This is a genomic window from Rhodococcus ruitaii (assembly GCF_055230935.1).
In genome coordinates this window covers 341992-399662 of record NZ_JBUYWC010000002.1, presented here as the reverse complement: position 1 = coordinate 399662, position 57671 = coordinate 341992, and the positions used below count along the sequence as shown (strand labels likewise).

Annotated in this window: 47 protein-coding genes and 2 pseudogenes (2 of these 49 only partly in view); 21 read left to right on the top strand and 28 right to left on the bottom strand. The window is 65.2% G+C overall.

The genetic code is table 11. The annotated features are described in order from the left end of the window. From ACZI8W_RS02840 to ACZI8W_RS02825, 4 genes are all read right to left on the bottom strand, one after another. Positions 1-1183 carry the 5' portion of a vWA domain-containing protein gene (locus ACZI8W_RS02840; protein WP_463366955.1) on the bottom strand. 1541 nt of this gene lie to the left of the window's left edge, so only the first 1183 of its 2724 coding nucleotides appear in the window; it begins with the start codon at positions 1181-1183; its stop codon lies beyond the left edge, outside the window. Next, complete coding sequence (locus ACZI8W_RS02835) at positions 1168-1395, bottom strand: hypothetical protein (RefSeq protein WP_463366954.1); 228 nt, start codon at positions 1393-1395, stop codon at positions 1168-1170. Before ACZI8W_RS02835 ends, ACZI8W_RS02840 begins: the two co-directional genes overlap by 16 nt. Before the next feature lie 529 nt (positions 1396-1924). Further along, positions 1925-2233, bottom strand: a complete 309-nt coding sequence (locus ACZI8W_RS02830) for a hypothetical protein (protein WP_463366953.1) — start codon at positions 2231-2233, stop codon at positions 1925-1927. A 60-nt stretch (positions 2234-2293) separates the two neighbouring features. Continuing rightward, the gene (locus ACZI8W_RS02825) at positions 2294-2938 is read right to left on the bottom strand and encodes an Rv1352/Rv1906c domain-containing protein (RefSeq protein WP_463366952.1); all 645 of its coding nucleotides are present in this window, start codon (positions 2936-2938) and stop codon (positions 2294-2296) included. A 328-nt stretch (positions 2939-3266) separates the two neighbouring features. On the opposite strand from ACZI8W_RS02825, the gene ACZI8W_RS02820 reads away from it, so the two are divergent. Next, positions 3267-4097 (top strand): helix-turn-helix domain-containing protein, encoded by an 831-nt coding sequence (locus ACZI8W_RS02820; protein ID WP_463366951.1) that lies wholly within the window; start codon positions 3267-3269, stop codon positions 4095-4097. A gap of 471 nt (positions 4098-4568) precedes the next feature. Here ACZI8W_RS02820 and ACZI8W_RS02815 read toward each other — a convergent pair whose 3' ends face one another. The 12 genes from ACZI8W_RS02815 to ACZI8W_RS02760 all read right to left on the bottom strand — a co-directional run bounded on the left by ACZI8W_RS02815 (position 4569) and on the right by ACZI8W_RS02760 (position 22612). Further along, the gene (locus ACZI8W_RS02815) at positions 4569-9395 is read right to left on the bottom strand and encodes an AAA domain-containing protein (RefSeq protein WP_463366950.1); all 4827 of its coding nucleotides are present in this window, start codon (positions 9393-9395) and stop codon (positions 4569-4571) included. Positions 9396-9625: 230 nt separating this feature from the next. Then, positions 9626-12355 (bottom strand): GAP1-N2 domain-containing protein, encoded by a 2730-nt coding sequence (locus tag ACZI8W_RS02810; protein ID WP_463366949.1) that lies wholly within the window; start codon positions 12353-12355, stop codon positions 9626-9628. Positions 12356-12780: 425 nt separating this feature from the next. Then, positions 12781-13533, bottom strand: coding sequence for an SDR family NAD(P)-dependent oxidoreductase (locus ACZI8W_RS02805; RefSeq protein ID WP_463366948.1), 753 nt, complete (start codon positions 13531-13533; stop codon positions 12781-12783). Continuing rightward, positions 13530-14366 carry a TauD/TfdA dioxygenase family protein gene (locus tag ACZI8W_RS02800; protein WP_463366947.1) on the bottom strand — a complete coding sequence of 279 codons (837 nt, stop codon included), beginning with the start codon at positions 14364-14366 and terminating at the stop codon, positions 13530-13532. The genes ACZI8W_RS02805 and ACZI8W_RS02800 overlap by 4 nt, the downstream gene beginning before the upstream one ends. Positions 14367-14370: 4 nt before the next feature. Next, entirely contained in the window at positions 14371-14706 is a 336-nt protein-coding gene (locus ACZI8W_RS02795; RefSeq protein ID WP_463366946.1) for a hypothetical protein, read from the bottom strand. Between the two features lie 10 nt (positions 14707-14716). After that, positions 14717-16006 carry an aromatic ring-hydroxylating oxygenase subunit alpha gene (locus ACZI8W_RS02790; RefSeq protein ID WP_463366945.1) on the bottom strand — a complete coding sequence of 430 codons (1290 nt, stop codon included), beginning with the start codon at positions 16004-16006 and terminating at the stop codon, positions 14717-14719. Positions 16007-16046: 40 nt separating this feature from the next. Continuing rightward, positions 16047-17237, bottom strand: coding sequence for a CaiB/BaiF CoA transferase family protein (locus tag ACZI8W_RS02785; protein ID WP_463366944.1), 1191 nt, complete (start codon positions 17235-17237; stop codon positions 16047-16049). 3 nt (positions 17238-17240) lie between these two features. After that, entirely contained in the window at positions 17241-18158 is a 918-nt protein-coding gene (locus tag ACZI8W_RS02780; protein WP_463366943.1) for an enoyl-CoA hydratase/isomerase family protein, read from the bottom strand. Positions 18159-18170: 12 nt separating this feature from the next. Beyond that, entirely contained in the window at positions 18171-19133 is a 963-nt protein-coding gene (locus ACZI8W_RS02775) for a TIGR03621 family F420-dependent LLM class oxidoreductase (RefSeq protein ID WP_463366942.1), read from the bottom strand. A gap of 35 nt (positions 19134-19168) precedes the next feature. Continuing rightward, positions 19169-19939 carry an SDR family NAD(P)-dependent oxidoreductase gene (locus ACZI8W_RS02770; protein WP_463366941.1) on the bottom strand — a complete coding sequence of 257 codons (771 nt, stop codon included), beginning with the start codon at positions 19937-19939 and terminating at the stop codon, positions 19169-19171. Beyond that, positions 19936-20859 carry an HpcH/HpaI aldolase/citrate lyase family protein gene (locus tag ACZI8W_RS02765; RefSeq protein ID WP_463366940.1) on the bottom strand — a complete coding sequence of 308 codons (924 nt, stop codon included), beginning with the start codon at positions 20857-20859 and terminating at the stop codon, positions 19936-19938. The genes ACZI8W_RS02770 and ACZI8W_RS02765 overlap by 4 nt, the downstream gene beginning before the upstream one ends. A 274-nt stretch (positions 20860-21133) precedes the next feature. Continuing rightward, positions 21134-22612 carry an aldehyde dehydrogenase family protein gene (locus ACZI8W_RS02760; RefSeq protein ID WP_463366939.1) on the bottom strand — a complete coding sequence of 493 codons (1479 nt, stop codon included), beginning with the start codon at positions 22610-22612 and terminating at the stop codon, positions 21134-21136. 287 nt (positions 22613-22899) lie between these two features. Here ACZI8W_RS02760 and ACZI8W_RS02755 point away from each other — a divergent pair, with 287 nt between their 5' ends. Beyond that, entirely contained in the window at positions 22900-23529 is a 630-nt protein-coding gene (locus ACZI8W_RS02755; RefSeq protein WP_463366938.1) for a TetR/AcrR family transcriptional regulator, read from the top strand. 173 nt (positions 23530-23702) lie between these two features. Beyond that, a complete protein-coding gene (locus ACZI8W_RS02750) occupies positions 23703-25043 on the top strand; it encodes an amidase family protein (protein WP_463366937.1) in 1341 nt (446 codons plus the stop codon). Positions 25044-25059: 16 nt separating this feature from the next. Here the strand turns inward: ACZI8W_RS02750 and ACZI8W_RS02745 are convergent, their stop codons facing one another. The 3 genes from ACZI8W_RS02745 to ACZI8W_RS02735 all read right to left on the bottom strand — a co-directional run bounded on the left by ACZI8W_RS02745 (position 25060) and on the right by ACZI8W_RS02735 (position 29283). Continuing rightward, complete coding sequence (locus tag ACZI8W_RS02745; RefSeq protein WP_463366936.1) at positions 25060-26673, bottom strand: sigma-54-dependent Fis family transcriptional regulator; 1614 nt, start codon at positions 26671-26673, stop codon at positions 25060-25062. Between the two features lie 65 nt (positions 26674-26738). Beyond that, complete coding sequence (locus ACZI8W_RS02740; RefSeq protein ID WP_463366935.1) at positions 26739-28187, bottom strand: aldehyde dehydrogenase; 1449 nt, start codon at positions 28185-28187, stop codon at positions 26739-26741. Between the two features lie 190 nt (positions 28188-28377). Then, positions 28378-29283 (bottom strand): LysR family transcriptional regulator, encoded by a 906-nt coding sequence (locus tag ACZI8W_RS02735; RefSeq protein ID WP_463366934.1) that lies wholly within the window; start codon positions 29281-29283, stop codon positions 28378-28380. A 228-nt stretch (positions 29284-29511) separates the two neighbouring features. Between ACZI8W_RS02735 and ACZI8W_RS02730 the strand changes: the two genes are divergently transcribed. The 4 genes from ACZI8W_RS02730 (at position 29512) to ACZI8W_RS02715 (ending at position 34458) form a co-directional block, all read left to right on the top strand. Beyond that, positions 29512-30837, top strand: a complete 1326-nt coding sequence (locus ACZI8W_RS02730) for an MFS transporter (protein ID WP_463366933.1) — start codon at positions 29512-29514, stop codon at positions 30835-30837. 98 nt (positions 30838-30935) lie between these two features. Further along, complete coding sequence (mdlC, locus tag ACZI8W_RS02725) at positions 30936-32522, top strand: benzoylformate decarboxylase (RefSeq protein ID WP_463366932.1); 1587 nt, start codon at positions 30936-30938, stop codon at positions 32520-32522. Between the two features lie 20 nt (positions 32523-32542). Further along, entirely contained in the window at positions 32543-33904 is a 1362-nt protein-coding gene (locus ACZI8W_RS02720) for an FAD-binding oxidoreductase (protein WP_463366931.1), read from the top strand. Between the two features lie 128 nt (positions 33905-34032). Beyond that, positions 34033-34458 (top strand): DUF7144 family membrane protein, encoded by a 426-nt coding sequence (locus ACZI8W_RS02715; protein WP_463366930.1) that lies wholly within the window; start codon positions 34033-34035, stop codon positions 34456-34458. On the opposite strand, the gene ACZI8W_RS02710 is transcribed toward ACZI8W_RS02715, so the two are convergent. Further along, positions 34412-35401 (bottom strand): helix-turn-helix transcriptional regulator, encoded by a 990-nt coding sequence (locus tag ACZI8W_RS02710; RefSeq protein WP_463366929.1) that lies wholly within the window; start codon positions 35399-35401, stop codon positions 34412-34414. The genes ACZI8W_RS02715 and ACZI8W_RS02710 overlap by 47 nt on opposite strands. A gap of 62 nt (positions 35402-35463) precedes the next feature. Between ACZI8W_RS02710 and ACZI8W_RS02705 the strand changes: the two genes are divergently transcribed. Then, positions 35464-36033, top strand: a complete 570-nt coding sequence (locus ACZI8W_RS02705; protein ID WP_463366928.1) for a DinB family protein — start codon at positions 35464-35466, stop codon at positions 36031-36033. 24 nt (positions 36034-36057) lie between these two features. Here the strand turns inward: ACZI8W_RS02705 and ACZI8W_RS02700 are convergent, their stop codons facing one another. Beyond that, the gene (locus tag ACZI8W_RS02700; RefSeq protein WP_463367043.1) at positions 36058-36522 is read right to left on the bottom strand and encodes a hypothetical protein; all 465 of its coding nucleotides are present in this window, start codon (positions 36520-36522) and stop codon (positions 36058-36060) included. Between the two features lie 367 nt (positions 36523-36889). On the opposite strand from ACZI8W_RS02700, the gene ACZI8W_RS02695 reads away from it, so the two are divergent. The 10 genes and pseudogenes from ACZI8W_RS02695 to ACZI8W_RS02650 all read left to right on the top strand — a co-directional run bounded on the left by ACZI8W_RS02695 (position 36890) and on the right by ACZI8W_RS02650 (position 48845). Next, the gene (locus ACZI8W_RS02695; protein WP_463366927.1) at positions 36890-39112 is read left to right on the top strand and encodes a glycoside hydrolase family 3 C-terminal domain-containing protein; all 2223 of its coding nucleotides are present in this window, start codon (positions 36890-36892) and stop codon (positions 39110-39112) included. A gap of 2 nt (positions 39113-39114) precedes the next feature. Further along, positions 39115-39227: pseudogene (locus ACZI8W_RS02690) on the top strand (exodeoxyribonuclease III); the annotation flags it as partial. Positions 39228-39396: 169 nt separating this feature from the next. After that, positions 39397-39990, top strand: a complete 594-nt coding sequence (locus ACZI8W_RS02685) for a DUF3558 domain-containing protein (protein ID WP_463366926.1) — start codon at positions 39397-39399, stop codon at positions 39988-39990. 43 nt (positions 39991-40033) lie between these two features. Then, on the top strand, positions 40034-40369 hold the full coding sequence (locus ACZI8W_RS02680; protein WP_463366925.1) for a hypothetical protein: 336 nt from the start codon (positions 40034-40036) through the stop codon (positions 40367-40369). Positions 40370-40445: 76 nt separating this feature from the next. Then, positions 40446-41216 (top strand): 8-oxoguanine DNA glycosylase OGG fold protein, encoded by a 771-nt coding sequence (locus ACZI8W_RS02675; RefSeq protein WP_463366924.1) that lies wholly within the window; start codon positions 40446-40448, stop codon positions 41214-41216. Positions 41217-41307: 91 nt separating this feature from the next. Beyond that, positions 41308-42306 (top strand): type IV toxin-antitoxin system AbiEi family antitoxin domain-containing protein, encoded by a 999-nt coding sequence (locus tag ACZI8W_RS02670; protein ID WP_463366923.1) that lies wholly within the window; start codon positions 41308-41310, stop codon positions 42304-42306. Positions 42307-42344: 38 nt separating this feature from the next. Next, on the top strand, positions 42345-43817 hold the full coding sequence (locus ACZI8W_RS02665) for a DUF3375 domain-containing protein (RefSeq protein WP_463366922.1): 1473 nt from the start codon (positions 42345-42347) through the stop codon (positions 43815-43817). After that, positions 43814-44410 (top strand): DUF4194 domain-containing protein, encoded by a 597-nt coding sequence (locus ACZI8W_RS02660; RefSeq protein ID WP_463366921.1) that lies wholly within the window; start codon positions 43814-43816, stop codon positions 44408-44410. The genes ACZI8W_RS02665 and ACZI8W_RS02660 overlap by 4 nt, the downstream gene beginning before the upstream one ends. Next, positions 44407-47718 (top strand): ATP-binding protein, encoded by a 3312-nt coding sequence (locus ACZI8W_RS02655; RefSeq protein ID WP_463366920.1) that lies wholly within the window; start codon positions 44407-44409, stop codon positions 47716-47718. The genes ACZI8W_RS02660 and ACZI8W_RS02655 overlap by 4 nt, the downstream gene beginning before the upstream one ends. Then, complete coding sequence (locus ACZI8W_RS02650) at positions 47715-48845, top strand: DUF3322 domain-containing protein (protein WP_463366919.1); 1131 nt, start codon at positions 47715-47717, stop codon at positions 48843-48845. The genes ACZI8W_RS02655 and ACZI8W_RS02650 overlap by 4 nt, the downstream gene beginning before the upstream one ends. A 9-nt stretch (positions 48846-48854) precedes the next feature. Here the strand turns inward: ACZI8W_RS02650 and ACZI8W_RS02645 are convergent, their stop codons facing one another. From ACZI8W_RS02645 to ACZI8W_RS02635, 3 genes are all read right to left on the bottom strand, one after another. Next, the gene (locus tag ACZI8W_RS02645; protein WP_463366918.1) at positions 48855-50213 is read right to left on the bottom strand and encodes a permease prefix domain 1-containing protein; all 1359 of its coding nucleotides are present in this window, start codon (positions 50211-50213) and stop codon (positions 48855-48857) included. Continuing rightward, positions 50213-50572 carry a PadR family transcriptional regulator gene (locus ACZI8W_RS02640; RefSeq protein ID WP_463366917.1) on the bottom strand — a complete coding sequence of 120 codons (360 nt, stop codon included), beginning with the start codon at positions 50570-50572 and terminating at the stop codon, positions 50213-50215. The genes ACZI8W_RS02645 and ACZI8W_RS02640 overlap by 1 nt, the downstream gene beginning before the upstream one ends. A gap of 86 nt (positions 50573-50658) precedes the next feature. Beyond that, positions 50659-51447, bottom strand: coding sequence for an IclR family transcriptional regulator (locus ACZI8W_RS02635; RefSeq protein ID WP_463366916.1), 789 nt, complete (start codon positions 51445-51447; stop codon positions 50659-50661). A gap of 36 nt (positions 51448-51483) precedes the next feature. Here ACZI8W_RS02635 and ACZI8W_RS02630 point away from each other — a divergent pair, with 36 nt between their 5' ends. Genes ACZI8W_RS02630 through dmpG form a run of 3 tightly spaced genes read left to right on the top strand, consistent with a single transcriptional unit; the run spans position 51484 to position 54274 of the window. Next, complete coding sequence (locus ACZI8W_RS02630; protein ID WP_463366915.1) at positions 51484-52308, top strand: 2-keto-4-pentenoate hydratase; 825 nt, start codon at positions 51484-51486, stop codon at positions 52306-52308. Beyond that, positions 52305-53246 carry an acetaldehyde dehydrogenase (acetylating) gene (locus ACZI8W_RS02625; RefSeq protein ID WP_463366914.1) on the top strand — a complete coding sequence of 314 codons (942 nt, stop codon included), beginning with the start codon at positions 52305-52307 and terminating at the stop codon, positions 53244-53246. The genes ACZI8W_RS02630 and ACZI8W_RS02625 overlap by 4 nt, the downstream gene beginning before the upstream one ends. Next, positions 53246-54274 carry a 4-hydroxy-2-oxovalerate aldolase gene (dmpG, locus tag ACZI8W_RS02620; RefSeq protein WP_463366913.1) on the top strand — a complete coding sequence of 343 codons (1029 nt, stop codon included), beginning with the start codon at positions 53246-53248 and terminating at the stop codon, positions 54272-54274. The genes ACZI8W_RS02625 and dmpG overlap by 1 nt, the downstream gene beginning before the upstream one ends. A 315-nt stretch (positions 54275-54589) precedes the next feature. Here dmpG and ACZI8W_RS02615 read toward each other — a convergent pair. The 4 genes and pseudogenes from ACZI8W_RS02615 to ACZI8W_RS02600 form a co-directional block, all read right to left on the bottom strand. Further along, positions 54590-55783, bottom strand: a pseudogene (locus tag ACZI8W_RS02615) (high affinity choline transporter 1); the annotation flags it as partial. Between the two features lie 21 nt (positions 55784-55804). Next, entirely contained in the window at positions 55805-56833 is a 1029-nt protein-coding gene (locus ACZI8W_RS02610) for an isopenicillin N synthase family dioxygenase (protein ID WP_463366912.1), read from the bottom strand. Beyond that, complete coding sequence (locus ACZI8W_RS02605; RefSeq protein ID WP_463366911.1) at positions 56830-57606, bottom strand: hypothetical protein; 777 nt, start codon at positions 57604-57606, stop codon at positions 56830-56832. The genes ACZI8W_RS02610 and ACZI8W_RS02605 overlap by 4 nt, the downstream gene beginning before the upstream one ends. Next, positions 57603-57671 carry the end of a 5-oxoprolinase/urea amidolyase family protein gene (locus ACZI8W_RS02600; protein WP_463366910.1) on the bottom strand. 1902 nt of this gene lie beyond the right edge of the window, so the window shows 69 of its 1971 coding nt (coding positions 1903-1971); the start codon falls outside the window, past its right edge — the gene reads right to left on this strand; the stop codon is at positions 57603-57605. Before ACZI8W_RS02600 ends, ACZI8W_RS02605 begins: the two co-directional genes overlap by 4 nt.

Genomic DNA, 57671 nt, shown 5'->3' with positions numbered 1-57671 from the left:
CGGAGCCGTCGCGATCGACGAATACCAACGCCCACATGCCTCGCCATTGGCCCGACTCCGCTTCGGGTTGCTGCATCGTGAACGACACCGACCGGTCCGACAACCAGCGGTAGTCGACATCCACTCCGTCGACTACCGAGTTCGACGCCGACGAGGTGTAGACCATGGGGAGTTCGTCGCCGCTGGGTGTGACGAGTGTCGGGACGAGACCATCGGCGTCCGCGAAACCGAGAACGGTGACCGAGCCGATGGAGTTGTCGAGAACGAATCGGTGTTGCGCCTCGGCACACACTTCGAGTGCGCACACGCCGGTCTCGTTCTCGAGCGGCGCCCGGCCAGGGCTGCTGAACGCGTCGAAAGCAAACAGGAGGTCGTCGATATTCTGAGCGAGGTAGAAGTCGCCGGGCGTGGGGTCGATCCGAGCGCCGCACGCCTGCCCCGCCATCGGTTCGCCGGTGGCGATGGATCGCATGAGGTCGAAGTCCGAAGCCTGGGCGGTGCCATTGGCAAGGCCGACCGCGAAGGTCACAATTCCCGAAGAGCGCAGCTGATCGGCAACGCCGGCGGGACGACAGATCGATTCACGCGCCGCGCCGACGACCTGCGCCACGTTCTCGTCGGTGGACAGCGAAACACCCGGTGCATAGGGCTTTTCCTCGTCGCGCGCGGTGAAGTCCAGCTTGCCGTCGGAGAACCAGGCGATGGCCCGGCACGACGCCGTGGCACCCGCCGAATGCTCCGCCAGGGCGCTCCGCGCGCCGTCGAGTGCGAGCCAGTAGTCGGTATCGAGCCCCGTCGTACGCGAACGAAACGCCTCGACTTCGCTCTGGAGCGCGGGCAGTGTGCCCGAGTCGAGTCGAATCCAGGGTGCATGCATCGTGAATTCCGACGAGAACCCGGCCACTGCGACGTCGAGCTCGACACCGGCCGAGTCTCCGAAGGACGCGAGCTGGCCGAGGAGGTACCTCGCGGCTTCGACGCGCGCGCCGTCCGGATCGGACGTCTGCAGGCTGCCGGACTCGTCGATCATCAGCAGCAGGTCGCCTTCGCGCTGCGATGCCAGGCAGCCACCGAAGTCGGCTACAGCTGCCTCCGGCTGCTGGGCCGAGGCGACCGGTGTCATCAACAGGCAGCCGAGGAGAAGTGCGAGGACGGTGGCGAGCTTCTTCACAGTCGACCCCACCAATCTGCAATCTGCCACGCGCTCAGGAGCACTCCGAGCGCCGCGAACCCCACGGCTGTCCAGTAGAAGCCCTGCGACGGTTTCGACGGTTGATACACGGGGCGAGTCCGTTCCTGCGTATCGGTGGTGATGTATTTCGCCAGGATCAACGCGGCCGCTGGGCCGGACAGCACCCAGCCCGCGTATGCGAATCCGACAGAGTCTCCGGCCATTGCAACTACTGTCGACACGACTCCAACGAGGGCAGCGAAGAGCGCCGTGACGGCCCAGCCGAAGGGACTCTTTCCCTGCGAAAGAGTCCCTGAGGAGCGTGTTGATGCGAGGGAGTCAGGAGCCGCAAACGGCGGCGCTGAGACCGCGGAGGCGAATGGGTCCGGCACGGAACCGAAGGCTGGGGCATCGCTTCCCCACGACGGGCTCGGACCGGGTAGGGAAGTGTCCGTGCTGTCTCGCGAGGTCGAATACTCGCTGAAGTCGAACGGGTCGGGTGATGACTGCACGGGCAACTTTCGGGCTTGCGTCGGGACCGAGCAATCCACCGGATTACCCGGTGGGGGTCGGCGTTGATGATCGTTCAATCGGAGGACCCACAGATCTCGTTACATAGTCTTAAAAATTACTTTTCCGACGTTGTTTGTGCGATAATTTCCGCCTTCTCGGGATCGGCGGGTCCCTCGGGGTTCCGCCTCCCGGGCTGCGGCACCCGATTCAGCTTGCGCAGCCGACCGTGGGCACCACGATCTATCCGAGCTTGTCCGGCGGGAACTCACCGTAGATGCCCTGTGAGTTACCGTTCAGGTAGTGCGCGTGCTGCTCGTCGGCCCGCGCCGCCAGCGCCGACCGCTCCGCCCGTGCACGATCTGCTCGATCCTGTCGCTGCTGACGCGAACGTTCCCACTCTGCACGAGACAGTTCGTATGCCTTCTGTGTTGCCGGAATCGCAGCTGCCACGACCGCCACGACCACGATCAGGCCGAGCAGGATTCGCCAGTGCTCCACGATGAGCCCGACAACGACCAAGAACGCAAAGAAGCCCACAACATTCTTCATTGCCAGCCCACTCTCTTTCGGATTCCGTTCTGCGTGCGCCACTTACATCGTTGCGGCGCCTCATTCGATCTTTGTCCACGTGCCACAGTCGTGAGATGTGAAGGCGACGTCGGACCCGGCAATCGTCACAATCGCCGCGCCGGAGGGAAGGTCGTTCGTGATCAGGTCGCCGAACTCACCCGAGGTACCTGACAGCCTCTCCCAGTAGCACATCGAGCCGCCAGGGGCCTGGTACGTGCCGGGGTTGATGTCCCTACCGACGAGTTGCATGCCGTTCCCGAAGGTCGAGCGAGCAGCCTCAGCTTCCTTCGGTTCGAGGGCGGCTTCCCGCTCGTCGAGTTCTGTCGAGCGAGCGTCGGCCGCGGCGTGTACGGCATCCGCCTCTGCCTGGGCCGCTGCGGCGTCCGCTGCCTGATCTTTCGCGTCCTGCAACGCAGCGTCGGCTTCGGTCTGCGTCGCGGCGGCCGCTTCCTGCTCGGCCTCGAGTTGCGCCCGCTGATCGACCACCGCCGCAGCGACGGCCGCGTCGATCTTCGCCCGGTTCTCTTCCTCCGACGGGGTGCCGGCCAGACCGATGCCGGCACCTGCGACGAGCGCGACCACAATCCCGGCGATCCACGGCCAACGACGTGGCTTACGGATCGACGAGTTCGCCGGATCGGTCGGATGCCGCGGCATCATCGGCATGGTGTAGTTCTCGGTCATCTCGCCCTCGTGATAGGTGTCGGGACAGGCCGCCTCAGCGCAGCCCTGCGTTCGACACACATGAAAGCCGGGAAGCCTGGGACACCGACAGAATCCACTCGATAACACCGGTTATCGGACTGAGCGTGCGAGCAGAGACGAGGTTTCCCTCGGCCAGAAGTATCACGGCACAGTGTTGGTCGACGACGCGAACGGGTGTGCTTCCACGCCCATTCCTCACCTGCCTGCACCTGCCCCCGTCGATGGAGCGAGCAAGTCCACTTCTCCCGTCACCCACGTGTTCACAGTTCGGTATTGACCGAACACCGAACGCCTGATCGCCGAAACCGTGCCTCAGAGCACGACGCTGCTCGTCGTCGCGAACAGAATCACGGAAACTGCACGCACAGCACTTATCCGGAGCCGTACCGGTTACCTCGACCTTCGTGGGCGACTGGCGTTGCGCACCGACCGAATGGTGATCGACGCTCAGGTTGAGCCGGTCACCGAACGCGCTTCTCGGTCCAGTGCTCTCACCGGCAAAGCCGGACTCGAGGTCGCGACCGCGTTGCTGATGCAACCCGAGCGGGCTGTGGCCGTACGTGAGCTGGCGCGCGAATTGGGGCGCTCCCCCAGCACGGTCTCGGAGATCCTCGCCACGCTCCGCCGGGACGGCGTCGTCGATGCACGCAACACCGTGTCGGGAACCGATTTGTTCTGGCAGGTCGCCGAACACTGGCCGACCAGACGTGTTCATCTTGCTTCGCTGCCGTCACCTGGCGACGCAACCTTGACCCGACCGCTGCGGCTCGGCCTCAACCCAGCGGGGAACGATCCCGGGTGGGCACTCACCGATTCCGCTGCCGCCGCTGCATACGGCGCGCCCGTGGCATTCCGTTCGGGTCAGGTACTCGACTTCTTCGTTTGGGATCAATCGATTGTCCGGCGCGCCACGACCCTGCTCGGTGCGGCGGTATCCGAGCGGCAGGCACTGGCCACAGTGAGGGTCGCTCCTGTACCTGCTGTCGTACAGCACCGATTCGACATGGATGCCAATCCACTCGAATGGCCGCTGGCGCATCCACTGTTCGTCGCACTCGACCTGGCTCAGGACACAGGACGAGGGCACGAGATCCTGGACATGTGGACCCCTGACGAACGGTGGACTTGTGTCTGGTAACCATGTCGCCTTCGTCGGGGATGCAATGGCCGCTGTCGTACACGGCATTGTCGAAGTCCGAGCGCTCCTCGCGCGGCCACCTGTCATCGTCGGCGGCCTCGCCGTACTGTCACGGTTGTCGAATCCCTACCGCGCCACCGTCGACCTCGATCTTGTCGACCGGCCACTCGGAGCAGCCCCGCACCTGGAGGTCCTGCGCGCAGCCGACGGTGCGGAGTCCGTCGAGCCTGCCGCAGTCCTACTACCCACCACGTATGGCAAGGTCAAAGTCGACATCCTCGAAGTACGTCAGATCGAACTCGACCAGCCCAGCGATGATCCCGGCGACCGCCTCCACGCCTCTGCACACGCATGGGCCAACGACACAGCCAGCGACTTACGGACCGCATGCGCCGATCCTGATATGCGTGTCCGACAAGCAACATCGTGCTCAATGAGAGTGCTCCGCTGCCCCACCGTCCGACGCAACAATCAACTCCGCTCCCGCACCTCGACCGGCTGGTCACCGAACCTCGCAACCCGATACTGCCTGCGCTCCCCCAACGCTGAGATCTCGTCCACCGCCCCTGCGACGACGAGGTTTTCGAGCACTGCGAGCACGTCCGTCCAGTCCATACCGAGCCGGCCGGCGAGTTCGACCACCGGATACGACTCGTCCCCGAGCGCATCGATGATGATGTCTTCGAGACTTGACGACTCCGCGACCGTCGACGAATCGCCGACCTCGGCGGTTTCGACGACCGGCACCGTGATCACCGGAAAGACCTCGGTGATGGCAGAGTCCATGTCTCGCTCCGGAACCCTTCCGGGCACAACCTCAGCGAGCTCTGCTTCTTCAACGAACTCTGCTTCGTCAACCAGCTCTGCTTCAGCCTGCTGCACCACCGGCGGCTCCACGAAATCAACGAGGTCGTCGGTCTGCGGACTGTCGTCCAGAAATTCGACCGGCGTCCAGCCCACGTCGAGAACGGACTGTGCATCGTCGGCGGTGGGGGTGATGCCTCGCCGTTCGAGCTCACTCCACAGGCCGGCCATCGCCGCGGCCGGATCGAGGTAGTACTCGGATTCACGGACCCGCCAGAACCTCCATCCGCTCCGCTGCAGCTCACGCTCACGTTCGAGGTCGGCACGCTGCTGCTCGGCGCTGGTGTACCAATGGTCGCCGTCGCACGCAACGGCCAACTTGCCTGCCGCACCCGTCACCACCAGGTCGATGATCCGGCTGTTCACTTCCACCTGCGGATTCGCGTGATAGCCGCGAGCAACGACGTCGAGAAACACCTGCTGCTCGAAAAAGCTGCCGAATGCCGGATGCCGTTCGGCGCGCGTCACGCCCTCCGGCATCGGCGCGGCAGGTGTCGGCGACGTCGACTGCATGTAGGTGAGCAGGGAATGCCGCAGGTCCGACGACCGCAGTGTGTCGGCCGTCCGCGAATGGAACAACCACAGCTGATCTTGCGCCCGCGACGCAGCAACATTGAACCGCCGCTGGTATTCGGTCCTCGTCATCGCCGCAATGTTCTGTTCGGGCGCGACGACCATCGACAGGAACACCACGTGCCGCTCGTCGCCCTGGAAATCCGGGGGTGTGCCGACGCGGAGCCTGCGCTGTTCCCACTGATCCGGGGTGAGCCTGTCGAGCAGTTCGTTCTGGATGACGTCGACCTGCGCCTGCCCCTGCAGCACCACCACGCCGAACGTCTTGCCGTCGTATGCCTCGTCGTCGAGGCATTGCACGAGAGTATCGGCGAGAGCACTGGCTTCGACATGGTTCGTCAACGACGAATTCTGACCGGCAGCGACACCGCCCGCGACCGAGGTGGTGCGCAGCGGAGGGAGCCTGTCGGAACCGAACTGCCGCACCGGAACCAGCGGCGCATCCGCATAGAACTGACTGCTGGACCACTCGATGATCTCAGGCATCGACCGGAAATGCTCCCGCAACCGGATGACGCTGCCGAACCGCGACCTCAGCAACGAGAACACACTCGACCTCGGAGTGAAGCTGTCGCGCAGGTACTTCGGGATGTCAGGCAGGTACGAATCGAGACCATTGAACACACCGTCGAGCGCACCCAGTGACATCTCGCTCGGTGCGCACTGTTTGTCGTCGCCCACCACGATCACCCGCGGCGCCAGCCACAACAGGAACAGACTGCTGATGTCGGCCTGGCTCGCTTCGTCGACGATGACGACGTCGAACGAATTCTGTTCGGCCGGAATCGAATCCAATACCTGCTGCAACGGCATCACCCAGGCAGGTACCGCTCCTTGCGCGACCTGCATGGCACCGCGAGCCGCTGCGCGATACCGCTCCGCGTACCTGCCGGTGCCCTTTCCGATACTCGTGACGTGGTCGCGGTACGAGTGGAGGGCTTGGACCTGCTCGGCAGTGGTGCGATCGAGACAGGCGCTCCACGCCTTCTCGGCGGCGAGCTGAGCGGTGAGGTGAGCGATATCTGCCTCGATGGCGTCGAGGTCGTGTTCGAGTTGCCCGCCGTCGCGACGCTCGTGAGTGTGCCGCACCCATTCCTCGGCGCGACGCCACGCCCACGCGCGTTCGATCTGGGCGAGGCGGGCCGGCCACTCGGGGCTACTCGGATCCCTGGCGATGGCCTGCGCGAGCGCGGGCGCGGAGGCTGTCAATCGTGCGTGCAGGGAAACACGCTCGAGTTCCTCCTGGTGCTCGCCCACCGCGTGGCCCCACGCGTCCAGCGCCGCGTTGATGGCTGCGAAGTCTGCGTCGTAGAAAGCCTGGACCAGTGCGCGCCCTTCGGGCGACACTCCACCGCTGATCTCGTCGCGCACATACACGGCGACGGATTCGAGCCAGGTCTTGTTGGCGTCGGCAGTGCCTGCGGCGGCGATGGCCCGAGCCGATTCCGCAACCGAGCGCGCCTGTTCGATGTTCGCGATCCGCGGCGCCCCGGGATTGATCTCCTGCAAGGCCAGTTCGACACTGCGCACCCGCGCGACGAGGCTGTCGATGACCTCACGTTCCCGGTTGACGAACGCCAGAGTTCCGACGGCCCGGCTGCGCGACTCGTCGGGTGCGATGTCGATGCCGAGGTCGTGGAGGACGATCCCCATCACCCGGACCGCGTCGAAGGCGCGAAGGTGCTCGGCGACGACCCGCACCGTGTGAGAAGTGGTGGCCGCAACACCGTCGACGGTCGCGGCCTCGCCGAGCGCCTCGACCGCATGTTGTTCGTCGCTCCGCCGGAACCGGGCGAGACCGCTGCGCCACGTCTCCCCCGCATCCAGTTTGCGGGCCAGCGCGTCGTACGCTTCGAATGCGTGCCGGCCTGACACCGGCGTCTCCACCACGTTGGCGCCGATGAAACGGTCGGCCTCCTGCGCGGCCTGCACCAGAACTGCGAACTCGGCAGTCTTCCCCCACAGGTGCTGGGCTTTGCCGGACAGGACGTCGTCGGCGACGCGCTGGAATCGCGGGTCGAGTTGTTCGGCGTCCTGGAGGGCGCCCTGCAGGTGTTCGCAGAGACCTCGGATGTGCTCGAGCGCCGCGGGGGACGCCCCCTCGAGGATCCGCAGCAGTCCTGACATTTCACTGCCCGCCACTTCACCCGATGCCTGCGCGACCGCGTTGCACGCGTACTGCACGTCGCTCGCGCCGGGAAGGGACAGTTCCGGGAAGACCTGGTGCCGGCGCCGAGCGCGCTCGGCGCTCGACCGCTGGTGCAGCGACAAGAGGGTGTGGAGTTCTTCGGTGCTCAGCGGTGTCGTGTCGGTGAGAAGGGGCGCGGGCAGCCACCCGAAGCGGGTTTCCTGTGCGCGGACCTGCCGGACGATCGACGCAAGCGTGCCCTGATAGCCGACGACAACCTCGGGGTGGACGACCGTCTCCTCCGCCCGCGTCTGCCGAAGCTGCTGCGTGAGCGTGGCGCGCCGACGCGTCGCGTCGGTGCGTTGGGTTGCGAGGTCGCGGATGCGCTGCGTTGCCCGTCGCTGATTGAATTGCGCTTTGCGCGTGGCGATTTCGCTTACACTGTGGTTGAGTTCCGCGGATCCTCCGCGTGCGGCGTCCGTCACCGACACACACAGATCCTGCAGCTCGGGCGGCAGCTTGTCGCGAAGGACGCGCAACGCCTGCGCTTTCTCGCTCGTCACCAATACGCGCTGGCCGTGTGCGAGCAGCGACGACACGAGATTGGCGATGCTGTGAGTCTTGCCAGTGCCCGGCGGACCTTCGACCACGACACCGCTGTCGCCGGTGAGCCTGTCGATGATGTCGCGCTGCTCCTCGTTCGTGGGCAGCGGGAACAGTGGGTCGCCGTCCGCGAGGTGGGCGGCGGACGCGCCGGTGCGGTCGAGCCATGCGACGCGGTCGGCCGGTTCGATCGCTTCGACGAGCTGGGCGAGACCGAGCGGCACCGGGTTCGACTCGTCGGCGGCGGCCTCGATCATGCGGTTGTAGTACTCGATGAGCGCATGGGCGCCGCGTTTGCGCAGCACCAGTGCGGGCGACGGCGTCAGGAACATCTCGGGCGAGGGTGCGTCCTCTGCGTGGTCGACCACGTCGACGCGGACGGTGAGGGCGCGATCGGCCCAGTCCTTGAGGAACACCCTGGCTGCCGGGTCGACAGGTGAGGCCACCTGGGTGACGAGAGATTCCTGCAGGTTGCGGGTGCTGGACGAATCGAACACCTCCAACCCTGCGAGGATTTGGATGTCTTCGAGCGCCGGGCCGGCGTCGGGATTCAACCGGACCAGCAGATCGCCGGATTCCAAGTGACGCTCGACGAGGGTGGACTGCGTGATCAGGTGCGTCCGTACTTCCTGGCCCGCCACATCGGCAGAAAGCTGCAGCAACCCCGACGCGAGCACGAGCTCCATCGATTCGGGCTGGGCTTCGAGGTCGAGCACCGCGCGCTGCAGGAACGTGTAGAGCTGTGATGCGGGGCGTCGCTGACGGTCGACGGCCGCCCATGCCCGCCATTCGGTGAGCCAGGCGTCGTACCCTTCGGATTCGGGTGCGCGGGGGTCGAGGGTGGGTTCGACGGTGGAGTCGTCGATCGCCCCCTGCACATGCGTCGCCAGCAGCTCCGGGGGCCGCGGGGGGTCTTCGAGGTGAACACGCCGCGCGCGAAGGACGACGTCGCCTGCTGCGGCATCGGCACTGAGCCCGATGTCGAGGTTGCCCTCGTCGAGGGGCACCACACCACGATGTTGGTCGAGCACCCGGACGGGCGCACTGCGGGCTTTGACGAGGTCGGACAAGAACGCGAGCAGACGTTGAACGCGGTCTCTCAGCTCAGGGTCGTTCTCCCTCGACTCCATACCCACTCGACTCACCTCGCTTCCACGGTATCCACCCGTCGACAGAGGCGGGCAAGATCACCTTAAGAGTCGTCACCGACATGTCCATGCCCGGTCCCACTTCGGACCTGCTGGAGACAGTGTCTCAGACGCAACGAACACCCCATAACGGACGAATCTACGGCAGCGTCCACCCGTCATGTCGCGCATCCCGTGGTCGCGCGCGAGCGCACTCGAAACGATCCCCCCACTCAGAACGATCCCCTCAGTCTGGACACCGCGCGCTCCGCGTCGGCCACCCGCTGCACGTACCACCCTTCGACGAAGGTCGCATACGCGTCGCGGGCCAGGTCGACGGTGCGGTCGCGGAACTCCATGAGTTCGGCACTCACCGCCGCCTGCACCCCGCGACGGTCCCGCGGGCCGAGGTTCCACGGCTCCGGCAGAATCTCCGCGGCGACCTCGTCGAGGATGCCACGCTGACCGACGTCGGACTCGACGACGAAATTGGCCAGAACACCAACAGTTTCGGATACCAGGACCACATCCGGGGAACCTGGCGAACTCAGCACCGCGTAGGAGATCAGCCAGTTCTCGTCCAGTGCACCGGCCTGCGCAAGCTCGACGATCGAATCGACGACGAACCTGGCGTTGACTTCGACCGCGTCGGCCAATGCAGCAACATGCTGCGGTGGTAGCGCGGGAAGTACCGCGGACCGGGCCTTCGCGGCGACGATGCACACTGCCAGGCCGGCGAGCACGTCATCGGGTAGATCCGCTTCGTAGTGCCGGGCGTAGTCGGTGATCGTCGGCAGTCCGTACCGCCCGAGGTCCTCATCGAGTTCCTGCTGGGAGATCCCGTCCCAGCTGTTCCTCAGCCGAATCAACGCCCACGCCCCGGCCAGTGCGTCGTGCCGCGGATCTTCCTGCCACGGCGCGGCTCCTGCATGGTCCAGCAGGTTCAGGATGTGCCGGGCCAGTAGTTCGACGTCCGTGCTCCACTGCTCGCACACCACAGCATCCTGGAGGAAGCGCGGGGCAACCACACTCGGATACGTCTGAACCATCTGACGCCACTCTGCGGCCGTCCATTGCTGCGCGGCAACGACGTCGTCCAAGCCCGGGATCACTCCCGAGCCTTGGTCGAGTTCGTAGAATGCCCGCCACAGGGCGACGACCGCCAGCTCGCTCCGCACCCGCTGCCCTTCCCCTCGTTCTGCGAGGGCGAAGACCCCTTCGGCGATGATGACGCTCTGGGTGGTGTTCACCAAGGACGGATCCGCTGCGAAGTCGCCGAACGCCGGTACGTCTGCGATGTTGCTCGCGACGAACGCCAGCACGGACGGTTCGAGACGAGAGCCGGGCGGGCTGCCGATGAAGTCGAAGTGGCTGCTCACTGCGGGCTGCAGGTAGTCCATGCACGTCGATCGGCCGACCGCACCGACCTCCGTGACGAGCCGCGGACCTTGGGTGTCGTCGCACAGCACCGGCACCACCACGAGCTCGAGAATCTCGTGGGCCAGTTCGTCGCCGACATCGCTCATGAGATCGGCTCGGATGATCGCATCGAGCACCTGGAGTGCTGAGATGGCCACGTCTTCGATCTCGTACGCGGAATACAGGCGGTTTCGCAGCGCGCTGAGGATGCGCTCGGCTTCCGTCACCAGCTCGGGAGTGCGATCACAGTATTCGAGCAGTGCACGATCCGATGGGTCGGCGTTCCGGAACCACGCGCGATCGTGGAACACGCGGAACGCGAAAACCCGCCCGGCGAGGGTGCCTACTACCGGGGCCAGCCGGCCGTCGGCGTGCCATGTGCCGAAGACGCGGGCTGCCTGCTCCGCGGTGTCGCCGAAACTGCTGTCCACCACGTCGGCGATCAGCGACGCGAACTCCGATCCCATCGCCGTGTCGGGGCTATGTTCCAGCAGGACCGTCGTTGCTTCGTCCAACGAGTCGTGCAGGTCGCCGTCTGCCACCACCGCCATCGCCAGCGGCCACATCGGCGACAGGCCGTTGTCGCCCGCCTTCCTCGCGATCTCGTCCTGGTGAGCGAGGGTGCGGGCGGCGACCGCTTCGTCGACGAGGACGATCTGCGCCAGCCGCGACCAGGGGGTCACGGGAACCATGTCGCCGTTGTCGACGAGGTGCGGTCCTCCGTCGAGCACGCCGAGAGACGGCGATTCGTCCTCCCCGAACACGACGCATCCTGGACTGTCGCCCGGAAGGTCCTCGAGCGGAACCGCGACGAGATGCGCCCCCCGCGCGACGGTGTCGTCGACACTGTGCAACCTGTCGAAGGTCGACCATCCGAAGTTCCGGGCCGTTCCCGGCGACATGAAATGGGAGACCGCGGCGATCCATCCGGCTGCACTGTCGGAATCCGCACAGCCGAGGACGACGGGCGAACCACCGCGGAATGCTCGATCGATCGCGTCGAGCAGGACGCTGAAGAGACCGATCCGCGATGCGTTCCGCTCGAGGAGGAAGTCCACCGTGGCAGCACGTGAAGCGACATCACTCGGCCGAGGTTCCGGGGAAGAGAGAATCGCGGCAGCGACGTCGCGAGGCCCGTACGGCGTGAGCCACTCGGCCGAGCGCCATCGTTCGATCGGCCTGAGGCCGCCCGCCGCGTCGGTGCGCCGGTCGAGAAGTGCGTGGGCGAACACGTTTCCCGGCCGACCGGAGTAGTCCGCGCCCGCCGGAACGGTGTGCCAGTACAGACCTGAGTTTCCGCCCCCCGGTGTGTACACCAGTCGACGGGGGCGGTTCTCCACCTCCTCGGCGGTCGGGGACCGAGGAATCTGTCGGGCCGGTTCGAACCGCGTCACGACACCCGCGAGCAGTCTTTCCTCTTCGTCTGCGCTGATGTTTCCGGAGGTCTGTTTGATCTGCCAAGTACCGCCGCCGGCGCAGCCGGGGCGGTCGATGGAGGTGTAGGTGAGCTGACCGAACCTCGGGTGGTCGGCAACGGCGGTCATGTTACTCCGTCGCCTCGTCGAGTCGAGCCCGATCGAGCGCCGGCAAGCGGTAGTAGATCACGCTGCTAGGTGCCTCGATGACCTGCACCGATTCTGGGACACCCTCGGATTCCGAGCCAAGACTGTGCGCTTCCAGGTGCGCCCGATCCAGACCTGCCCGGGCGTGGTTTCGGTGGGACCCATGACAGCTGATCTTAGGCCAGTGCGATCACGGATCACATCGAGACCGGTCAGTTGCCTCTTCCACGTCGACCCCGTGTCGCACGGCGAGGGCCGCGAGGCCGTCGTCCTACCCTTGCCCCACTGCCCGCAACCTCCCCTTCCCGCGCGCATCCCAGCCTCCTGCACGTGCAATTGCACTCGCGGGAGGCTGGAATCGTCGCGGGAACGCTGTGGTACTGCAACCGCCACCGATATGTCGGGCGTCAGGTGTTGCGCCCGCCGTTCACGCCGATGATCTGGCCCGTGATGTAGCCGGCCTCCTCCGAGCAGAGGAACGAACACGCTGCAGCGATATCTTCGGGCTTACCCGGCCGTCGGACGGGGGTGCGGTCGGCGTGTTCGTCGACGCTGCCGCCGAGCAGTCCGTCCTTCTCCGACCCGCGCAGCATCGGGGTGTCCACGAACCCCGGTGGAATCGTGTTGACGGTGATACCATCCGGACCCAGCTCCAACGCGAGTGATTTCGTGAATCCGACGAGCCCCGCTTTCGACGCCACGTAGTGCGCCATGAACTGCTGGCCGCCTTGTGCGCTGGAGGACGAGATGTTGACGATCCTCCCCCACCCCGCCTTCGCCATGCCGGGCACCACTGCCTGACACGCGTAGAACGGGCCCGACAGGTTGATCGCGAGGGTTCGCTCCCACACCTCGTCGGTGATGTGGCCGAACTTCTTGAATCCGGTGATGCCGGCATTGTTGACGAGAACCGATACCGGTCCGAGGCTTTCCCGCACGCTTTCGACGGCAGCGTCCACCTGCGACCGATCGGACACATCCACGTCACCGAACGCCATGGCGGTATGGCCCCTTTCCAGGATCTCCTCGACGACCGTCTTGGCCGACGCGGCGTTCAGGTCGAGTACGGCTGTCGCGTAGCCGTCGGCGGCGAGTCGGTGGGAGATGGACCGGCCGATACCCGAGCCGCCACCCGTCACGAGTGCGACCTTGGCGGTCATTGCACGACCTCCTCACCGACGAGTGATGTGCGGAGCATCAGACGAGCCGACTGCTCTCCGTACGGGCAGGCGCGATGCAGCATGCCGGTGTTGTCCCAGATGACGACATCACCCACCCGCCACTTGTGCCGAAGGGTGAAGCGGTCCTGAGTCGACCAATCCAATAGTCGCGTCAGCAGTTCCGTGCTTTCGTCGTCCGTTCTCCCGACGACCCGCTCGGCGGTGGATCCGAGCACCATGGATTTCTTTCCGGACCCGCGGGTCCAGACCAGCGGGTGCTCGCGCGAGGGATTGCGGTCCCACGCCGCCCGCTCCTTCGGATCGGGATCGGGATACACGAGCAGTTGCGATGCAGTGAAGCTGTGCACCACGCGTGCGCCCTCGAGTTCTGCCGCGAGGTCGTCCGGCAGTTCCTCGTACGCGGCGTAGGTGTTCGCGAACTCGGTATCGCCGGTGTCGTCGTCGGACACCTGCCGCGCCATGAGGACGGTCGCCTTGTCCGGGATCTCGGCGGTGGTGCCGTCGATGTGCCAGAAGAATGTACCCTGCCGATAAGCAGCGAGTTTGCTCTGCGTCGCATCGCGGGTGACCTTCTGGATCTCCGGATGCTCCGAGTCGCCACCCAGCGGGAGCTGCGCGACCTTCCCCAGCAGCCGACTGAACGCGACAAGTTCGTCGTCGGACAGGTTCGCCTCGCGGAAGACGACGACGCCGCGCCGGTTCAGCGCATCCAGCGCTACATCGGCGACCTCCTGGTCTACGAGTTCGGCCCCGGACACGCCGCTGATCTCGACGCCCGTCGTGGGTCCGATATCGGTCATGCTGTAGGCCATGGCGTCACACCTCAGGTTCGACGACGGTGTCGAAGAACGCGGCACCGGAATCGGGGATCTTCGGCTGCCGGAACACGTTGACCGGGTACGAGACCATGACCAGTGAATACAGCAGGTGCAGCAGACGGGTCTCGGCCTCGGGCAGCTCCTGCAAATCGAAGCCGTTGAGGTAGTCGATCGCCTCTTCGGCACGCGGAGCGATCGCGTCGTAGAAGTGGTCGAGTTGATCGATGGTCCGGTCCATGCGGGTGTCGTAGCGTTCCTGCCTGGTGTTCAGAGCCCACTCGTCGACAAAGGGCTCGAGGTCCCGGAATGCTTCCGGCAGAGTCGAAGTCGTCATCAGTTCGTCCTTACTTGGAGCTGAGGTTCTGGTGAGTGGTGACCGTGTCGCGGACAACCTTGTGGAAGTTGCGGATCATCAGTTCCTGATCCGACAGGTGGAACTCCCGGTTGGCGCCCGTCGCCAGGGCCGAATGCGTCGCCTCGACGGTGTTCGAGTCCTGCATCGCGAACTCGATGGTGGTCTGAGCGGTCATCTCCTGGGCGAGACGCTCCGCGGCGTTACGTGGCGGCGGGAAGTAGATATCGAGCTCGTAGCTGTGCTCCCCGACCGTCTCGGGCCAGTACTGGTAGGTGATGTAGAAGTTGCGGGCCCAGATCTGCACCGAGAAGTTCGGGAACAACCAGTAGGCGTCGTTGCCCCAGGACTTGATGTTGCCGGGGTTGAGGACATCGGGCAGTGGGCCGATGTCCTGCACGTCGTCGGGTCCGAACAGGCCGGCGCGCAGCAGTTTGTAGATCCAGCGCTGGTTGCGCTCGGCGGGGCCGAGCTCACCGGCCTTGCGCGGGGGTAGCTGCGGCGGGCCCGGCACCGAGTTGAGCATGTGCGAGGTGAACAGGTCGTAGTAGTAGGAGTCCGGCGGCGGCACGAGCTTCTCCGCCTTCGACACGTCACGATCGATGAATCGGCCATGCACATACGGCGGGTGGTACCACTCGAGGATGGTGTCGATGGAGAGTTTCCAGTTGCCCTTGACCTTGGTCTTGTAGCCGTAGTGCTCCGTCATCTTCTCGAAAGGATAGTTCTCGACCGCCGTGAACTTCTCACCGAGAAACGAGCGCAGCGGCTGAGCGTGCGGGTCGAAGTTGACGAAGATGAAGCCGGCCCACGTGTCGCAGTGCAACTCGGGCATACCGAGGGCGCCCTTGTCGAGGTCGAAGAACTGATCCTCGTTGGTGACCTTGTCGACTTTACCGTCGAGGCCGTAGCGCCAGCCGTGGTATTTGCAGGTGAAGGCCTTGCATGAGCCCTTGGTCTCCTCGGCGGGATGTTCCTGCCAGACCACCTTGTTGCCGCGGTGGGCACACACGTTGTGCAGGGCCTTGACTGTGCCGTCGGCCTGCTTGACGATGACGATCGAGCCGAGCCCGACGAGTTCACGAGTGAAGTAGCTGCCGACACGCGGCAGCTGGTCGATCCGCCCTACCTTGAGCCACGACCGCTTGAACACCGCTTCGCGTTCGGCGAGGAAGAACTCCTCGGAGACGGCATCGTCGTAGCTGACGGGCCCGGTTCCCAGATCCGGGTATCTCGGGGTGAACTTCCCCTGGCCGGTGGCCAACTTTTCTTGGATTGCCATGGTATAGCGCCTTTCTCGTAGCAAATCTGTGACGTTCGGGTCAGATCACGCCGTCCGCGCGCAGGGTCGCGATCTCACTCGGGGTTCGAGCAAGAAGGTCTTGCAGAACGGGTTCGGTATCGAAGCCGAGTTCTCTGCCCAGCCATCGGATCTCGCCGGGAGTGTCGGACAGTGCGGGAATGACGTTGGGAACGGCGAGAGGGCCGATCCGCGACTCCGTGGTCGTGATGGTGCCGCGGTGCAGATACTGCGGATCTCGGGCGATGTCGGCGATCGAATACAAGGGCCCGACCGGCACCTCCGCCTCGACACATCGTTCGATCACCTCGTCGCGGCTGAGCGACGCGACCCACGCCGAGACGAGGGCGTTCACCTCGCCGCGGGCTTTCAGCCGCGCGGCCTTGGCGCCGAACAGATCCGGGCTCGCCAGTTCCGGGTTTCCCATCGCCTTTGCGAGGCGGACGAACATGTCGTCGTGGGAGCAGGCTATCGCGACCCATCCGCCGTCCGCCGCCTGGTAGTGACTGTGAGGGGTGACGTTGACGGTGTCGGCGCCCATCCGCTCGCGGACGAAGCCGAACTGCTGGAACGCGGGGGCCAGCTCGTCGAGCGCGCGGAAGATCGTTTCGTACAGTGCCAGGTCGACGACCTGCCCGCAGCCCGTGCGTTCCCGCGCCTGCAGTGCCGTGAGCACTCCGATCACCCCGTACAGTCCGGTCATGTAGTCGGCCAAGGACGTCGACCCCGGCGTCACGGGCGGTCCGTCCGGTTCTCCGGCGAGGTAGGCCAAGCCGGAGAACGCGTGGGCGATCCGCGCGAAGCCCGGAAGGTCGCGGTTGGGTCCGCTCTGGCCGTAGGCGGACACCCGCAGCATGATGGTGCGCGGATTGATCGCGTGGATCTCGTCGAACCCGAAACCGAAGCGCTCCATCACGCCCGGCCGGAAGTTCTCGATGACGATGTCGGCGTCGGCGATCAACTCCCGTAGGATCTGTTGTCCGCGAGGATCGGTCAGATCCAGCGTCACCGACCGCTTGTTGCGGGCTTCGCTGAGCCAGACGAGGGTGTCTCCGCACTCCGTCTCGGTTCCGAATCGGCGCAGGTGGTCGCCCACGCCGGGCCGCTCGATCTTGATGATCTCCGCCCCGAACTCACCGAGCACCGTCGCACAGAACGGTCCGGCGATGAAGGTGCCCAGGTCCAGGACCTTGATTCCGTCGAGCGCGTGCATGGGTCAGCCTTCCGCGGGAGTTGCTGCGCGATGGTTGCCGGCATCCGCGACAGTGTTTTCGTCCGGGTTCGTCCAGGGCTTGTCGTCCCAAGCGCGGTCCAGCGGCTGCATGTAACCGCCGACCGGGAAGAATGCGCGCTGCGCGTAGGTTTCGTAACCGATGCCCTGGTTCATCTGGTCGAGGAATGCGCGCTTGAGCTGGTGGGTGAACAGTTGACGGGTGTACCGCAGGGTCAGCGGCGGCTTCTTGACGAGGTCGCGGGCCAGATCCCACGCGCGATCGAGCAGCTTGTCCTTCGGGAGCACCTCCGCGACGACACCCCATTCCTTGGCTTCCTCCGCCGACAGCTTCTTACCGGTGAGCAGCAGGTAGCGGCCGCGGTTGTGCCCGGCAAGGAAGTTCCAGATCACGTGCTGTCCGTCGCCGGGGACCTGTCCGCGCGGAAAGTGCGACACGTCCTGGAACCACGCGGTGTCCGAGGCGAGCACGATGTCGCCCATGAGCGGTACCTCGGAGTGGATGTTGCAGGGCCCGTTGATCGCGCTGATCATCGGCACGTCGACATCGAGGACGTTGAACATGAGATTGCGGTTGTACCAGGCTTTCTCGTCGAGTTTCCAGAGTCCGCGATCGCCCGGCATCGCCTGGTAGATCGGAGTGTCGATAGGCGAGCCGTCGGGCATGTAGCCCCAGTCGGCGTTGTAATTCTCGCCGGTGCCCGTGTGGATCAGGCACTTGATCTCGCGGTCGCCTGCGATGTCGGCGAAGGCGTCGGCCATGTCGTCGTGTGATTTCCAGTCCCACACCAGCGACCCGCCGTTGGTGTGACACTGCATGAACAGAATGCCGTCTTCGGTGAGTTCGAACTTGTAGTTCGCGTACCGGTCCTTGTATTCGCTGAAACGTGATCTCTTGGTCATGTCTGTCCTTCTCTAGAGTCCTGCGAGGCGTTGCGCGACGGGAGCGAAATCCTCGAAATTGCTCTGCTGCACGGAGATGTAGTTGGCGCCGAAGGTCTCGCGACGTTTCAGCAGTTGGTCGGCGACCTCGTCGACACCGCCGACCAGGACGTTCGGATGGTCCGCGAGCCCGTCCGCGCTGATACGCAGGCGGGATGCGATCTTGTTCAGTGTGGTCTCGGTATCGTCGGTGATCTTGATGAAGAAGGGTGAGCTCTCGATGTCGAGGTCGCAGACGCGCTCTCCCGCTGCATCCCGGACGAACTGCAGTCGTGTGACCGCTTCCTGCTGCGGGGTGCGCCCCTGCCCGTTGACCGGTTCGAACGACACCGTGCTGATACTGGCGATGTCGGCCTCACGACCGGCCAGGGACAGCACCCTCTTGCGGCTGCCCCCGATGATGATCGGAGGGTGCGGCCTCTGCACCGGCAGCGGCAGTCCGGCATAGTCTTTCGCGGTGACGTGCGTGCCGCTGATATCCAGTGGCGCACCCGAGCACTGCGCTTTGAACAGTGCGACGACTTCTTCGAGCTTCGACACGCGCTCCGGTGCGGGCGCGAAGGGCACACCCATGGCGACGTATTCAGGCTCGCTCCAGCCGCACCCGATACCGAATTCGAGCCGGCCGTCGGACAACATGTCGAGGGTCGCCGCTTCCTTCACCAGCACACCCGGAACGTGGTAGTCGGTGCAGAACACCCGGCATCCCACACGCAGAGTGCTGGTGACAGCTGCGGCGACGGACATCGCGGCGATCGGAGCGAGGTACTGCGGTGGCCACCGGGCCTCCTCCTGCGCCGGCCCCGGGCCGAGGTAGTGATCGGAGAGGAAGAGCGTGGAGAAGCCGAGGTCTTCGACGCGGCGGGCGGTGTCGCGCCATTCGGTGGCGGTGGTGGCTTTGGTCGCCTGGACGGCGAATCGGAATGGTCGTGTCATGACTGTGGGCCCCGTTCGGAGTCGAGTCGTGCAGGTCAGCGTGCGACGTAGCCGCCGTCGACCGGGATGGCCGCCCCGGTGATGAACGACGATTCGTCACTGGCGAGAAACAGTGCGGCGTTGGCTAATTCCTGTGGGACTCCCCAGCGCTTCATCGGCTGGGGTGGTACCTGCCCCTCTCCGGTGGGTGGGGCGACGTGTCCGTCGGCGGCAGCGCCGGCGAGTCCCGTCCAGGTCATGCCCGGACAGATCGCGTTGACCCGGATGCCGCTCGTCGCGTAGTCGAGCGCGGCCGATTTGGTGAGTTGCACGACGCCGCCTTTCGCTGCGGAGTACGCCGCGATGCCCTTCCATCCGACGAGCGCCGACGCGGAGGCCGTGTTGATCACCGAACCACCACCGGAGGCGATCATGGCGGGGATCGCGTATTTGATTCCGAGGAAGGCGCCCTTGAGGTTGACCTCGACGACGTTGTCGAACGCTTCTTCGTCGAGGTCCGCGATGGGGCCGCGCTTACCGCTGAGCCCGGCGTTGTTGAACAGCACGTCGAGGCGACCGAAGGAGTCGACCGCTGCGGTGACCATGTCGCGCACGTCCGCCGAGTTCACCACGTCGACGTGCACCGCGACCGCAGCGTTGCCGATCTCGTCCGCGGTGTCCTTCTCCTGGCCGCTGATGTCGGCGCAGACCACCATGGCGCCTTCGCGGGCGAATAGGTTGGCGCTCGCCCGCCCGATGCCGGACCCGGCGCCGGTGACGACGGCGACCTTGCCCTCGAGACGACCCTTGCCCTCGGCTGTGCTCATCGTGCGACACCATGTTCTGTCTGTGTGAGTTCTGCTTTGACCAGTACGTTCTCGGCGAGACGCAGATGCCCGGCGTCGACAAGTTGGCCGTCCTGACCGAGCGCGCCGACGCCTCCGATCTGCGCTGCGCGGTAGCCGTCGACAAGTGTTCGGGCGTGCGCGATCTCATCCGGTGTCGGCGTGAAGATGTCGTTGGCGACCGGTACCTGGCTGGGGTGAATGGCCCATTTTCCGTCGAAGCCGAGCATCGCGGCGTGTTCGGCGTCGGTGCGGTATCCGTCGGCATCGGCGTAGTCCGGATAGGGGGAATCGATCGCGTCGACGCCCGCTGCGCGAGCCGCGGCGAGAACCTGGGCACGCGCGTAGTGCCAGAAGTCGCCGGGATAGGTGCCGGCAGCCGGTCGGAAGTTTCCGCCGACGCGGGCGTGCAGTGAGGCCGAGAGGTCGCCGACACCGAAGATGACGGCCTCGACGCGTGGGCTCGCCTTCGCGATTTCCTGGGCGTTGAGCAGGCCTTCCGCTTCCTCGATCAGCAGTTCGAGACCGATCGGCGTCGCGAGGCCGAGCTTCGACTCGAGCTGAGTGAGCATGACGTCGACCCACCACACATCGCGCGCGGTGCGGGCTTTGGGCACGATGATCACATCGAGTGCGTCGCGGGCGCCGGTGACGACCTCGATCAGATCATCGTGACACCAGGGTGTGTCCAGCCCGTTGATCCGGACCGCGCGGGTGGTGCGCCCCCAATCCAGCTCGGTGAACGCGTGCACCGCGATTCCTCGGGCGGCTTCCTTCATGGACGGTGCGCAGGCGTCCTCGAGGTCGAGGAAGACCAGGTCGGCGTCGGAGCGGGCCGCGGCCGCGCACATCGATTCGTTGCTTGCCGGCGTTGCCAGCTCGGAGCGTCGCGCACGTGTCACTTCGCATCTCCGTTCACGTGTGAGTGCAGCTGAATACTGTTGAAACACAGCACTATTTCGAAGTCCAGGCAGTCGTCGCGGGGTCGCCGAGGCTGTGGCGGCCGATTGGCGGTCGAGCCTTTCGAATATTAGTCATATGTTTAACACTCAAGATCGACCACGGTCAAGGGGTGCTGCATCATCCGAGTTTGCAATCCGTATCTACCTGCAGGTATTGGAATGTTCCGAAGACAATCCAGCACCCCTTCGACCACTGGTTAGGCGATCGATCAATTTATGGCAGGATCGTGGCCAGTGATTTGAGCTCGAGGAACTCCTCCAGGCCCGCCTTACCCATCTCGCGACCGATACCCGACTGCTTGTAGCCACCGAACGGGACGTCGGGTTGGAAGTAGTTCCCTCCGTTGATACCCAAAGTGCCCGTGCGTATTCTGCGCGCTACGTTCAGTGCCCGCTGCTCGTCGCCGCTGAACACCGCACCCGACAACCCATACGCAGAGTTGTTTGCGATTCGCACGGCATCGTCATCGTCGTCGTAGGGAATTACCGCAAGGACCGGGCCGAACACTTCCTCCTGCGCAATCTCACTGTCCGGATCCACACCGGCCAGCAGCGTCGGCGTGTAGAAGAAGCCGGGATCGACCTTCTCGCCGCCTGCTGCGAGCGTCGCACCCGCAGCAACGGCCCGCTCGACCATGCCGTGCACCTTGTCGCGCTGCTTCTCGCTGATCAGCGGACCCAGGTAGGTCTTCTTCTCTCGGGGATCTCCGTAACGAACGCGCGACATCATGGCCGCAACAGCCTCGACGATCTGGTCGTGATCCTTCCTCGGCACCAGCAGCCGGGAGTTGAGCGCACAGGCCTGACCTGCATGCATCGTGATGCCGAATGCCGCGTACGGTGCTATCGGCCCGTAGTCCGCATCGTCGAGCACGATCAACGCCGACTTGCCGCCGAGCTCGAGGAACACCCGTTTCAATGTGTCGCCGGCGGCCTTCATGATCTTGCGGCCCACCACGCTGGATCCGGTGAAGGTGACGACATCGACGTCGGGATGCGTCGTCATCACCTCACCTACGGCAACATCCGTCGACGACAGCACGTTGACGACACCGGCCGGGATGTCGGTGTGCTGGGCGATCAGCTCGGCGATGAACAGGGTGACCAGCGGAGCCTCCGGGGCCGCCTTGAGCACCACCGTGCACCCCGCGGCCAGCGCGGGCGCAAGCTTGGCGAGCGCCAGTTGATTGGGGAAGTTGTAGGCGACGATGGCCGAAACGACACCCGCCGCTTCCTTCTCCACCCAGCGTCGGTGCTGCCGGCCGAGGTACTCGACCGAGCCGAGCTCCTCACTGAAGTCGTAGGTTTTCAGCAGGTCGGCGTAGTAGCGGACGATCTCGAGCGGCCCCTCGAGCTGCGCTTCCTTCGTGAGCGCGACGGTGGCACCGACCTCGGTGATCGTCAGTTCCCGCAGGTCCTCGAGGTGATCGAGCAACGCCTGATGCAGCTGGTCGAGGCAGCGCTGCCTGAAGGCGACGTCCGTCGCCCAGTTCGTGGTTTCGAACGCGCGGCGAGCAGCGGCGATGGCTGCTTCGGCATCCTCGCCGGACGCGTCCGGCGCGTAGCCGAATACCTCGCCGGTAGCGGGGTCGACGGAGGGATATGCGATGGCGGCGTCGCGTAGCTCGCCTCCGATGAGCAACCGCTGGTCGGTAACGACATCGGCGGGGACATCTTGTTCAACTGAGGGCATTCAGCTTCTCCTTCGAGGTTCGAAAGGTGAATCGACGTGTGCGCGGGACCGCTGGGGATACCCACTGAAAGGAATCCATCGTCGAATAAAGCAGTGTTGGTGGGTGATACGGATCGAGGTAGGCACACTCATGCATCGGAACGCGGACGCGCCGACGGGTGGAACAGGGCCGAGAACGACACCGCGTCCAGCAGCCTGTTTAGGCGATCGCCTAATGATAGGCTGCGTCACATGGATAGCACCGGGATGATCAGTGCGTCAAGGATCGGACGCGCCGGGAGCGTCACATGAGCGCTCCTCGTAAACGTCGCCGTGAAGGCACCAACGAGACGCGCGACCTGCTGATCCAGGCGACCGGCGACCTCATGCTCGACGAGGGCTACGCTGCGGCGACCTCCCGCAGGGTCGCAGCCAAGGCCGGTGTGAATCCCGCCCTCGTGTACTACTACTTCCCCACCATGGACGATCTGTTCGTCGCTGTACTCCGCCGAGGCGCCGAGGCGAACCTAGAGAGGCAACGCAAGGCCCTCACCTCCGAGTCACCGATCCGCGCACTGTGGGAAGTCGCCACCGAGCCACGCGGGGCTGCGCTACTGATGGAGTTCATGGCCCTGGCGAATCACCGCAAAGAGATCCACACCGAGATTGCAGCGTATGCCGAACGGTACCGCGAGAGTCAGGTTGCCGCGCTCACGGTGGTTCTGCGCGCCCGGGGTGTCGACCTCGACGCCCTGCCCCCGACGTTGATGTCGGTGATGATCTCCAGTCTCGGAGCGACACTCGCCAACGAGTCGACCCTGGGCATCACTCAGGGACACAAGGACCTGGAAGAATTCGCGGAGGATTTCGTGCGAGTCTTCGAAGGACACCCGTGGACTCGACAGCTCGGCATCTCGGAGAACTCACATACAAGCTGACTGTATCCGGCTTCCTCGATATCAATACCGTCGATGGGGGTATGGCGAACATTCATTGGTAGCCGATCGGCGAAGGCACTACCGTAACGAGTGGCACGGGAATCCGATTCGGCCGCAACGAGGCGGCCTCTTCGTGATATCCGCGATAGTTCTTGAACATCGAAGGAATCACGATGACTTTCACCGTCAGCGAATGGCTCGACTTCGAACCGGGCGAGCGCCGCGCGCTCGTCGGCGACTGCCGGAGTGCAGCAAAAGCATCGAAAGACTCACACAACGCCTACATCTCGATTGTCGACGACGCCGCTCGCACAGACCCCGACGGCGAGCTCGCCGGTGTGCCGTTCGCAGTCAAGGACAACATCGACGTGGCCGGCGTTCCCACCACGGGTGGAAGTCCATTGCTCGCACACGACGTCCCCGACGTGGATGCTGCTGTGGTCAGCGCACTATGCGAGGCCGGCGCGGTAGTTGTCGGTAAGACCAATCTGCACGAGCTCGCCTTCGGCATGACGAGCAACAACGCCGCCTACGGCCCCGTCCGGAATCCGCTCGACGTGTCGCGTGTCGCAGGCGGATCCAGCGGAGGAAGTGCAGCGGCGGTGGCGCTGGGAACGGTGCCGTTCAGCCTCGGCACCGATACCGGCGGATCGGTCACCGTGCCGTCGGCCTTCTGCGGGATCGTCGGATTCCGTCCCACTACCGGTCGGTACCCGAGCGACGGTGTCGTCAGTCTTTCCTCGTCGCGAGACACAATCGGGATCCACGCCCGTACAGTCACGGATGTAAGCATCGTCGACCAGGTAATCACGAGGACACACTCCCAGGTCGAGACGTGCGATCCATCCGATCTTGTACTGGGATTCGTCCCCGGCCGCTACGAGGACATGGAATCCGCTGTATCGGACGCCACGCATCTCGCGCTCGACGATCTGCGTAGGAGCGGAGTGAAGATCATTGAATTGTCGATGCCCGACGACCTCGCGCTCGCCGCCGGCCCCGGCATCGACCTGGTCTACTACGAGGCCGAGCGGTTGCTCGCGGCGCGGGTGAACAATGCGCGCGGACACACAGGTCCGTTCGACTTGACGGACCTGCTCGATTCGATCGAATCACCCGATGTGCGAGCGACATTCGAATCGATTGCATCGACACAGGTCACCGCATCCACCTACGAGCAAGCCCGCCGTCTACGGTGGCGACTTCGCCGTCTCTATGCAGAAGCGTTCGCCGCCAGTGGCGTAGCCGCACTGATTGCCCCCACGGTGCATGTCCTGCCACCTCTGATCGGGCAGGATCAGACGATCGAGGTCGATGGGAAGCCACAGCCGGTTTTTTCCACGATTACGCGCAACACCACGCCGGGTTCGGTCGCCGGGGTCCCGATGCTATCCGTGCCTGGTAGATCCACCTCCGAAGGATTGTCCGTCGGACTGTGCCTCGAAGGGCGGTACTTCGAGGATCGACATCTCCTTGCTGTCGGCGACGTCGTCAGCAGGATTCTTCATCACTGATCCATGGAAGGGGCCTCTATGAGGGTGGCGTATCGGCGATTCCGAACGACCGGATAGCGCGATAGAGCGTGGTGCGGCTGATCCCCAGCACACACGCAGCCGCCTTCTTGTTCCCTCCCGAGTCCTTGAGCGCCTTGACGATGGTGTCGCGCTCCGCCTGCTCCAGTGGCGTCAACTGCCGAGTCAAATGGCCGCGCCACTGCTCTGGGATGTCGGCGACCGTGACGTCACCCGCACTGCGGATATCACAGACAGCTTTGACGGCAGTGCGCAACTCACGAAGGTTTCCGGCCCACTGTTGCCCGGCGAGTGCCTCCAGTGCAGCCGGTGTGAACCGGACGTGCGCAGCCGCGCCGAGTTCTTCGAGCATCTTGTTCACCAAGCCGGGAATCTCGGGCCGACGATAGCGCAGCGGCGCGAGTTCGATGCGTTCCGCGCACTCGGATACGACGCCGGCGTGCTCGGGCAGCAGCTGGTCGACCGGCGCACTGGTCATGATCACTCGGGCGCGCGCCGAGCGGAGATCCTCGGCCACCTCGCGGGCGAGCGACGACGAAAGGTGATCCACGGCCTCGAGGACGACGCAGCCGCGCACGGCAAGGCGAGCACGCAGCTTCTCGGCCCAGGTGCGTACGCCCTGATCCGTAACGTGGGCTGCGTCGAACCAGGTGGCATCGTCGTGGGCGGCAGCACGTGCCGCAGTGGTTCGACCGGTGCCCGGCTCACCGGTGATCAGCAGCGCCCCGGTGGGTGCCTCGTGTCCCGGAATCATCGTCGTCGATCGGGTCTGCACCTCTCCGAACGTGAACAGGGCGGCCCCGCTACCCGGCACCCGTAGTACCGACGCGGTGAGCAGTGGCCCTGCCGACAGCTGTACGTCCTGGGTCGTTTCCCGGTCGCTCGGCGCGCCGACGGCCAATGTTCGCAGTAGCGCGTGGTCCGCCGGTTGCAGAATCTGCACCGCGGCGGTGTTCGCGAGAAGAATGTCGTCGCCGATGGCGATCACAGGGCGGGTCCGGGCGCGCACGGTCGCGTCCTGGAAGCTGCGGAAGACACGCAACTCGGCCTGCCGGGATTCCTCGAGAAGCCGCTCTCCCACCTGGCGGGCAGCTCGAATCACGAAGGGCGCCAACAATGGACTGTCGTCCTCGCTGAGACAGGTGATGTCGAGGACACCTTCGATTCGCCGGGTGGCCGGGTTGACGACGGGCTGGCCGTAACAACTGAACCTCTTCAGTGCCTCGATGTAGTGTTCCTCGCCACGTACAGCGATACCGCGTCGGAGCTCGAACGCGGTCGCGATCGAGTTGGTGCCCGTGGTTTCCTCGAGGAAACGGCGGCCTTCCACCGTGCCGACCTCTTCGAGTTTCGGTTGCAACTGCCGTTCGCCGTAGCGGAGATCGACAAGGCGGGCGTTGCGGTCGGCAAGGATCACGGCGAACCCGGTGCCGTCGAGTTCCTCGGCCATTTCGTCGAGTACCGGGGTGGCGGCGAGCATGAGCCGGCTTCGCCTGTCGACTTCCTCGATCACGGCGTCGTCCACGGACGCGTCCGGAAACAGCCCACTCATCGCCACCCGCTGCCAGGATTGTGCGATGAGGGGGCGGTACGAGTTGTCGGGTTCGCTCATGTCCCGGCATCCCCTTCCGAGCTGTTCCCGTCGAGTCTACGTCCACTCCCGGAGTCGGGGCGACGTCAGCCCAGGTAGACCGACTTCAGCTGCTGGTAGTTCGTGAGAGCTTCAGGGCCGAGTTCGCGGCCGATCCCACTTGCCTTGACACCCCCGAACGGGGCGGTGGGTTCGGGCAGGTAGGTATTGATTCCGATGGTGCCGGTCTGCACCCGATTCGCCAGCGACAGCCCACGGTCGGGGTCGTTGGTCCACACCGTTCCGCCGAGTCCGTAGTCGGAGTCGTTCGCGATGCGGACGGCGTCGTCGTCATCTGTGTAGGCGATCACCGACAGCACCGGGCCGAAGATCTCCTCCTGGGCAATGGTGTGGTTGTTGTCGACATCGGCGAAGATCGTGGGCTCGACGAACCATCCCTTGTCTCGGTCGGCAGGGCGCCCACCACCGATGGTGACACGCGCACCGTCACCGCGCCCCTTGGCGATGTACCGCTCGACGCGCTCGCGCTGCGCCGCCGTCGCCATGGGACCGATCTGAGTGGTGTCGTCCAATGCGTCACCGACTTTCAGTGCGCCTGCGAGGTCGGTGAACAAATCCACGATCTCGGAATACCGCGACTGCGGGGCAAGCACCCGAGTCCCGAGGAAGCATGTCTGACCATTATTGAGAAGTGTTGCAGTGAAGAGTTTCTCGGCGACCGCCTGCAGGTCGAGGTCGGTATCGTCCAGCACGATCGCCGCGGACTTACCACCCAGCTCCAGGGTCACCGGGCGCAGCAGCCGGCCACAGACCTCACCGATGGATCGGCCGGCGGCGGTGGAACCCGTGAAGCTGATCTTGTCCACGCCGGGGTGCGCCACCAGATGCGCACCCACTTCACGACCGCCGGGCACGATGTTGACCACACCGGCCGGGATCCCGGACTCCGCAACGGCTTCGGCGAACACGAGGCTGTCGAGGACGGTCTCCGGAGACGGCTTGATCACCAACGTGCACCCCGCCGCCAACGCGGGAGCATACTTGAACGCAGCGAGGGTCTGCGGGAAATTCCACGGCACGATCGCCCCGACCACACCGATCGGCTCCCGCCGGACCAGGGTGTTGCCACCGAGCAGCCCCGGGCGCGTCTCCTCGATCGACGACTCGCGCACCAGCCCGGCGTAGTAGCGCAGCAGGAGGACGGGGAAAGCTCCCTCGAGCTGGCGACCCACCGCAACAGGCATGCCGTTCTGCGCACTCACCCGCGTCACGACCTCCTCCGCGCGCCGCTCGAGCGCATCGGCGAGCCGCTCCATCGAAGCCGCGCGGTCGGCCGGAGCCCAGTGCGCCCACCCGGCCGGGTCGTCGAACGCGCGCCGGGCAGCCGCAACGGCCGCGTCGACGTCGACTTCCTGTGCCTCCGGCACCGATCCGATCGGTTGCTCCGTGCTCGCCGAGATCGCCGTGATTCGTGCGCCGGCGCTCGGCGCAACCCACTCGCCACCGATGAACAGAGAGTCGTAGTGCAGATCCATGAGAAGTCCCCTGAGAAGGTCGTCGACAATGTCCAGAACGTGGTGCCTGCGCCCAGATCGTGCCGGTGGCGCATCCGCGTTGTGACGATCATGACAGCTCGGCAAGGTCGGGCCGTGTTCCATTTCTGGACACGACATCGGGCCTCCCGGATCGGGCCTTCATCAGCCCGGACTCACCGCTTGCGTGTGTTCAGCGTGGCCCCGCCTCGGTCAGCGCCGTTTTCACGGTTCGGCGGAACCATTCGGTCCCGGGGTCCGGGAGCACACGTTTGTAGGTATACAGCGAGATCTCGACGGCGGGCACCTGGAAGGGGAGGGCGAATGTTCTCACGTCGGCCATCCGGCAGAATTGCTCCGCCACCGACGCCGGGATGATCGAGAGATACGGCGTCGTCTCCAGTAGTTGAGGCACGGCCGCGAAGTGACTGATCCGCAGAGCGACATCCCGTGAGTAGCCGATTAAGGACAGCGACCGATCGACGTCGGTGTGCCCGGCCGCGACCTCCACTGCGATGTGCCGTTCACCGAGGAACTCGTCGAGTGTCGGCGTACGCCCGATCCGTGGGTGTGCGTCACTGCAGATGCCGCAGTAGTGGTCGGGGAAGAGCACATCTCGCTGGAAGTCGGCGGCAGTGATCCGCGGGGTGCAGATGACGGCATCGGCCTGCCCCTGCCGGAGTTCGGTTTCGACCACGGCGAAGTCGAGCGGCGTGATGTGCAGATCGACGCCTGGCGCGGTCTCGGAAATTTTCGCGAGCACCGACGGGAGAAGACTCATCTCCCCGAGGTCGGTCGCGTGCAGCCGGAAGGTTCGGCGCGACGTCGCTGGATCGAACTGTCCGACGCCACCGATCGCGCCATCGATGACCTCTATCGCCTGGCGCAGCGTCGGATACATCGATCCGGCGAGTTCAGTGGGCTCGAGACCCCCGGCGGATCGACTGAAAAGGTTGTCGTTGAACTGTTTTCGCATCCGCCCGAGCGCGTGACTAACGGATGGCTGAGTCAGCGACAGACGTTCGGCCGTGCGCGTGACGCTCCTGGTCTCATACAGCAGCAAGAACGTCCGCACCAGATTCAAGTCGTAATCACTCACACCGTAAATTGACGGCATCAATGGGGGTATGTCAAACATTCATTGGATCCATCCCTCTGCAGTCGCTAGCGTGATCCCGACCACAGCGACGGCAGCCCGCAGATTCCGTAGGGCGGATCGACCGGGATCCGAACAGCCGATCAGTAACGGGTATGCCGTCTCGATCAGGACGAACCCACTCGATTCGGCAGCGCGCCTCGCATCCATGTTCATCCAGAGAGGTCCACCATGACTGATCAACCAATACCAGGTCACCAAGGAAAGTCGGGCACATCCGCACGCGTTGTGCTCCTGTTGTGCCTGCTGGCGGTCGTATTCGAGGGCTACGACATGGTCGCCTACGGAACCACGTTGCCCGCGATGCTGGCCGACCCCTCCTGGAATCTCACGCCCGCCCGAGCAGGAGTCATCGGGAGTTATGCCCTCGTCGGCATGCTGGCCGGGTCGATCCTGGTGGGCGCCATCGCCGACAGGCTCGGACGCCGCGTCTTGATGATCTCGGCGACCGGATGGTTCTCCGCGTGGATGGGCGTGTGTGCGATCGCCCCGGATGCGACATTGTTCGGTATCGCACGGTTCTTCGTCGGTATCGGTGTCGGTGCTCTGATCCCACTCGCGGCAGCCATGGCCGTCGAGTTCGCGCCCAAGGGCAGGAGCCATACGTACAGCGCCATCGTCTGGGCCGGATTCCCCGCGGGCGGCGTCCTCGCGTCCCTACTCGGGCTCGTCGTCGTGGACACTCTCGGAGTCCGGACGATGTTCTGGATCGGCCTTCTCCCCCTCGTGCTCTTCGTACCAGTGATGCTGAAGTTCCTACCGGAGTCACCGAGTTTCCTACTCGCCCGCGGCCGCGTCCACGACGCGAACCACGTTGCCGACTCCGCCGGCATCGACCGGCCCGAGCCCCCGAGAGTCGGGGAGAAGGTCGGGCCGCGTGCACTGTTCACCCGCGAACTCCGCCGCGCCACTGTATTGTTCGGACTCCTCAGCGCGTGCGGTCTGCTCTTGACCTATGCCCTCAATACCTGGCTGCCGAAGATGATGCAGTCGTCCGGATTCGGCAGCGACTCGGCGTTGACATTTCTGCTGGTCCTCAACGGCGGCGCGATCATCGTGCCTCTGTTCGCCTCGCGGTTGTCCGACCGTATCGGTCCCCAGATCGTCACCGCGGTGTCGCTCGCCGGTGCCGCCATCGCCATCCTGGTGCTGAGCACCGATGTCTCCTCCTGGCTGCTGTTCGTCCTCGCCTTCGTCGCCGGCGCCGGCACAATCGGCGCACAGGTGCTCATCTACGGCTTTGCCGCCTCGTACTTCCCGGCATCGAGCCGTGCGGCGGGAACCGCGTGGGTGGCGTCCGTGGGCAGGATCGGTGGCGTGGCTGGGCCGACGCTGACGGGATTGGTGATCGCCAACGGTACGAGCATTGCTCCTGCCTTCTATCTCTTCGCGGTGATCGCCGTGATCGGTGCAATCGCAGCCTTGTCGGTCCCCCGTCAGCACACCGGGATCGATCGAGCCGAAGCCAGAGCTACCGTTGAATCTGCATCGAACTGATCTATGGTCATATAAGAACTATTCATTGGACTAATTTCAATGGGAAATCTAGCGTCGAATCCGACACGCGATACGTGTCACCGAATACAAGGAGAGCCATGGCAACCGTGAGCGAAGTGACCTATGACCTGTTGCGAGCCCGCGGCCTCACCACCGTGTTCGGAAATCCGGGATCGAACGAACTTCCGTTCCTGTCCGGGATCCCGGACGACTTCCGTTACATCCTCGGCCTGCACGAAGGCGCTGTCCTGTCGATGGCCGACGGCTACTCCCTCGTCACCGGCGAGGCGACGTTCGTCAATCTGCACGCCGCATCCGGGTCCGGCAATGCCATGGGCGCACTGACGAACTCGGTGTACTCGCACAGCCCGCTGGTCGTGACTGCCGGACAGCAGGTGCGCTCGACGATCGGCCAGGAAGTTATGCTCTCCAATCTCGACGCCGGCACCCTGATGAAGCCGCTCGTCAAATGGAGCTGCGAACCGACGTGCCCCGAAGACGTGCCGCGCACCATGAGCCAGGCCATCCACACCGCTCTACAGCCGGGCCGCGGCCCGGTCTATGTGTCGGTGCCCTACGATGATTGGGCCGCAGAAGCCCCTTCGGAGACGGCCCGACTCCTCGACCGCGAGGTTCACGGTGCTGCCGCATTGTCGGAAGATCAGATCGGCAACCTGATCGATCTGCTCCGGGGTGCGACGAATCCCGCTCTGGTCCTGGGACCGGCCGTCGATTCCGATCACGCCAACGCGCATGCTGTCGAACTCGCTGACAAGCTTCGCGCCCCGGTATGGATCGCGCCCTCACCGTCGCGATGCCCGTTCCCGACCCGCCACCCCAGCTTCCGGGGTGTCCTGCCCGCCGGTGTCGCAGACCTGTCGGCGACCTTGGCCGGGCACGACGTGATCCTCGTCGTCGGGGCCCCGGTATTCCGCTACCACCAGTACGTTCCGGGACAGTACCTACCCGACGGCGCACGGCTGATCCACATCACCGACGACCCAGGCGAAGCCACGCGCGCCCCGTTCGGGGAAGCGTACGTCGCTCCGATCGCCGCAACCCTCAATACTCTCGCATCGGCGCTCACTCCCAGCGACCGCGCACCGCTCCCTGCCCTGGAGGAGTTCCCGGCGGTCGAGTCGGCCGGGTCGGGCCTCGATCCGGCGCACCTGTTCGCGCTACTGCGCGCCGGTGCCCCCCACGACGCCATCTACGTCAACGAATCCACTTCGACCGGGGACGCGTTCTGGTCGCAGATGGACCTCTCACAGCAGGGGAGCTACTTCTTCCCCGCCTCCGGAGGACTCGGGTTCGGACTGCCCGCGGCCGTCGGCGCGCAACTCGCCGACCCGCACCGCCAAGTGATCGGACTCATCGGCGACGGATCGGCCAATTATGGGATCACGGCGCTGTGGACCGCCGCGCGCTATCGGATCCCGGCGATCATCATCATACTCAAGAACGGCACTTACGGTGCGCTACGGGGATTTTCGAAGATCCTCGACACCGGGGAAACACCAGGACTGGATGTCCCCGGCATCGACTTCGTTCATCTCGCCGAGGGGTACGGGGTGCGCGGTCACGCGGTCGATACAGCCGAAGACTTCACCACCGCTTTCAAATCCGCTCTCGCAGCGGGCGAACCAACCCTGATCGAGGTCACGACAACATTCGGCCAGTCATGACGATCGACCAAGGAGCACGCATGAATCACATCGACCAGCTGAAGCAGGCCGTCCCCGCGGACGTGGTCGTCACCGACCCCGACATGATGGAGGGCTACCGCCGCGACAGCGCGGATCTGGTGCCGGCAGGCAAGCCGCTGGCGGTCCTGCGGCCACGGTGCACCGCACACGTCTCCGCGATCATGATGTGGGCGACCCGCACGAGCACGGTCGTCGTGCCACGTGGCGCCGGCACCGGATTGTCCGGTGGCGCTACTGCCCTCGACGGCTCCGTCATCGTGAGCATGGAACGGATGACTGCGATCCGCGAATTCGACCGAGCCAACCACACCGTGGTCGTCGAAGCCGGCGTCGTGAACGCGGACGTCGGCCGTGCGGTCGCGGACGCCGGTCTGTTCTACCCGCCTGACCCGGGCAGCTTCGAGGTCTCGACCATCGGCGGCAACCTCGCCACGAACGCCGGCGGGATGCGCTGCGTGAAGTACGGAGTCACTCGCAACTCCGTCCTCGGCCTCGAAGTCGTTCTCGCCGACGGTCGCGTACTGCACACCGGCGGCCACACCGTGAAGAACGTGGCGGGCCTCGACCTGACCCAGCTGTTCATCGGATCCGAAGGTGCACTCGGCATCATCACCTCGGCAACGTTGCGGCTTCGCCCCACACCGGCTGCCACTGCGACGTTCGTGGCCACCTTCTCCACCCTCGACGCCGGGGGCCGAGCGTTGAATGCCATCTTCGCCAGCGGCGTCACCCCGAGCATGCTCGAACTGATGGACAACGCCACGATCAACGCGGTCGAGGACTACCAGCGAATGGACCTCGACCGCGACGCAGCGCTCCTCCTGATCGGCCAAGCCGATGGGACCGACGCTCTCGCCCAGGTCGAACAGATGGCTGCATGCTGCGATGACGCGGGCGCCGATCTGTCCGTCGCCACCGCAGACTCCACCGAATCCGATATGTTCCTCCACGCACGTCGGCTCGCCGGATGGGCCACGATGGAACAGTTCCCCACCATCATCGAAGATGTCGGAGTGCCACGCACCCGGCTCGCCGAACTCCTCACGACCATCGACGAGATCTCCCGCGACACCGGCGTCCGTGTCGCCACGGTCGGGCACGCCGGTGACGGGAATGTGCACCCGATGCTGCTTTTGCCCGACCTCAGCGACGCCGCCAGACACCGTGCCATGGCCACCGCCGACCGGATCTGCGCCGCAGCGCTCGCATTGGACGGGACCGTCACCGGTGAGCACGGAATCGGGGAACTCAAACGTGAATGGCTCGCCCAGCAACTCGACGACGTTTCCCTCGACGTCCAGGTGAGCATCAAGCGGGCGCTCGACCCTACCCTGATACTCAATCCCGGTCGTGGTTTCTGACTGCGCGGACCATACCCACGGCTTCACTCGTCGTGACAGGCACCGAAGAAGGGTCCAAAGTCCCTGATGCCGAGAAGCCGCCCGGGCGCACACTTGACGATATCCGTCCTGCCAGGGAAGGAGTCATCATGTCCCAGGATGTACAAGCCCAAGAGGAAGATACGTCCGTCAAACAAGGCATTGCGGCAGGGACGTCGATCGGAGCGGCCATCATCATGGTCACGATCGGCGTCCTTCAGTTCTTACAGGGAATTGCGGCGGTAGCCGAAGACGAGGTGTTCGTCCTCGGTCAGGAATACATGTTCCGGTTCGACTTCACCACGTGGGGGTGGATCCACATCGTCCTCGGAGTCCTGATCATGCTCGTGGGCCTCGCCTTGCTCACCGGCGCGACATGGGCTCGCTTCACGGCAATTGCGATAGCTGCGCTCTCGATTGTCGCGAACTTCATGTGGCTGCCGTACTACCCCTGGTGGTCGGTGCTGATCATTGCGCTGGACATCGTCGTCATCTGGGCTGTCTCGACCTGGACACCGCGGCCCGACTATCGCTGACGTCGAGCGGCGCCATCCCTGCGACAGTGAGCCTCTCCCCCAGCTCGGCACAGCGCGTTGCGAGTTCCGGAGGCTCGAGGACGTCGAACGCGTGCCCCAGCATGACGACGTACCATAGGACGACATCGAGATCGTCTGCACCACTGATCAATTCGCAGGTATCACGACCCCGGGGTCTTACCACTGCCGCCGACGCCGAGATCTGCCCGCGCACAACATCGCCGGGTGCATGGATGAGAAACCGTGCCTGCCGCCGATACACCCGGCTCGCGACACCCTCCTGCACATACGCCGCGGCGTCGGGGGCCGTGCGCGGACGGAACCGCCACGTCCGTTGCGTCACCGTCGACATCCGGTCGACGCGGAAACTACGCCAGTCGTCGCGGTCGAGGTCATAGGCGAGTAGGTACCAGCGCCGATCAGAGGCGACGAGTCGGTAGGGCTCGATCCGTCGCGGCATCGAGCGATACTCGAATCCGATCTCCACTTCGTCGCGGCAGGCGCGCGCGAGTGCCATGAGCACCTCGGAATCGACGGGGTCGCGACCGCCACCGAAGGACTCCACCGAGCCCGACAGAGCACGCACCTCATGTCGCAAACGGGCGGGAAGCACCTGGTCGAGTTTGGTCAGTGCCCTCAGCGCCGTGTCGCCGCTGCTCGCGACCGCGCCGCCTGCTCCGGCGAGCAGAGCGACCGCGGTGACGATCGCTTCCTCGTCGTCGAGCAGCAACGGGGGCAGATCCTGCCCTGACCCGAGCTGGTAACCGCCACCGATGCCCTTGCTGGCGTGCACCGGGTATCCGAGGTTGCGTAGCCGCTCGACATCGCGTCGAACGGTGCGGGGCGTGACACCGAGCCTGTCGGCGAGTTCGGGACCGGCCCAGACCTGTCGCTGCTGCAGAAGACCGAGCAGAGTCAATACACGCTCGGTGGTGTCGTCCATGAGTTTCAGAGTGCCAGACTCAGCGGACCGTTCCTGTCCTCTTGTGCTGTCACAGTATGTCCATGGCAACAGAATTCGACTGGAACCATTCCCTACTCGAACAGTGGGAATGGCACTGGAACAATCAGATCCGGGCCCGGCTCCAAGGGCTCACCGACGACGAGTACTTCTTCTCGCCCGTGCCGAACCCGTGGAGTGTGTGTCCGCGCGGTACGTCGACCGCACCGATACAGGACGGTGCGGGCAAGTTCACCATTGATTTCGCTTTCCCGCAGCCGGAGCCTGCACCGTTCACGACGATCGCGTGGCGGCTCGGGCACGTGATCGTCGGCGTACTGGCCGCACGCAACGCTTCCCATTTCGGTGCGCCGCCGGCGTCGTACGAGTCCTGGGAGTACGCGGGCACCGCACGCGAGGCACTCGAACAACTCGAAACTCAACTCGATGTGTGGGCCGCGGGTGTGCGCAGCCTGAGCCGTACCGAGCTGATCACACCGGTCGGGCGCGCAGAGCCCTACCCAGAACTCGCGGTGGCCGATCTCGTGCTACACATCCACCGTGAACTGATCCACCACATGTCCGAGATCGCGCTCCTCCGTGATCTGTACGCACATACGAGAGGACAATCATGATCGCGGTCGTTCCCGAGTAACGGGTCATCCATGGTCGAAGCTACCGATCGGGCAGGCCGGGTCCTGGTTTCCGTCGCAGTACTCGGCCGTCACGTTGTTGCCCGTGGACCCATCCGCACCGGTGGGTCCTCCGTTGATCGGGTTGCCGTCGCTGTCCCACATCCCGGGGGCATTGTCGCCGGCTCCGTGGTTGGGGTTGGTGCAGATGCTTCCCTCACACGTAACGTAGCCGGGGCCGCCGGCAGGATCTTGAATCGCGTTGGTACCGACGTAGCTGCCGGCGGGGCAACCCGGATCTTCGTTCTGCGCGCAGTGCTCGTGGCTCAGATTGTTGCCGGTGGAGCCGTCTGCGCCGGTCGGTCCGCCGTTGACCGGTGCGCCGGTCCCGTCCCACGTTCCGTGGTTGTCGTGCACCGTCGTATACGGTCCGACAAAGCTTCCCTCCGGGCAGGCCGGGTCTTGATTGTGCGCGCAATAGTCGTGGGTCAGGTTGTTGCCGGTGGAGCCGTCGGCACCCGCCGGACCGCCGTTGACGGGTTGCCCTTGCTGATTCCAGCTACCCGCGGACGACGCATCGGCCGGTGGTGTGGTGCTGGCGGGGCTGGTGGCGTCCTCCTGCACGCTCGTGGTGGTCGTTGACGGCGAGTCGCTTTCGCTGTCGCCGCACGCGGTCGTGAACAGCGCGAGTGCGAGGAACATGAAGAAGGCTGCTGCTAGCGAACGTTTCACGGTTCTCCCTTTTCGAGGGCGGACTGGCATCCAGAGCCACGGGATGCGCGCCCACTGTGCCCCGCAGCCGAATCGACATCGCGATAGTCTTCGGTTGTCAGGCATTCGCAACAGTGAAGGACCCGTCATGTTCGATCCCGCACAGGCAGTTTCCGCGTTGACGCTCGAGGAGAAGGCAGGCTTGACGAGCGGATTGAACTTCTGGTTCACGAAACCCGCTTTACAGGTGGATATTCCGTCGATCATGCTGACGGACGGCCCACATGGCGTCCGGAAACAAGCCGGGGGTGCCGACCATCTCGGCCTCACCGACGCCGTCCCCGCCACTTGCTTTCCACCCGCCGTCGCGCTGGGATGCTCGTTCGATCCGGAGTTGCTCGAGACGGTGGGGGCCTCGCTCGGGTCCGAAGCACGTGCCGAGCAGGTCAGCGTGCTGCTCGGACCCGGTATCAACATCAAGCGGTCGCCACTGTGCGGACGCAACTTCGAGTACCTGTCCGAAGACCCGCTATTGTCGGGCGTCCTCGGCGCCGCGCTGGTGCGGGGAATCCAGTCGCAGGGAGTCGGTGCGTCAGTGAAGCATTTCGCGGCCAACAACCAGGAAACCGACCGATTGCGGGTCTCCGCTGACCTCGACCCGCGTCCGCTGCGGGAGATCTACCTACGCGGGTTCCAGCGAGTGGTCGAGGACGCGCAGCCGTGGACGGTGATGTGTTCGTACAACCGGATCAACGGTGTGTACGCGTCGCAGAACCGCTGGCTGCTCACCGACGTGCTGCGCGACGAGTGGGGGTTCGACGGCCTCGTCGTCAGCGACTGGGGGGCGGTATCGGACCGCGTTGCGGCGTTGGTCGCGGGGCTCGATCTCGAGATGCCCTCGAACGGCGGGCGCACCGATCAGGAGATCGTCGATGCGGTGCGCGCAGGGACGTTGGACGAATCGGTCGTCGACCGTGCCGCGACACGTGTCGCGAGGCTCGCGACCAGATCGACCGTCGATCACAACGCGTCCTACGATGCCGAAGCTCACCACGCTCTCGCGCGACGGGTCGCGGCGGAATGCATCGTACTGTTGAAGAACGACGGTGTGCTGCCCCTCGCCGCCGATTCGAGAGTTGCTGTGATCGGAGAATTGGCCCGCACCCCTCGTTATCAGGGGGCGGGATCGTCGCGGATCAATCCGACGCGTCTGGACAATGCACTCGACGAGATCCGGTCGCTCGCATCCGTGGATGTGGCGTTCGCACCCGGCTATCTCGACGACGGAAGCTCCACTGACGAGCTTCGTTCGGCAGCAACGGATGCTGCCGAAGCCGCCGACGTCGCAGTGGTGTTCGTCGGAGTCCCCGCGGCTCTCGAATCCGAGGGCTTCGACCGTGCCGACATCGAACTACCTGCAGAACAGACTGCGTTGCTCGACGCGGTGGTCGCGGCGAATCCGAACACCATCGTCGTGCTGTCGAACGGTGGTGTCGTGCGAGTGTCGGGTTTCGCCGGACGCGTGCCCGCGATCGTCGAGGGCTGGCTGCTCGGGCAAGCCGGGGGCGGTGCACTCGCCGACGTTCTGTACGGCGTGGCCGATCCGTCCGGTCGGCTGGCCGAAACGATTCCCGTGCAGCTCGAGGACACCCCGTCGTACACCGATTTCCCCGGCGAGCACGGACACGTCCGCTACGGCGAAGGGTTGTTCGTCGGCTACCGGGGCTTCGATGCACGACGAACCGACGTGTCGTTCCCGTTCGGGCACGGCCTGTCGTACACGACATTCTCGTACTCCGACGCATCGGTGTCTGTCGGAGATGGCCTCGTGGCGACGGTGACCGTCACCAATACCGGCGACCGGTCGGGCGCAGAAGTCGTCCAGGTGTATGTCGGTGTTCCCGGGTCGTCGGTCTCACGCGCGCCCCGCGAACTGAAGGGATTCGCGAAGGTGCGCCTCGACGCCGGCGAATCACGACAGGTAGAGGTTCCGGTGCGGCGCGCAGACCTCGCGTACTGGGATACTCGGGTCGATGCGTGGGTGGTCGAAGGCGGTACCTACCGCATCGAGCTCGGCGCCTCGAGTCGCGATATCCGAGCCACACGCACCGTGGAGATCGAAGGCGACGAGGTGTACCTTCCACTGACCCTGCAGTCGTCGCTCGGCGAGATTCTCGCCAACCCTGCAGCTGCAGAAGTTCTTTCGAGCATATTCGCCGCTCCTGATGGCGAGGCGCCGGTGCTCGACCCCGGCGTCCTCGAAATGGCCGGTTCGATGCCGCTCGAGCGAATCCTCTCCTTCGGGAACTTCGGGATCGGTCTCGATGAGATCCAGCAGCAACTTGATGCCGTGAACAGCAAGTCGAAATGACCATTCGGATAGCGACATTCAACCTCAACGGCATTCGTGCAGCGCAGCGTCGCGGGTTCGAGAAGGGCTGCGCGAACGGGAGCCCGACGTGGTGGCGTTGCAGGAACTCCGTGCAGTGTTGGACGGCAGGATAGGTACGCAACGCTGACTTGACGTTCGCAAACCTGGTGGCTCACCACTGGGGTTGCGAACGTCACGTTTGCATTGCGAGCTTCGGTGATCCACTCGCGTGGCATTCACTGTGCTAGCGTCTCCTCCCGGTATTCAGCGGATCGGGGGGTCGCGTGGGCGGATGGAAACGTGTCGCGGGGAGCATCGCTCTCATCGCAGCAACGACGGCGTGCAGCACCAACGCACCACCGGATCCCCCGAACGCATCCGAGAACGTCACCTCGACGACGCGCACCCCCCGCGTCGTCGACGACTCCGGCAGGCCGGCAATCACCTTCGACCCCTGCCTCGACCTCCCCGACGACGTCCTCGTCGCAGCTCAGTACGAGCCGAAGTCGAAGCGCCCCTCGGAGCATCCGATGGGCGACTACAGCTTCCTCGGCTGCCGATTCGAAGGAACCCTCACCATCCCCGATCTCCGGGACGAGTACCGCATGAGCATCCTGGCAGGCAACGTCTCATTGGAAGAAGAACGGGAGAAAAACAGCCGCATCTCAAATCACGGCAACGTCAACGGGCGCGACGCTCTGTTCCAACTCGACCCGAACAACAAAAACACCTGCTCGATCAGCGTGCGCTCCGATTTCGGCATTGTGATCTTCAGTAGAACTGCGTTCCCCGCTCACGCGACCACACTTCCGCTCGACCAATGGTGCGACCACTTCGAAGAGACTGTGGCCGTATTGGAGCCATTCATCGACCAGTAGATCCTCAGTTCCGCCAACGCACCAACCGAGAAATGGAGTTCCGATGGGGGAGTTTGTACGGCTCGAACCGCACGTCATCGACGAAATCGTCGCGATCTGCCAGACCGCGATCGACACGCTGGAGGAAGCGAGACTGATAACGGATGAACTCACGCGGACGGATGGCTTCGGGGAGTTCGAGTCCGCCCGGCAACTCGCCGCCGGATACGCACGCAAAGCCGCTGGAACCCCTGAGTCGGCACGAGAAAGAGTCGATCAGTTCATCGAAGCCTTCACACAACTGCAGGACGCCTTCGCTTCCGGCGGCGAAGCGTTCCTCGAGGCCGAATTCGACTGGGTCCGCCAGCTTCAGACCATCGATCCTGCCTCCGACGTCTGATCGAATGACATCGGGACGAAGACGCCTCGCGTGTCATCACCTGAGATTGTGACGTTCTCATGGCACGCTGACCTGCATGCATGCGTACGATCAAGGGTTCGAGCCCCCGACAGCCTGCGCCGACTGGTGCCGCCTTCGCATGTATGACCTGCAGGTACTCGATGACGGGGTGATCGTCGACCTGAAGTGGTGGAACGACCACCTCGCGGGCGCCGGCCACGACATTCGGTTGCGCGGACGCAACCTCGACGGGCGGATCGTCGGCAGCGGCAAGGCCATTGTCCCCCGCAACGACCTGCGTCTGGGCAGTGAGCTCGTCAAGGCCGATCACGACGGTCTGGGGCTGCTGTTCCTGTGCGCGGCCTGGCGCAGCGCGCACCCCCGACGACGCTCGGCGCGCCGTTTTCCGAATGTCATCGACGCCCACGCACCGTCCGGACGCGATCCCCTCGACAAGATCAAAGGCGTCCTCGATTACTGCGCGAAGACGAAGTCGCTTCCCGACAACTCCCGGCTCACGTGGTCGGGGTGGCCCGACACCCCCGGCGTGGGGGTTCCACTGTTCGCGACGTATCTGTGGGCCGTCGATGTCCACACCGACGCGGGGCCCGCGCAGCTGCTCGATCAGCACGGAGTCTCGACGCTCGTCCACGAAGGTTGGTTGGAGGATCCGTCGGTCGCCGATTTCACGTTGCGTCGCTACCTCCGCTACGTGGGACTCCTCAGTGGGTGGGCCGACACGATCCAGACCCGGCCGGAGCTGGTGGAGATGTGGCTCGTCGAGCGCTGGGATGCCCGCATGTCCGAGATACGCGACGGCTCGCACGCGACGCCGCGCTTGTTCTGACGTTGTCCACAGGCGCATATTTCATCCACAGATTCGGCAGCTACTCGATTTTCACTGCTCCCCGGGCCTCTCCGAGCGGGAGTATCCGCTCATGCACGAACTACGGGGAGTCACCAGGAAAACACTCGCGTCGTCGGGGATGTCCGAGCACCATCTGAGGAAGGCGTTGCGATCGGGCGAGCTCATCAGTATCGCTCGCGGACTGTATCTGTGGCGCGAGGACTTCGATGCGCTCGGACCGGTCGGGCGTCACCGCGTGCACGCGCGGCATGTCGGGTCCGGCCTGGACACCGACGAGGCGATCAGCCACATCTCGGCCGCAGTACTTCACGGCATCGACGTCTGGGACGTTCCACTGCACCGCGTCCACGTCTCGCGTCCTCCCATCCGCAGTGGGCGGGTGACGTCAGGACTGCACGCACACACCACGAACTGGGACGACGGAGAGATCACACAGGTGCTCGGCGTGCCGGTGACGTCGGTTGCCCGCACCATCGTCGACCTCGCCCGCACGCTTCCCCGCGACCAGGCGATCGCCGTCGGAGATGCGGCACTGCGTCTCCACCCGGGCGCTGCGTCGCGGATCCCCCGCGTGCTCGAGGCGTCCCGCTGCCGCTACGGCCTGGTGTCGGCCTCGTCGGTGTTGCAGTTCCTCGACGGCCGTAGCGAGAGCATCGGCGAGTCGCTGTCGAGAATCCGACTACTCGAACGTGGCCTGCCCGTCCCCGACCTCCAACGCGAACTCGTCACCTACGACGGCCGGCGTGTTCGCGTCGATTTCTGCTGGGAAGACCTCGGCGTTGTCGGAGAATTCGACGGCCACGAGAAGTTCACCGAACCGCGCGACCTGATCACGGAGCGGCACTGGGAGGACGGGCTGCGCGACCTGGGTCTCGAGGTCGTCCGCTGGGATTGGGCGGAGCTGGAGAGCTTCGAGGTAGTTGCGCGACGGTTCGAGCGTGCTGTCGCCCGGCAGCGGATGCGGAGGTCTCCGGTCCGCGAACCAGCGATGCACGGGAGAGCGGGTGCGTTACCGCTGTCGGCCCCGAACCCGTGCAACCGTGCCGTCCCCCTGCACATGTGTCGGTGAGCTGTGCCAGCATGGGCGCGACTGCCGAGAGGAACCCTGTGGCCACAGCCGACCTGCACCGACTCGGTCGCCTGCAACGTGAGCACGCGGCGTGGGCGTTGCTGCGCGCCGACAACGCGGCGTTGGTGCTGTCGCTGCTGGGCTCGTATTTCGATCACGGCACCCGCCGACTCCCGGCGCCCGAATTGTTCGCGTTGCTCGACGACGACCTGCAGACGATGCGCGACGAAGGATTCGACGTGCCCCGCACCGGGCAAGCCTACTGCGCCGACTGGGTACGCGCCGGGTACCTCCTGCGGCGCGCCGACACCGAGTCCCGGGAGGAGACCCTCGAACCCAGCGAGTCGACGTTCGCTGCTCTCACCTTCGTAGCGGGGCTGACGAGCGCCACCAGTTCCGTCACCGAATCCCGTCTCACCACACTCGCGGGGCAACTCCGCGATCTCGCCCGCGACTCCGATCCGCGAAGCGAAACCCGGCTGGCGGCATTGCGCGCCGAACGCGACACGCTGGACCGCGAGATCGCCGCCGTCGAATCGGGCGACTTCTCCGTTCTCGACGAGGCGCGGGCCGTCGAACGGGTCCGCGAGATCCTGGCATTGGCCGGGGAGATCCCCGGTGATTTCGCACGGGTCCGCGCTGAACTGGACGCACTCAACCGCGAGCTCCGCGGCCGCATCCTCGACGACGACAGCGATCGGGGCGACACGCTCGGCGAAGTTTTCCGCGGGGTCGACCTGATCGGTAGCTCCGACGCCGGCCGCAGCTTCACCGGTTTCTACGACATGATCATCGACCCCGAACGGTCATCGCAGATCGACGAGTGGATCGAGACGGTGCTTCAGCGGTCCTTCTCGTACGAGCTCGATGCCGATCAGCGGCGCCGGTTCCGCGCGTTGCTGACGGAGATGGAGCGGTCGGGCGGCGAGGTTCACGCGACCATGACGTCGCTGTCGCGGTCACTGCGGCATTTCGTCCAGTCGCGCCACTACGAGGAGCATCGTCGGCTGCAGCGGCTGCTGCGGTCCGCCCAGCAACAGGCGGTGAAGGCTGCCCCGCTGCGCAAACCGTACGATGTTCTCGACGTGGAGCTGGTACGGATCGGCATGTCCATCGACTCTGTCGCGGCGCTGCGCCTGCACAACCCCGCCGACGATCTCGTTGCCGAACCGGTCCTGGCGAACGAAGTCGGCGAGGTCGACCTCGAGGATCTTCGACGTGTCGTGCGGGAATCGGAGATAGACATGGACGAACTCGCCGACAACATCACCTCGACGTTGCGGTCTCGCGGCAACGCGACGATCGGCGACGTCCTTCGAGACCACCCGGCCACGCAGGGGCTCGCCAGCGCGGTAGGGCTGCTCGTGCTTGCAGCCGAGCACGGGCACCTCGTCGACGGCACCGAGGATCTCCGGTGGCCGGCACCGGATGGCGGGCACCGCGTCGCGACAGTTCGTCGCCGCCGCTTCGACCCCACCGATCCAGCGTTCTCCACCGAGGAATCCTCATGACCGACACCGCAGGCCTGTATCCGGGCGACACCGGCGAGCTCGGCCTCGACACCCGGCGGGCGCTCGTGCAGCTGCTGAAGGGGCCACTGATCACCGCCGACAAACATCCCGAGGTGTGGCGCACCGTCATCCGCGACGAAAAGGTGCTGCGTTCACGCCTCGCCGACGTGTTCCTCGATCTCGTCGTCGACGAGGACGAACTCCTCGCGTTCACGCGACCCGCCGACACCGGCGATCACAAGACACCGACGGTGCTGCGCACCCAGCGTCTCACGTTCATGGACACCGTGATGATCCTCGCGCTGCGGCACCGGCTGCTCCGCGCGCAACCCGGCGAACGAGTCATCGTCGGCTTCGACGAGGTCGGTGAGCAACTCGAGGTGTATCGGGCGGCGACGAGCACCGATCCCGCGGGGTTCCGCAAACGCATCAACTCGTCGTGGACCAAACTCAAGGACTATTCACTACTGGTGCCTACGACGACCGAAGGCCGGATGGAGGTGTCGCCGGTGCTACGGCAGCTGTTCGACGCCGACCAGGTCGCTGCGGTGGAGGCGGAGTTCCGCAGCATCGTCGAGGAGGAGCAGAGGTGAGCGCGGCGCCGATCCACCCGACCCAGTACCGGCTTGCGCGCGCTCAGGTCGTCAATTGGGGCACCCTCCATGGATTCCATGATGTCCCTGTGGCGCGCAAGGGTTTTCTGATCACCGGCGCATCTGGGTCGGGTAAGTCGACGCTGATCGACGCCATTTCCACGGTGCTGATGCCCGGCGGCAGCGTCAAGTTCAACGCGGCAGCTCAAGAGTCGACGAGTGGGGCGGGCCGCAACTTCGTCAGCTACATCCGCGGTGCGTGGCGCCGTGAAGCAGACGCCGACACCGATGCACTCACGTCGTCCTATCTGCGGACGGGCGCGACGTGGAGCGCCGTCGCCCTCACCTATCGCACCGGCGACGATACCGCTCCGGTGACCCTGGTCAAACTCATGCATCTCAAACGTGGCGCGAACACGAACGGCGATGTGTCGGTGCTGCACTTGATCCTCGACGCCGACGTCGACCTCACCGAGTTCGAACCGTTCGTCTCCCGTGGGCTCGATACCCGCGCGATCCGCAAGCAATGGCCCGATGCCACCGTCAACCCGAGTTACTCCCCGTTTGCACGCGCGTTCCGCAACAAGCTCGGAATCTCGTCGGAGGGCGCGCAGCATCTGCTCCACCGCACCCTGTCGGCGAAGAGTCTGGGCAGTCTGGACCAGCTCCTGCGCGAGTACATGCTCGACGAGCCCGGCACCTTCGACATCGCACGACGTGCCACCGATCAGTTCCGCGATCTGAACGAAGCCCACCGCGTGGTGGTCGACGCACGACGCCAGGTGGAGACGCTCGATCCGCTTGTGGCCCTCTCCGATTCCCGCGCCCTCGCACTGCAGAAACAACGCGACCTGCAGGACGAAGCAGATCACCTCGACACCGTCCACACCGAGATGACTGTCCGCCTGCTCACCGAACGTGTCGAAGAAGCAACCGCACAGACCTCGCTGCTCGAGGCTTCGGCCGACAAGACGGCCGACGAAGCGGAGCGTGCCTTCGAGCACACTGCGGCGTTGAGGGCACGGCTCGACGGCGCCGGCGACGGCCAGCTCGCCACACTCCGGCTGCGTCGCAGCAACGCCGAGGAGACACGCGACCGGGTCGCCAGGCAACTCCGGGCTTTCGAGCAGGCGCTCACGGTGTGGGACGCGCAACCACCGACGACGGCCGACGAGTTCGCGCACCTCCGCGCCCAGATCGACACCGAACTCCGAGACATGGACGCCCGCGCCGCCGAGCGCCGCACACAGTTGCATTCCGTCATCGCCGCCGTCTCCGAAGGTCAAGCGCAGTTGCGTGCGCTCGTCGCCGACCGGGAGACGCTCGCGAAGCGCCGATCGAACCTCGACATCCAATTACTCCGCGCTCGTGAACTGGTTTGTGCTGCAGCGGGTCTCAGCGAGGATTCCCTACCTTTCGCGGGTGAGCTGATCGAGGTGCGTTCGGAATGCACCGAATGGGCCGGGGCGATCGAGAGGGTGCTCGGCGGGTTCGGCCGCACTCTCTTGGTGCCCGACGAAGTGCATGCGCGGGTCGCGGCCGCGATCGACGCACAGCATCTCGGCACGCGGCTGGTCTATCGACGGGTACGTCTCGGCGCGACACCGGCGGATGCGCCGAGTACGTCGAACGAGTCGCTCGTCCGCAAGCTCGACGTGCAAGCAGGTTCGCTCACGACGTGGATCCGGCATCATCTGGCCGACCGGTTCGACTACACATGTGTCGACACCGCGGACGATCTGCGCCACGTCACGCGCGGAGTCACCCGCGCGGGTCAGATCAAGCACGGTAGCGACCGGTTCGAGAAGGACGACCGGTTCCGGATCGACGACCGGAGCCGCTGGGTGCTCGGTTTCGACAACGAAGCGAAGCTCGTGGCGTTGCGCGATCGCATCGTCACCGTCGAATCGGAGATCGAGGAACTCGTGCGGCACCGCGACCGGTTCGAGGACGACGACGCCGCGATCCAGCGGCGTCGCCATGCCGCTGCCACGGTGCGCGACATCGCGTGGGCCGACGTCGATGTCACCACCGCGGAGGCACACTTCGCGACGATCGACGAACGCCTGCAGGAATGGCTCCGCGGCAACACCGAATACTCGGCGCTCACCACAGCTCTCGAACGCGCCGAGGCCGAAGCACAGGGTGCGCGGGCCGCTCAGGTGGCGGCGCAGTCTGCTCTCGGCACACACCGGAACGAGCTTGCTGCGCTCACCGCACGTCTCGACAAGGCTCGCTCGGAGGTGGGCGACACCGCCCCCACAGCGGTGGCCACGCGCATCCGCGACCGGTTCCAGGCGGTGGTGCGGCGCGTCACCCACGACAATATCGATCGTGCCCTGCACACCGTGGGGAAGGCCATCGGCGACGAGCAACGTGGCGCGGCGGGCGCGATCAGCGACGCCGAGCGCGACATCACCCGGATACTCACCGCGTACCTCGCCGAATGGGAGGCCCGACGCGCCGAGATGCGCGCCGACGCCGAGTTCGTCGATGAGGCTTTGGCGGTGCTGTCGCAGCTGCGTACCGACGGTCTGCCCGCCTACGAAGACGAGTTCTTCCGTCTGCTCAGCGACCAGTCGCACCGCAATATCGGCGAGCTCACGCGAGCGATCCAGCGTGCGCCGGGCGAGATCCGCTCCCGTATCGAACCTGTCAACGAGTCGCTGAGTCGCTCGCCGTTCGACACCGACCGGATCCTGCGGATCGATGTGAAAGACCGCCGGTCGGCGACCGCGTCGGAGTTCCTGGCCGAGCTGGTCTCACTGATGAGCGGGGCATGGAAGGAAGAGGACCGCACCGACGCGGAGCGGCGTTTCGAACGGATGGCGGCCGTCCTGAAACGTCTCGACTCCGGCGAACCTGCAGACGTGCGCTGGAAGCGACTTGTGCTCGACACCCGCTTGCACGTCGGGTTCATCGGGGTGGAGGTCGACCCGGAAGGCACCGACACCAACTACCACGATTCGAGTTCGGGGCTCTCGGGTGGTCAGGCGCAGAAGCTCGTGTTCTTCTGTCTGGCAGCAGCATTGCGGTATCAGTTGGCGCCAGCGGGTGCAGAACTGCCGAGATACGGCACGGTGATCCTCGACGAGGCGTTCGACCGCGCCGACCCGGCGTACACGCGCCGTGCGCTGGATGTGTTCACACAGTTCGGTTTCCACATGGTGCTCGCAACCCCGCTGAAGCTTCTGCAGACGCTCGACGCCTACGTGGACGGGGTTGCGGCCGTGAGTATCCGCGACAAGAAGTACTCGCAGTTGGCTCTGCTGCCGATCCGCGACGGCGACGCGGAGGATCCGACGTGAAAGCCGTCCCGCCCACCGCGATCGGCGACAAGGCCAGCGCCGCGTACCGAAACCGACGTACCCGCTGGATCAGCGATCCGGATTCGGCGTCCGCCGACACGGTGACGGTCGCACTGCATCCTCCGTCGGAGGCGGCGGTCGCCGCCGATCCCGACGCGTCTGTGAGCTGGGTGCGCAGCTGGCATTCCTATGCGGGTCACGGCGCGGTATCTTGGGAAACCCGCAGGTGGCGCAGCTTCGGGACCCAGGACGTGCCGGTACGCATCACCCTGTCGGGTGCCGCCGAGATCGCCGCTGTCGCGGGACGCGCCACCGAGTGGCAGACGCTCGTCGCCCGTCGCCGCCGGTTGATCGACGAGCTGGGCCCGGGCGTCGGGGATCTACCGGCCGCGGTGGCGTCCACGCACTCGCGCTGGCTGGGGCTCGACGACGACGATTTCTCGCGTCTCGTCGGAGTCGTCCACTGGCTCGCCGCCCATCCGGCGTCGGGGCTGCTCGTGCGGCAGCTGCCGATACCGGGCGTCGACACGAAGTGGGTGTCGCGGCACCGGGGCGTGGTCGAAACCCTACTCGAGGGGGTGCGCGGCGATCGCGACCTCGGGGTCCGGGCGCTTCCCCGCCTGTGTGAGGTGGCGGTCCTGGACCGAGCACTCTTGCCGTCGGCGCCCCGAATCTTCGCGACGTCGATCGACGAGCTCACTTCTCTGCGCTTGAAGCCTTCGATCACGTTGGTGCTGGAGAACAAGGAAGGTCTGCACGCCCTGCCCGACCTGCCGTCTACGGTCGCCCTGCACGGTGGCGGCTATTCGGTGCACGAACTGGCCGCCGTGCCGTGGCTCGCGACCTCGGACGTGGTGTACTGGGGTGATCTCGACACGCACGGCTTCGCGATACTCGATCGCTTCCGGCAACATCTGCCGCACGTGCGCAGTCTGCTGATGAATTCGGCGACGATCGAACGGTGGCGAGAGCTCGCGGTTCCGGAATCATCGCCGGCAACCCACGTCCCGCAGCACCTGACCGCACACGAACACGACGCGTTCGCGCGGGTGCGGTCGGGCAACCTGAGGATCGAGCAGGAGCGCATCCCCTGGCCGTACGTGGTCGAGCACCTGGTTGCACTCTGACAGTCCCTGTCACACGAAGCCGAACAAGGGCGGGATCGCGACCACCGCCACCGCAGCCCATGCTCCGTATACGGGCAGATACTGCATCTGCCACCGTTCGACAGCACCGAATCCGCACCGCCCACGGATGAATCGGATGCCCAGGCACGCCGCCCAGCACAGGTTGACCAGCAGCACCAGATTCAATCCGAGCGCGGTTACCTTGTTCGCCGTGAAGCCGAACTCCACGATGCGCGTGAGCATGGCGACGAGCATCAGGATGTTGACGGCCAGAGCCGCCACCACGAGGACCATCTGAGCCACGTCGAACACGTCCGGTGGTGTGTGGGGATCGCGAGCAGAGATGGCATAGAGCAGCAGACCCAGAACGAGGACAAGGATCAGGTCCATCAGGATGAGCAGCTCCCGGTCGACGTCCAGAACGCTCTGCGACGACACGAACGCGACGAAGAATGCGGCGAGCAACGCGAGCAGCATGAGGATCGTCAGCGGCGTGAAGACCCGGGTGAGCACGGGCGCAATGTTCTCGATCACCGCTTGCTTCGCCTCGACGAGCCACGCTGCGACCACCATCGCCCCGACCGGCGCGAACGGGAGGACCCATGCTTCGAAGAACCACCCGATATCGATGTCCAGCGCCGCGAACGTTCCTGCCGTCAGACCCATGAGCGCGCCCCCACCGAGCGCGAGCAACACCATGTAGACGATCCATTCGCCGGTGAGCCGGACGAAGTCCATGCGTCGGCGGTCCGATCGCCAGTCTCCGCCGACGTACGCCACACCGACCACGAGCCACAACATGATCGGGGCGTGAATCGACGCGATGATCTCGGTCTCGCCGCCGTCGTCGAACGGGTAGACGTTCAGCACCAGGGCGGTCGCCGCGAACGGAACTGCCAGTGCCGCAATGCCCGGAACGGTCATGTTCCGCTTCCACGCGAAGTACGCAACGAGGAACGGCAGCACCAGAACGCTCAAGCTGCGTACGAGCACCTGTTCAGGAAGCCATTCGGCCCCGACCTTGACCACCAGGCCTGCTGTGATGGCGAGGGCGAGAACCACTCCGAGTTCACTGGTCCTGCGCCGGGCGCCGCCATCTGAATCGGCCGGGACCAGCACGAGTTGTTTCCACAACCGGTCGGAGTGTTCTCGCGCGAACTCCCGGGAGATGTCGTTGACGCTACCCATCCGCCCCACAGCGACGAGAAATGCTTCGCTCGACGTGAGTCCTGTGGCCGACAGATCCGAAACCTGCTCGCGCAGATGCTCTTCCAATTCGTCGACATCGGACGTCGAGATCACCCGATGCCCCGAGACATATCCTCGCCACTGCGCGATCTGAGACTCGAGTTGCGCGTCGATGTCCATCACGTCCATCCCTCCGCTACCGGTGGCAACACGGTGGATTCCCACACCCGGTGCAGGGCATCAGCGACGACCGTCCACTGCGCGGCGCGTTCGGCAAGCATGTTCCTGCCTGCGTCGGTGAGCGTGTAGTGCTTGCGCCGACGACCGTTCTCGGCGGTATGCCAGGACGCCGAGACACAGCCGGCTCGTTCGAGCCGATGCAGCAGTGGGTAGAGCATCCCGTCGGTCCATTGCATGCGACCGTCCGACAGTTCGTTGACGCGCTTGATGATCGCGTAGCCGTACGACTCCCCCTCGGCGAGAATCCCGAGCACCAAGGGTGTGGCAGACGCAGCCACGAGGTCTTTGTCGATGAACATGACCCTCCTATACCTAGCACTTCTAGGCGTGGAGATGACCCTAGCAGATCTAGGTACATAGGACCGCTAGGCATCAGGGGACTTGTTCAGCGCAACCGTTCACGTCGCCCGACGGTGCTCCGCAGCCCTTCTGCTGCCGCGCGCACCGCGGCAACGTGGGCCTCGGGGGTGAAGCGCCCGGTGGGGCCGGTGACACTGATAGCTGCCACGACCTCGTCGTCGGTCCCGAACACCGGTGCCGCCACACACGTGATACCCAGTGCCGATTCCTCCCGCTCGAAGGCGACACCCGTCTCGACGACCCGCTCGAGTTGGGTTCGCAGGATTCCGGGGGCGATGATCGTGTGCGGTGTGCGCCGGATCTTGGGCATCGACAACGCGTCGTGGATGAGTTCCGGGTCCGCATGCGCCACCAACGCTTTGCCGATCGCAGTGCAATACCACGGATTTCGGCCACCGGTCCGCGACGGTGACTTCGCCTGCCGGTGCCCGCCGAGCTTCACCACGTAGACGACGTCGAGGCCGTCTCGCACACCCAGGTGCACGGTCTCGTGAGTGCGCTCGTAGAGATCCTGCAGGAACGGCATGGCCATCTCGAGCAGACTGCGTTCGACGGAGGCCCGCATCCCCAATTCGAACAGTCCGCCGCTGAGGCGGTAGCCACCGTCGACCCGATCGAGCAATCGATTCGCGACCAGCTCTCCGGCGAGTCGGTGGACGGTCGCCTTGTGGAGTTCGGTGCGCCGGACGAGTTCGGCCAGCGGAAGAACATTGTCGTCGGGCCGGAAGGCACGAAGGATCGTCACCGCCTTGCCGAGCACCGTGTCCAGATTCGCCGTCACGTGGACAGCGTATCGCTCAGTGAGACGAATCATTGTTCCTCGAGGTCTTCACGCAGGACAGTAGAGGTCATGACCAACCCCACGAACACCACCGCGGTCAGCGAGGCGGACATCGCCGCCGCGGCCGACCGCCTCGTGTCCGCCGCCGCGAGCGGTACCCCGACCGCTCCGATCCGGGATCTGATCGGCGAGAGCGATCTTGTCGCGGCGTACGCGGTGCAGCAGCGTTTCAACGAAGGCCGCACGAAATCAGGCGCTGTCGTCGTGGGGCGCAAAATCGGCCTGACGTCGAAGGCCGTACAGGAACAGCTCGGCGTCGGCCAGCCCGACCTCGGTGTACTGTTCGACAACATGGCGTTCGACAACGGCGCCGACATCCCGATGGACCTGTTGATCCAACCGAAGGTCGAGGGCGAAGTCGGGTTCGTGCTCGGCTCCGATCTGGTCGACGGCCCGCTCGACACCGCCCAGGTGCGCGGCGCCATCGAGTACGCTGTTGCCGCTCTCGAAATCTGCGACAGCCGGATCGCCAACTGGGACATCAAGTTCGGCGACACAGTAGCCGACAATGCATCGTCCGGTGTGTACGTCCTCGGCACCGAGCGGCGCACCCTCGACGAGATCGAACCGGTCGACGTCACCATGTCGATGGACATCGACGGCACCGAGGTCTCCACCGGAAACGGCGCTGCATGCCTCGGCGACCCGATCCAAGCCGTCGTCTGGCTCGCACAGACCGCCCGCGAACTCGGTCAGCCGCTGAAGGCCGGCCAGGTGATCCTCTCGGGTGCACTCGGCCCGATGGCGTCCGTCTCCGCAGGCAGCACCGTCTCCGTCACCGTGTCCGGCCTGGGCACCGTGACAGCCCGTTTCGTGGAAGGAAAGCACGCATGAGCAAGACCAAGGTTGCGATCATCGGATCGGGCAACATCGGCACCGATCTGATGATCAAGGTTCTACGCACCTCCGAGATTCTCGAGATGGGCGCGATGGTCGGCATCGACCCCGAGTCGGACGGCCTCGCCCGCGCCGCACGCCTGAAGGTGCCCACCACCGCCGAAGGCGTCGAGGGTCTGGTGAACCTCCCGAACTTCGACGAGATCGAGATCGTGTTCGACGCGACCTCCGCGAAGGCGCACATCGCGAACAACGAACGGCTCGCTCCGCTGGGCAAGCGACTGATCGACCTCACGCCCGCCGCGATCGGCCCGTTCGTGGTTCCCGCCGTCAACGGCGACGAGCATCTCGATGCACAGAACGTGAACATGGTGACGTGCGGTGGTCAGGCCACCATCCCGATGGTCGCGGCCGTGTCCCGCGTCGTGCCGGTCGCGTATGCCGAGATCGTCGCGTCGATCGCGTCGAAGTCGGCCGGTCCCGGTACTCGCGCGAACATCGACGAGTTCACCGAGACCACATCGTCGGCAATCGAATCGGTCGGCGGCGCCCGCCGCGGCAAGGCCATCATCATCCTGAACCCGGCCGAGCCGCCGCTGATCATGCGCGACACGGTGTTCTGCCTCGTGGACGCCCCGGATCCGGCCACCCACGACGAGATCCGTCAGTCGATCGAGAAGATGGTGGGCGACGTCGCGGCATATGTGCCGGGGTACCGCCTCAAGCAGCAGGTGCAGATCACCGAGATCCCCGAGGATCAGCCGGTCGAGACGCTGCTCGTCGACGGCAACCGCCCGACCCACCAGGTCTCGATCTTCCTCGAGGTCGAGGGCGCTGCCCACTACCTGCCCGCCTACGCCGGGAACCTCGACATCATGACCTCCGCCGGACTCCAGATCGCAGAGCGGATCGCACAGAAGAAGGACAACGCCTGATGAGCAACACCACCATCTTCGTTCAGGACGTCACCCTCCGCGACGGTATGCACGCGGTGCGACACCGGATCACCCCGGCCGACGTCAAGCGCATCGTCTCCGCCCTCGAGGATGCGGGCGTCGACGCGATCGAGGTCGCACACGGCGACGGTCTCGCCGGCGGTTCGGTGAACTACGGCCCGGGCTCGAACACCGACTGGGAGTGGATCGAGGCCGCGGCCGAGGTACTGCAGAACGCCCGCCTGACCACGCTGCTGCTCCCCGGTGTCGGCACCGTGCACGACCTGCAGCGCGCATGGGATCTCGGTGTCCGCTCGGTGCGCATCGCAACGCACTGCACCGAGGCCGATGTCTCCGCGCAGCACATCGCGACCGCCCGCGAGATCGGTATGGACGTCTCCGGATTCCTGATGATGAGCCACATGGCCCCCGCCGAGGAGCTCGCCAAGCAGGCCAAGCTCATGGAGTCGTACGGCGCGCACTGCGTCTACGTCACCGACTCCGGCGGACGCCTCACCCTCGGTGGTGTGCGCGACCGCGTCCGCGCCTACCGCGAGATCCTGAACGAGGGCACCGAGATCGGTATCCATGCGCATGAGAACCTGTCGCTGTCAGTGGCGAACAGTGTCATCGCCGTCGAGGAGGGCGTCTACCGCGTCGACGCGTCGCTCGCCGGGCACGGCGCCGGCGCCGGCAACTGCCCGATCGAGGCGTTCATCGCGGTCGCCGATCTGTACGAGTGGAAGCACGGCTGCGACGTGTTCAAGCTGCAGGACGCAGCCGACGACATCGTCCGCCCCCTGCAGGACCGCCCGGTGCGCGTCGATCGTGAGACCCTCACCCTCGGTTACGCCGGTGTGTACTCGAGCTTCCTGCGTCACGCAGAAGCAGCGTCGGCGCGCTACGACATCGACGTGCGCACCCTGCTGCTCGAGGCCGGCAAGCGCAAGCTCGTCGGTGGTCAGGAAGACATGATCGTCGATATCGCACTCAACCTCGTCGCCGAGCGTGAGGCTGCAAGCGCCTGACACACGCCCCACCATCCGTGCGCGGTTCTGGTAGTTCTGACTACCGGAACCGCGCACGGGCACGGTGACGACGGGAGTCGGTTCCGGCGTGGGCCTGCGCATCAGCGCGACGCCCACGTACACCACGAGCGACACGATCGCCGCGAGGAACGTCGTCCACCCGTCGACGTCGGCCGATACCAGGCTATTGGGGATGTACAGCAGCGTGTTGTCGACGCCGTAGATCGTGGGCGTGAGCACGAAGAATCCGACGCGCACCCCGATACCGGCAACCGCAGCCGCGGCGACGGCCACTCCGTCACCGCGAGCCCAGAACAGGCCGAGAATGAACGGCACCACCAGCGACGCGAGCAGCAGGTCGAAGGTCAGTGTCAGCAGGATGCCGGTCTGCGGGACTCGCAGCGCAACGATCGCACCCAGCGCCGCCATCGGCAGCATCGCCCACCGAGTGGCCTTCATGACGTCGGACGACATCGCGGCATGTTCACCACCGACCCGGAAGATGTTGCGCACCAACACCGTCGCGGTGGACAGCAGGATGCCGCTGATCGTGGTCAGCGATGCGGTGACGAGACCGGACAAGACCAGGATCGACAGCCACTGCGGCGTGTACTGGCCGAGCAGCACGTACAGGATCGGAGCGCCGGCCGCGCTGTCCCCCACGATGGAGACCGCGGCGAGTGCGACGAACGACAGCGGCACGCACAGCAGCAGAATGCCCGTCGCCGCAGAGAAGCAGGCGCGCTGCGCGGCGTGCGGCGACTTGGCAGAGAACACGCGCTGCATCAGGTCGATGGCGACGAGGTTGCCGAGACCGAGCGCGACGATCGTCGCCCAGTTGATCGCGGCACCCTGCGCGGGCTCGGTGAGCTGACCCAGGTTCCCGATACCGAGCCCCTCCGGGCTGGAGAACCCGGGCCCGGATGCGACCCACGCGAGGAGAGACACGATCCCCACGACCATGACGGCGAACTGCACCATTCCGGTGTAGACGCTGGCGAACATTCCGCCGGCCATGGTGTAGGCGAGGACGAACGGGATGATCACCAGCACCGCGATCGTGTAGTTCAGGCCCAGGAAGTATTCGAGCAGGTAACCCAGCGCGACCAGGTTTCCCGCGAGCAGGATCCCGAAGCTCACCACTGTGAGGACCGACGCGGTGATCTCGGTGCTGCGCCCGAAGCGCTGCCCGAAATACTCGGGAAGCGTCACCACTCCCGTGGCGCGCAGTTTCTTCGCGAAGAACAGGCCCACGAGGAGCACACTCACGGCAATACCCAGGGGCATCGCGGCACCGGCCCAGAAGCCGAACGCGGCAGACAGATCCGCACTGCCGAGGGTCGCGTTGGAATCGATGACCTGCGACATGAGCAGGACCGCGATGACGGGCGCGCCCAGTGAGCGGCCGGCCAGCAGGAAGTTCCCGGTATCTCCGCGAACTCGACGAGTGGAATAGAAGCCGGCCCCGAGCAGAACGACGAGGCACACGGCGACACCGGTGATGATCATGACAGCTCCAAAGAGAGAGGGTCAGACGGCAGGAGCGCTGCGTTGGGCTTCGCGTCCGAGCGAGTACAGGGGGCGTGCATTGTCGGGAAGAACGATCTCGCCGTCTGCAAGACGCCGACGAAGATACGTGAAGCTCTGGGCAGTCTGCGCGAACAGGTGCTCTCCCGCTCGCACACCGTCGTACCGGGTCCCGCTGCTACCGACGAATCGACCCAGGGGTTCGACCCACGTGTCGTAGTCGACATTGAAGAAGAGCGGGAACGAGTATCGCTCTTCGGCAACCTTACGCACCCGATGTGACGTCGCGGTAAAGATTCCGTTCGTCCAAATCTCCAGTAGGTCACCGATGTTCAAGACGAATGCGTCGTCGCGGTACGGAACATCGATCCAGGTGCCCTCGGCGTTGACCACTTGGAGCCCCGGAGCCGTCGGCAACAAGAGCGTGAACACCTCGTAATCGGTGTGGGCGCCGATACCCGGCCGGTCGTCGGCACTCGGATCGTGCGGGTAGTGGATCATTCGCAGCTGCGCGGGTGGGGTAGTGACATGTCGATCGAAGAGATCCGGTGGCTCGCCGAGCGTTTCGGCGAAGGCGCGGAGGATGACTCGACCGAGGCCGAAGGTCGCGTCGTAGTATGCGGTGACAGGTCCGGCGAAGTTGTCGAGTGCGGGCCACTGATTGGGTCCGAGTAGCGGATTGCCGGCGAGGTAGTCCGGGTCGTCGGCCGGAAGATCGATCGAAAGGTCGAAGGCTTCTTTGTGATCGGGGGTGGCTCCCGCGAACACTTCCTCACCTGCCGGGACATAGCCGCGGTGATTGGTGGAATTGCCGATGTACACGGACATTTTCACATCGTGCGGTTCCGCGAAGAACCGCTCGGCGGCGTCCTTCAGTCCGTCGATCAGGACGGGGTCGATTCCGTGGCCGATGATCTGGGCGAAGCCCACCTCGCGGGCGGCTCGGCCGAGTTCGCGAACCACGCCATCGCGCCCGCCCCCACCTGCGATGAGCGCGGTGACGTCGATGACCGGAATACTGGTGAATGTCACGGGATTCTCCTGGGATCGGTATCGGAGCCGGCGTCGAGGTCGAGTCGCTGCCAGTGCCGCACAACGGGATTACCGCCGGCGCCGTGGTCGTGAGTGTCGATCACGTCGCCGAACACCGGGTTCAGTGATGCACCGGCCCGATACGGAAGGCTGGAGGCGGTGATGATCCACTGCTCGCCGCGCACGACGCCGAGCGCGATCTCGCAGTCGAAGAGGTCTTGTGCCGCGCGCAGGGTCGCAGCTCCGCGAATCTGTTCGTCCAGCGGACCGTCGAGCGGGCAGGTCCGGCCCCGGGCGAATGCGAAGTCGCCGCCTACCCGCACGAGGATTCCCGGTACACCGGTGTCGAGGTCCTCCAACAGGTACTCGTCGATATCCGGAGAGGCGACCGCAATCCGCCACTGTTCGGTGTAGTCCTCGAATACGCCGTGTTCGACGACGGCGTCGTGGCCGAACGGCTGCAAGGCCCCCGCGTCCGGTCTCGGGCCGGACGGGTGCAGCGCGACGGTGCGAACCCATTCGACGTGGTCGCCGTAGTCCAGTAGCGGGCCGGCGAATCCGTCCTGCTCCGCGAGCAGGAGAAGATCCTCGACACCCAGAGCGCGAAGCGTAGCTGCCTCGATCTTCGGTAGTGCGGCGGGCTGTCGAAGATCGCAGTAGAGCCTGCTGCCTTGCAACCAGGTGACACGAGTAGTCGTATCGTCGGGATACCCTGGTCTCCTCAGCAAGGTGCGCTCGAAACGGATTCCCGAGAGCACCGCGGTGAGCGTCACGCGCCGCCTTCCTTCCACCGTGCACGCTCCTGCGCGAACGCGACGGACTGGACGCTCTGGAAGGC

Excerpts from the sequence above, each read along its gene's own strand:
- ACZI8W_RS02835 (WP_463366954.1), bottom strand. The coding sequence starts at position 1,395 with ATGGCCGGAGACTCTGTCGGATTCGCATACGCGGGCTGGGTGCTGTCC.
- ACZI8W_RS02830 (WP_463366953.1), bottom strand. The coding sequence starts at position 2,233 with ATGAAGAATGTTGTGGGCTTCTTTGCGTTCTTGGTCGTTGTCGGGCTC.
- ACZI8W_RS02825 (WP_463366952.1), bottom strand. The coding sequence starts at position 2,938 with ATGACCGAGAACTACACCATGCCGATGATGCCGCGGCATCCGACCGAT.
- ACZI8W_RS02815 (WP_463366950.1), bottom strand. The coding sequence starts at position 9,395 with ATGGAGTCGAGGGAGAACGACCCTGAGCTGAGAGACCGCGTTCAACGT.
- ACZI8W_RS02810 (WP_463366949.1), bottom strand. The coding sequence starts at position 12,355 with ATGACCGCCGTTGCCGACCACCCGAGGTTCGGTCAGCTCACCTACACC.
- ACZI8W_RS02805 (WP_463366948.1), bottom strand. The coding sequence starts at position 13,533 with ATGACCGCCAAGGTCGCACTCGTGACGGGTGGCGGCTCGGGTATCGGC.
- ACZI8W_RS02800 (WP_463366947.1), bottom strand. The coding sequence starts at position 14,366 with ATGGCCTACAGCATGACCGATATCGGACCCACGACGGGCGTCGAGATC.
- ACZI8W_RS02795 (WP_463366946.1), bottom strand. The coding sequence starts at position 14,706 with ATGACGACTTCGACTCTGCCGGAAGCATTCCGGGACCTCGAGCCCTTT.
- ACZI8W_RS02790 (WP_463366945.1), bottom strand. The coding sequence starts at position 16,006 with ATGGCAATCCAAGAAAAGTTGGCCACCGGCCAGGGGAAGTTCACCCCG.
- ACZI8W_RS02785 (WP_463366944.1), bottom strand. The coding sequence starts at position 17,237 with ATGCACGCGCTCGACGGAATCAAGGTCCTGGACCTGGGCACCTTCATC.
- ACZI8W_RS02780 (WP_463366943.1), bottom strand. The coding sequence starts at position 18,158 with ATGACCAAGAGATCACGTTTCAGCGAATACAAGGACCGGTACGCGAAC.
- ACZI8W_RS02775 (WP_463366942.1), bottom strand. The coding sequence starts at position 19,133 with ATGACACGACCATTCCGATTCGCCGTCCAGGCGACCAAAGCCACCACC.
- ACZI8W_RS02770 (WP_463366941.1), bottom strand. The coding sequence starts at position 19,939 with ATGAGCACAGCCGAGGGCAAGGGTCGTCTCGAGGGCAAGGTCGCCGTC.
- ACZI8W_RS02760 (WP_463366939.1), bottom strand. The coding sequence starts at position 22,612 with ATGCCCTCAGTTGAACAAGATGTCCCCGCCGATGTCGTTACCGACCAG.
- ACZI8W_RS02755 (WP_463366938.1), top strand. The coding sequence starts at position 22,900 with ATGAGCGCTCCTCGTAAACGTCGCCGTGAAGGCACCAACGAGACGCGC.
- ACZI8W_RS02750 (WP_463366937.1), top strand. The coding sequence starts at position 23,703 with ATGACTTTCACCGTCAGCGAATGGCTCGACTTCGAACCGGGCGAGCGC.
- ACZI8W_RS02745 (WP_463366936.1), bottom strand. The coding sequence starts at position 26,673 with ATGAGCGAACCCGACAACTCGTACCGCCCCCTCATCGCACAATCCTGG.
- ACZI8W_RS02740 (WP_463366935.1), bottom strand. The coding sequence starts at position 28,187 with ATGGATCTGCACTACGACTCTCTGTTCATCGGTGGCGAGTGGGTTGCG.
- ACZI8W_RS02730 (WP_463366933.1), top strand. The coding sequence starts at position 29,512 with ATGACTGATCAACCAATACCAGGTCACCAAGGAAAGTCGGGCACATCC.
- mdlC (WP_463366932.1), top strand. The coding sequence starts at position 30,936 with ATGGCAACCGTGAGCGAAGTGACCTATGACCTGTTGCGAGCCCGCGGC.
- ACZI8W_RS02720 (WP_463366931.1), top strand. The coding sequence starts at position 32,543 with ATGAATCACATCGACCAGCTGAAGCAGGCCGTCCCCGCGGACGTGGTC.
- ACZI8W_RS02715 (WP_463366930.1), top strand. The coding sequence starts at position 34,033 with ATGTCCCAGGATGTACAAGCCCAAGAGGAAGATACGTCCGTCAAACAA.
- ACZI8W_RS02710 (WP_463366929.1), bottom strand. The coding sequence starts at position 35,401 with ATGGACGACACCACCGAGCGTGTATTGACTCTGCTCGGTCTTCTGCAG.
- ACZI8W_RS02705 (WP_463366928.1), top strand. The coding sequence starts at position 35,464 with ATGGCAACAGAATTCGACTGGAACCATTCCCTACTCGAACAGTGGGAA.
- ACZI8W_RS02695 (WP_463366927.1), top strand. The coding sequence starts at position 36,890 with ATGTTCGATCCCGCACAGGCAGTTTCCGCGTTGACGCTCGAGGAGAAG.
- ACZI8W_RS02680 (WP_463366925.1), top strand. The coding sequence starts at position 40,034 with ATGGGGGAGTTTGTACGGCTCGAACCGCACGTCATCGACGAAATCGTC.
- ACZI8W_RS02675 (WP_463366924.1), top strand. The coding sequence starts at position 40,446 with ATGCATGCGTACGATCAAGGGTTCGAGCCCCCGACAGCCTGCGCCGAC.
- ACZI8W_RS02670 (WP_463366923.1), top strand. The coding sequence starts at position 41,308 with ATGCACGAACTACGGGGAGTCACCAGGAAAACACTCGCGTCGTCGGGG.
- ACZI8W_RS02660 (WP_463366921.1), top strand. The coding sequence starts at position 43,814 with ATGACCGACACCGCAGGCCTGTATCCGGGCGACACCGGCGAGCTCGGC.
- ACZI8W_RS02645 (WP_463366918.1), bottom strand. The coding sequence starts at position 50,213 with ATGGACATCGACGCGCAACTCGAGTCTCAGATCGCGCAGTGGCGAGGA.
- ACZI8W_RS02640 (WP_463366917.1), bottom strand. The coding sequence starts at position 50,572 with ATGTTCATCGACAAAGACCTCGTGGCTGCGTCTGCCACACCCTTGGTG.
- ACZI8W_RS02635 (WP_463366916.1), bottom strand. The coding sequence starts at position 51,447 with ATGATTCGTCTCACTGAGCGATACGCTGTCCACGTGACGGCGAATCTG.
- ACZI8W_RS02630 (WP_463366915.1), top strand. The coding sequence starts at position 51,484 with ATGACCAACCCCACGAACACCACCGCGGTCAGCGAGGCGGACATCGCC.
- ACZI8W_RS02625 (WP_463366914.1), top strand. The coding sequence starts at position 52,305 with ATGAGCAAGACCAAGGTTGCGATCATCGGATCGGGCAACATCGGCACC.
- dmpG (WP_463366913.1), top strand. The coding sequence starts at position 53,246 with ATGAGCAACACCACCATCTTCGTTCAGGACGTCACCCTCCGCGACGGT.